We start from the raw sequence: 57671 nt of genomic DNA on the forward strand, positions 1-57671 counted from the left end.
ACAACATTCATTTCTTTTTCTCGCAAACGGTTGGCAAAGACCGCAACTGGCGCTACCCTGAGGGTTCTGTTTGCTTAACGCTAAGCCATGGAAGCCTCTGACATGTTTGAAAAAATCACTGCTGCACCTGCGGACCCAATTCTGGGCCTGACCGATATTTTCCGCGCGGATGACCGCCCTAATAAAATCAACCTGGGGATCGGTGTCTACAAAGACGAAACCGGGAAGACGCCGGTGCTGACCAGCGTAAAAAAAGCTGAGCAGTATTTGCTGGAAAATGAAGTTACTAAAAACTATCTGGGTATTGATGGCCTGCCCGTTTTCGCTAGCTGCACTCAGGAACTGTTATTCGGTGCTAATAGCGCCATCATTACTGATAAACGTGCGCGTACGGCTCAAACCCCGGGTGGGACTGGCGGATTACGTATCGCTGCTGACTTTATTGCCCACCAAACCAGCGCCAAACGTGTCTGGGTCAGCAATCCAAGCTGGCCAAACCATAAAAACATCTTCGCTGCAGCCGGATTAGAAGTGGTTGAATATGCCTATTATGACGCAGCAAACCATGCACTGGACTTCGATGGCTTATTAAATAGCCTGTCAGAAGCGCAAGCAGGCGACGTAGTGTTGTTCCATGGCTGCTGCCATAACCCAACAGGGATAGACCCGACAGAGGCCCAGTGGAGCCAATTGGCTGAACTGTCTGTGGCGAAAGGTTGGTTGCCACTGTTTGACTTTGCCTATCAAGGTTTTGCCAAAGGTTTAGAAGAAGATGCTCAGGGCCTACGTATTTTTGCCGCCAAACATCAAGAACTGATCGTGTGCAGTTCTTATTCTAAAAACTTCGGCCTGTACAATGAGCGTGTTGGGGCATGTACCGTCGTTGCCGCGAACAGCGAAGTGGCAGATATTGCTTTTAGTCAGGTTAAAGCCGTTATCCGTGCTAACTATTCCAACCCACCAGCCCATGGTGCTTCTGTGGTTGCGACTATACTCAGCACCCCTGCGCTACGCGCAATTTGGGAACAAGAACTGACTGATATGCGCCAGCGTATTCACCGCATGCGTCAGTTGTTTGTTAATACCTTGCAGGAAAAAGGCGCTCAGCAAGATTTTAGCTTTATCATTAACCAGAACGGCATGTTCTCGTTCAGCGGTCTAACCAAAGAACAAGTTCTGCGTCTGCGCAATGAGTTTGCTGTTTACGCCGTAAACTCTGGCCGTGTTAACGTTGCCGGCATGACACCAGACAATATGGCTCCACTGTGTGAAGCTATCGTTGCTGTGCTCTAATAAAACTCCGTGACTGATTGTAAAAAGGGTGCCTTAGGCACCCTTTGTTTTATATATCAGTACAAAAAATCTTAATGGAACATATATTTGGCAAATTCTGCCATTGGCATTGGTCGTCCGTACATATAACCTTGTAGATAATCCACCTTATGGGCTTGCAAGTAACGCATTTGGGTATCGTTTTCCACTCCTTCGGCAATGGTTTGCAACCCCAGCCGAGTAGCTAGATCGATAACATTTCCCACAATGTGGCTCGACAGAGCATCTGAACCAATCATCCCAACAAAACTTTGGTCAATTTTTATAAAATCGACTTTAAATTTTTGCAAATAAGTCAGACTCGAATGCCCAGTACCAAAATCATCAATGGCAATAAAAACCCCTAAAGCATGCAATTCTGCAAATAATCTGTCAGTGGTTTCATCTGCAATAATCAATTTACGCTCAGTTAATTCCAGCGTGATATTAATCTTATTGCCACCAAAAGCCTGAATAAAGTTTCGACAATCATCTACCAAACTTAAATCGCGGCAATGACTAGCACTAATATTAAAGCCAAAGTGGAAACCTTCAGGTAATTGATTCACATAAGGTGCAAATTTTGCACTCACTTGCTGCATAATTGAGCGAGTCATCGGCACAATGAGTCCATTGTCTTCAGCCATCGGAATAAACTTATTCGGCTGAATAAGCCCCTGACGTGGGTGTTGCCAACGCATTAATACTTCACAGCCCACCCAGCATTGGTCTTTGCCGGAAACAATCGGCTGCATATAGGGAATAAATTCGTTATTTTCTAATGCGTGCCTTAATACCAATGTAGGTGATGCAGCTCTACCGGATAACCAAAAAGTAAGCACCGCGGAACCAACGCTCACTAGCACAAAGAAAATTAAACTGCCTCGTGCATATTGCCAAGCATAATTTAAATATTGTTGATGTGAGAGTGTCGTACTTAATGAGTAGGCATATTTTTCTGAAGCCAGATATAGAGGCTCGCCTCCATTTGTCGGGTTACTTGAATGGACCACCCCAGCAGAATCCATCCATTTATTGCCGACTTTCAGTCGCAACTCAATATCGTTACTTAAGAGATTCAAAATACTTCGCAAGTAATAACCATCAACTGCAACCAAAATGCTGTAATCACCCCGCTCTTGTCGGTAAACCATCAAAGCGCGATCAGGGGTAACATCATTACCCGACATTAATTCTAATTGCCCATCAATAAACACATCTAAATGAAAAGATGTCGCGAGCGGGCCATATATAGATGAACAATAAATCGTAGTGCCTTTCGCTAAAGAAACAGAACGAACATCCGGAATCATTACGACTTGATCGCGTAAATTCTGCACAACTTGTAAGCAGGGTTTCCCTAATCCAGTTTCGACCTGAATAGCGGCATGCTGTAAGTTATTAAATATCTGATCAAAGCGCGCTCTACCCTGCAATAACTTAGCCTCAGCATCCTGATGCATATTGGCTTTTGTCTGCCCGTAAATCACGACAGCGCCTAACAGTAGAAATAGTAATAAAACCATGCAAGAAAAGCCGAGCCGGGACAGTAACTTATTAGGTCTGAAACGACGAAATGGCATAGTAGGTTCCATTGAAAGCACTCGTAATACGACGAACTCAAAGCGGCAACAACAAACGATGCCGAGTTAATATCAGTTATTTCTTTTATGTTGTTGTGTTACGCCTTGCTGTGGATAGGCATCATATTGACCTAATGGTAATCGCCATTATGTTCGTAGCGCCAACGAATAGCTGATCATTGGTTCACAAAATACTGTAATCGCTAACATTAAATATAACGCAAAAAAGGCACCTGACGGTGCCCTTCTACTCTTCAATAACGTTGAGTATAAAATTAACTCTGCGTATCACCAAATTGCGGGTTCTTCACGTATAAATGGATTGGTCTGCCGTTCGTGACCTAATGTAGACATCGGGCCATGCCCCGGAATAAAGGCCATGTCATCTCCCAAAGGTAACAATTTGGTCCGGATAGAGTTAATCAGTTGTTGATGATCGCCACGTGGAAAATCACTGCGCCCAACACCACCATTAAAAATAACATCTCCCACCAATGCAAGCCGGTCTTGTTGATCAACAAAAACGATATGTCCTGGCGTATGTCCAGGGCAATGCAACACTGATAATTCGATGTTACCCACCGTGATTTTATCACCCTCTTCCAGCCAGCGAGTCGGAGTGAAAGCTTCACATTCGCTTAAACCAAACATTCGGCTCTGTGCAGGTAGGCCTTCTAGCCAAAAAGTGTCTTCTTTCTCTGGACCATAAATAGGGGCTTGGAAATGTGCGGCTAATTCAGCAGCAGCGCCCACATGATCCAGATGACCGTGAGTCAGTAGAATCTGACTCACCTTAACACCCTGACGCTCAACCTCAGCAATGATTTTAGTCGCCTCACCACCAGGATCCACAAGTGCAGCCTGCCCTGTTGCTTCACACCAGATGAGAGTGCAATTTTGGCTAAAAGCCGTCACCGGAATAATTTGATATTTCATAAAGCTCCAACCCCAATGCCATAACCCATAAACTCAAAGCATTGGCAGAAAAATGCGTCTTACCAGGTTCGTGTCGGCCCAGTATCAATATGCACAAAATTACTGCGAGGGTAATATCCTACACCACCTGCGCGCATTTTTAATGCCGCTTTGCGGATATTACTCAATTGAATACCTTCAATATGAAAATCCATCGCTCGCCCTTGAGTATGGAAACTGTGTTTAGCCACTCCCCGGCTACGTTCGCGCAGTTCATTATTCGTATCAAGTGAGCGATAGCCTGAAATAAGCTGTACCGGTTTAGTTGTTCCGAGAAGACCTTGCAAACGGTAGAGTTGGTCGAACAAGCGAGGATCGATAGTTTTAACTTTATTGGCCCGATAGTCGCGGAATAGATGGTTTAAGCGGGAAAGTTCATCTTTGTTATAGCTTCGACCGTCAAAAAATTCGGCTTTTATGGACTCACCTGTATTCAGGTTATTCAGGGTCAAGATACGTGGACGAGGAGTAGAGAGGGTAGCGAATGCTTGCCCCGGAAGCAGCGATATACCCAACGCCGCCCCGCCTAACGTTAGCCATTTACGGCGATAATTATCAATTTTATCCATGATCTCTGTTAATACCCGGCAAGAATGTCAAAAGTAAGCACTATATAATGTGCCGTCCCGAACCATAACCGCCTACGGAAAACCAGTCAACCCGCATTCGGCACGCATTCACTGTGCGTTTAGTTTAGGGAAGAGGACGCTCACTGTTGAGCGCCCACAAGACAACCCGATATTGAGACCATTAGTTATTGAGTTTTACTGCATTTATTGCAGCAAAAGTTCAGCCTGTTGGGAGATTTGTGAACCTGATCTCACCGTCATATCATAATTGTAAATATCTGTTCTAAACTGCGGTTTACCATCATCAGCAACCCACGCCGTTAGGTAATACAATTGCACCGGGATACGCTGGCGAATGTTGACATAAGTGGTATCTCCCTGTTTTAAGGTCGATGAAACTCGCGCATCATTCCAGCCCGCATCTTGCAACAGCATATTGGCTAAATCAGAAGCTTTATTCACTCGCACACAACCTGAACTCAGTGCACGGATATCTTTCTGGAACAGACCATGGTTCGGTGTATCATGCAGATAGATAGCATCAGAGCTTGGCATATTGAACTTGAATCGCCCCAATGAATTGCTAGCACCTGGCGCCTGACGCAGACGATATGGGAAGTTGTTCGGTGAAATCATGCTCCAGTCAATCATTGACGGGTCAACAACTTCAGCATCATTACTCCAACCAGACAACACGGTATAGCCATGGCGCTGGAAATAACTGGAATCATAACGCGCTTTCGGCACGATATCCTGACGCACCAAAGACGTCGGCACGTTCCACGGCGGATTAACCACTACATTATTCAATGCGCTACTCATCAGCGGTGTTTTGCGGCTTGGGCGGCCAACAATCACGCGGGATGAAAGCACCTCTGTACCATTCTTATAATAATTCAGAGAATAATTTGGGATGTTAACCATAATGCCGTTATCCACTCGTCCCGGCAAAATGCGTAAGCGCTGAATATTCAGTGCCAATAACGTGGCTCGCATTTGTGGAGAAACATTCAGCCATTCGCGAGTACGGACGCCGATAACACCATCATCACTCAGCCCATGCCATCGTTGAAAACGTTTAACGGCTTCCATCAACTCTGGTGTGTAGACATTATCAGTCACTGTGGCAGTAGATGTCAGAGCTGTCGATGCAGGAGCAACCACGCCCTCAGTCACCGGAACGTCAGCGACAGGAGCTGCCGATGGGCTAACCACCAGACTATGCGCTTGGGCGCGACTTTTCTCTTCATCAACCGAGAGATCATCATTGACTGCCGCAACCGCAGGATTATCGGCCGGGATAACTTCTGGGGATTTCACTGGCGCTGATGCCACAGGATTCAGCATGCCAGTTCGGTCAAGAATTTCTCGCAAAGCAGGAATATCGTCACTGAGCTGACCTGGGCGCAAACTCGGACCATTGGTCATTTGTGGCCATGGGCGGCGGTCAGCCAGCATCTGCTTCAATGCCTGATGCATTTTTTCATATTGCGGATGTTGGGGAGCCAGTGACGCCAGATAAGGTGCAGTGGTTCCTTCGTGTACTGCTTGTTGCCAACGATTTAAAATTGTGGCCGGCGGCATCGCCATTTTGTACGGCACATTGCTATATAGCCAGACACTGCCGTTGGCCCCGACGCCTGAGATAAAGTGTAAATATCCCAACATCGCATCGGAGAGAATGACATCACGAGCCATGCCAGTAATATCAGGATCACTGAGCCATTTCACCCATTGCATAAATTGCGGTTGAATACCGGAGAGCGCCACTTCCGCCAATTGTTGCTGAAAATGCTGAACAGCCGTTCTATCTTGCCACATGGGTTGCATTTGATTAGCGGCATAAAGTACCGCTAACTCAGAAAAATAGTGCGGAGTGACGTTTTTCGGCAGCGTCGCCAAAAGCTGAGAACGGCTTTGTGCGACCGTCATACTTTGCGGCGACGTTGACAATGCTGAAGATGAATCTATAGACATGACTGGCGCAGTCGCTGATGCAGTCAATATTGGCATCACGCTACAAATTAAAGCGCAATATAACGCGAATGTACGTTGCGTATTTCTTTTCTTTAGCGACATTCTATGCCCCCGGTATGCTTGTCTAAGTACGTCATAGTCTGTCGTTACCTTTCTTCCCTGAAGTCGCAGCATGCTAGCGGCTTTCTTGCCCGAGTGGCTGACGGGTACCCACCCAGCACGATTTGTTCGTTGACGGCAATACCTCCTATTTTTGGGTATTAACCATATTATACAAACAGAAATGCCACTGAGTGACCAATATTATAAATTTAGCCATTTACGTTACGCTAACAGATTTCCTCTGGTTATAAAATATAACCCTCAAATGTGATAGCAAATAAAAAATGGCCGCTTAGCGGCCATTAAAGGGAATAAATTATTATTACGTCTTTGCTGATTAATAATTAACCAGGCTGCTGTTGCTCAACGGGCTTCGATGGCAGTGTTGGTATTTCGTTCGCAAAACCACGTAAACCGACCACATGTACATGCTCATGATTTTGGAAGACTTTTCGCACCAACTTGTAGGTTGTCCCTTTTTCCGGACTAATATTTTCCGGCGCAGCAATAATTAATTGCATTTCCAACCGCTCGCACAGCTCAAATAATGTCGCGATAGACTTCGCATCCAGACGCGCCGCTTCATCGAGGAACAGTAAGCGGCAAGGAGAAATATCTTTGCCACGTAAACGACGAGACTCTTCTTCCCAACTCTGAACAACCATCACCAGAATAGACATCCCCGTACCGATAGCTTCACCAGTTGATAATGCCCCACTCTCAGCTCGCAACCAACCATCTGCACCCCGGTAAACCTCAACCTCCAGCTCCAGATAGTTACGATAATCCAATAACTCTTCACCGATGGTTTGTGGCAAACGTTGCCCCATATCCATTTGTGGATTCAGGCGCTGATACAGTTTTGCAAGTGCTTCAGAGAAGGTCAGCCGATTACTGTTAAACAAATCCTGATGCTGTTCTTGTTGCTCAGATAACACATCAAGCAGGGTGGCGTGGGCTTCGCGCACATTCACATTCAACCGCACACTCTTCACCTGACCGAATGACACCGCTTGTAAGCCCTGATTGAGCATACGGATGCGGTTCTGTTCGCGCTGAATGGTTTTACGGATGATATTCGACACACTTTTTGAACTGATCGCCAGTTTCTGCTCACGGGCGGTCAATTCTTCCGTCAGACGACCCAGCTCAATTTCCATCTGTTCAATGGCTTCAACCGGATCATCGGTGCGGATAATATCCTGCCGAATTCGCTCACGCAGATGCTGATACACCGCGATATAGAACTGAATTTTCCGTTCAGGTCGTTTAGGGTCTTCCGACAACCGCAGCACATCACGCAGATGTTCGTTATCGGCCACAGCCAAACGCAGTGCCCCCAACGCCTTATCCGACATCGAACGTAGCTCGTCACCATCCATATAAGCCAATTCGCGGCGATGTAAACGGCGCTCAACACCATTATCTTTCACCATCCGCATCACGGCACACCAGCCTGCTTTAGCATTCACCACTTGCTCGCGAATCTGATGATAATCTCGCTCCAACTTACGCAGTTTTTTCTGCAAGCTGTCCATCTCGGCTTCACAGAACGTCAGTTGTTTTTCCAACTGATTACGACGCGAACGGTTGGTACTCAATGCGGCATGTAATTCATCACGGCGAGCACGGGCGCGGGCTTCCGCATTCGCATCAGCCTGAACACCAATATCCACCAGCTCTTGACTCAACTCTTTGAGCATGTCGCGCTTGGCGTCATAGGAACTTTTCAATGACGCTAACACTTGATTGTACTGAGTGAACTGAGCCTGATACTGACGTAACTGCTCGCGGGCGCGAGTACGCTCGGCTTCAGCCTGCTCTAAACGCTGTCGCAATTTATCGTTAAGATCAGAGTTCTCCGTCAGCATGCCCGCAGAGTCGGTATAGCTAAAGTGCGCGCGGCGCTGAACCACCTCCGTCAGGGCAAAAGCTTGCTGTTTCGCCTGACGTTGGCTGTTTTGTGCCAGCACATAGTTTTCTTGTAATTGTTCATGTTGCTGCGGATCACTTTGCAGCACCGCCAACAAGGGTTCCAGTTTGGTCAGAGAAGCGCCGTGTTTCTGAATATGCCGAGCCGCTTCTTGTGCTTCGGTTAACTCTTCCGTAATTTCTTCAACACGGTCGGCTAACGTATCATCAAGCAGCAATGAAACCAGCGGTATCAATCGGTTAAGGGCTGAAATCCCCTCTTTGGCCTGTTCGAACTGTTGACGTTGCTGCTGATTTTGGTCTTCGTGCGCACTCAGCGCTCGCTCAATTTCACCACGGCGAGTATTCAGCAAGCGAATTTCAGCTTCGGGATCTGAATCAAATGCCACCGCCAGATGGGAACCTATAAAACGGCTGAATGCTTGATGTAAACGCTGCGTTTTTTGCACATCAAATGACAACGTCGCGTAACGTTCTGCCAAGCTATCGCGCTCTTGATACAGCGACTCCAGGCGATTTTCACGGGCCGCACGGCCAAACAGGGGCACTTCCGGGTAGCGGGAATATCGCCATTGGCGATCCGCAATTTTCACCACGACCGCTTTTTCATGCTCTTCAACGGCAAAAACACTGTCATCAAATGACTGTGGATCCCCTTCGATGAGATAGAGATCTTCTGGACAATCTTCCAACCCCAGCAATTGGTCACGTACCAATGACAGGTCTGGTACTACAATACCGTGGCGTGATGGACCATATAATGCGGAGAAGTATGGCGCATCATCGATAGTCACATCGTCATAAATCTCAGAGAGCAATACCCCGCCAAAACGCTCGGCTAACGCAATCATCCGTGGATCTTCAGCACCACTTGGTTGACTCAAACGCTCGATCTGCGCATCAATGGCGCGCTTGGTTGCCGCTACTTCATCACGTTCAACCGTGGTTTCGCGTTCGCGCTCCAGCAACTGCTGCATGTATTCGGTGACCTGACGGCTGTCTTCCAGCGCTTCACCGCTTTGCTCACTCAGTTGGCTCAAGGCATCCTGCGCTGCCAGCCAAACGGGGGCTCGCGCCGTCAGTTCCTGAATTTTCAGTTTCAGCTGTTCCAGTTCCTGACGCATTTCCATGCGCCGTTCGCCGGCATCGCTGACGCTAAGAGAAAGCTCTTCAACCTGTGATTCCAGCTCACGCTGTAACTCTTCCAACTCTTCTGGTTGATAGTTCTGCCCTTGACGCTTGCAAAACTCTTGCAATAAACGCTCAGCATCCTGCTGGGCACGCAAGCGCTGTTCCAGCTCGGATAGGCGCATGCGCAATGGTTGGACACGTTCGGCCAAATGTTGCTGGGATGGCCAGTCACGTAATAATTCACGGGCGGTCTGCCAAGCTTCGCTACGACTGACCTGACCGGCAATCGCAACCACCAACTGATAAGCTTGCTCAAATTGGCTGTGTGCGGCATCGGCAACACTCAGTTTCTGTTCGAGCTGCAATAAAGACTCGGTCGCTTCCTGCTCTTTGGCCTGGAAAGTTTCCAGCCACTCTTCAGCATTATCTGCGGTTAACTCCGGCAACTGACACAACGCGCGCGCGCGATCCAAAGCCTGCAATGCTTGCTGATATTGAATAGCTCGCGTCTGTTGCACATCCAGCGCTTGCTGATAATCAGCCAACTGACTTTTCAGTTCATCCACTTCCAGCTCGGCAGCTTCGGCCCGCGCTTCATTATCAGCTTGCTGCTCACTTGACTCGGCAACGACTTCGTTTTGCTCTTCCAGTCGGTAAGTCAACTCTTCCAAATCACTTTGATAGCGTTCGATTTTTTCCTGCTGGCGCATCGCGGTTTGCACCAGACTCAAGTGATCACTGGCAGCTTGGTAGTCGGTCTCAAGATCAGATTCTGCCCCACTTTGCTCCGCCAACTCACGGGACATTTCGACATGCCGATACTGCTCGGTCACCAGTTGCTTGCGGCTCGCCAGCAAATCACGACGCAGTACTAAAGCATCATCAAGGTGAATACGCCGCTCATTAGCATGGCGCATATAGTCAGCCGCAACATAAGACGTCGCCTCTGAGATCAGGTGCTTAAACAGGTCACGGTCAGATTGGGTGACACGAATAGCCTCAAGGGTCATGCGGTTTTCACGCAGTGCCGCTTCCATGTCTTGGAAGGCTTTTCGTACTCCGCTATTTTCTGGCAATAAATAATCGCGCAATGAGCGGGTAATGGCGCTGGAGATACCGCCGTACAATGACGCTTCAATCAAACGGTAGAACTTGCTGCGATCAGCCGAAGAGCGCAAACGCTTCGGAATCACCCCTAAATCAAACATCAGCGAGTGGTAATCAGTGATGGAGTTAAACTGCTTAAACTGCACCCCTTCCATCTCTTCAACGCGCTCTTTCAGCTCTTGTAAAGACAACACGCGCGCCTGACGTTCACCCACAACTTCAGTAAGAATTTCAGTCGGCTGAATCGCGGTTGGCAATCCTTGAATGGTGAACGGCTTGATATCAACTTTTCGATCACGCCCGGCAACTTGTTGCAGGCGCACGCCAACTACCACGCGCTGATGGCGAGAATTGACCACATCGAGTGTTGAGTAGCACACCCCTGCACGCAACTTACCGTGCAAACCTTTATCGCGGGAACCACTGGTGGCTCCGGCTTCTGTGGTGTTACGAAAATGCAGCAACGTCAGGTCAGGAATTAATGCCGTGACGAAAGCGGCCATGGTGGTGGATTTACCCGCACCATTACCGCCAGATAAAGTGGTGACTAACTCATCAAGATCGAATGTCCGGGCGAAAAAGCCATTCCAGTTAACCAAGGTCAGTGAGCGAAACTTTCCGCGTTCAATCATTCCTGTTCATCCTCTGCACTGTCCGCTGCATTGCCCATGGTGATATCGTTTTCATCACTTTCATCATGGAGTGACAGACTGTTCTCTACCGCCATGGCTTCTCCATCACGGATCATACGTAACTGGGCTTCACGTGGATCATCACCGCTGCGTACATCAGCACCAAAGCGGAACACCGCCTCAGTGATGCGAAATTTGCTACTGTCATTGCCCATAAAATAGATCATCCCCAAGCGCCGTAGCCGGTTGAGTGACGTTCGTACTTTTTCCTGCAACTTCTGCTTATCCAAATCTGAACCGGTTGAGCGCTGGTTAACGAACTTCAGCAATTTGCTCTCATCGGCCAGACTCAACAGCTCTTCGTATAGCTCATGCTGCGCGAAAATCCCTTCATGGGCCAAGCGCTCTGGGCTGAGATACAGATAACAGAGAATTTTGCCAACCATCATATCCAGCTCAGATAACACCGAGCGTGGGATAAGAGTGGTAGAGCGCGGACGCAGATAGAAGAAACCCTCCGGAGCACGGATTAATTCCACGTTATAGCGGGTATAAAATTCTTCCAGTTGCTCCTGAAAATCCATCAGGAAAGCATGATTATCCAGCTCATCAATACCAATATGGCGGCCAGCACGCAATTGACTGTCGAGCGCCGGAAACAGTGAGTTGGCCAATGCCTGAGCCAGTTTAACCGGCATTACTACTTCAATATTTGTTGATGACATGTGCCTGCACCTTGGCTCCGTAATCATTGATTGCCAACCATTCGGCTGGTAACCCTGAGAAATCGGCTTCGGCCACACCAAGGCGAACTGCCTGGTCGACCAGGATACGAGCCACGTCAAAATGACGAGCACGCGGATATTGCGCGAGGTAATCGCGCATCACTTCCCCCAGATTAAGCGGCAATTTCTGCTCTTGATAAACCAGCAATGCCTGCTCAATCATGGCGGCTAACTGCTCACGGATTTCATTAAACTCTTCAAATTCCAGATCCGGTGGCAGCTCCCCTGTGACCTCTTCACTGCGCAGCGCCAGCTCTTCATCGCGCATATCTAGCAAGCGATCGGCGTTAGCGTAGGTGAGGGTCCAAGGGCTATCAAAATAGTTCTGTACTGATTGGCGCAAGCGCTGGGCAAATACCCGATTTTTATCCATATCAATTGCAGTACGGATAAACTTGTGTACGTGGCGGTCATAGCCAATCCACAGATCAATCGCCTGCTGACCCCAACTGATAATACGGTCAAGTTTGCTTTGCAGGTCAAACACCAGTTTATCAACCAGATCCAGCCCCGCATTGCCGATGGTGGCTTCCTGAATGCGCAATAAATTCGCCTGAAGTTTATCACCCGCCGCTTCTAACGTGTCTTGCAGCTCTCGCAGAGTGCCGGAGGTTTCTGATAGCAACATTTCGCAGCTGGCAATGGCAGCACGCCAGTCTTGATTAAGCAGCGCGGCAATATCTTCTTTCACGCTATGTTGCTGCTCATCCATCAAACGCTGCGTCATATCAATGCTGTCAAAAATTTCAGCAACTGAATATTTCAGTGGGGCGAAGACGTTGCGATGCCAGTGGAATTCATCGCCGCCCTCTTCTGCTGCCTCTGCTGCGCGTTGCAGCTCTTGTGCCACAATCGATAACTGCATTGATAGCCGTAGAGTCGAGAATTCACGCTGGCGGATATAATAATCTGTAATACCAATGCCCAATGGCGTCAGGCGGTAAATAGCATTACCGTCGGCCATTTCACTGGTAAAGCGGTTCAGTAAACGCTGGCGCACCATGTCATTGATGGCATTATTGGCACGCACTGCCACGGTTTCGGTCGTCTGTTCAAAACCTTTACTGACGTGACGAAATGCATCAACCAACTCCCCTTCGCTCATTTCGCCGTCCAACCGCTCACCGTTTAAGGTGGCAATCGCCATAAGAAAGGCCAGACGCTCCGTTGGCAGAGTAATCGAAAAATCATTTTTTCGCGCCCAGGCGACCAGTTCGGGTACTGTCTGGGAAAATTCACTCATAATGGGTCCTTCAGATTCGGCTTGAACGCAGAGACATGCACATAGCGCCCCAAACTGATAAAGGGCTCCTGCCGGCAATAGCGCTGTTCCAGCTCCAATAATTCAGCAAACTCATCAACTTGTTGCTGTTTATTCTTCATGTAATCGTGAAACACCCGGACTCCTGTCTTACCACTAATGGATAAACCCATTTGCTCAAGCCAGCCATATACAACCGGTGGGTCCAGAGGATATTGCGGTGACAGCGAGCGCTGTCGGCGCCTTTTGACGCCCGGTATTGCCAACTGAAAGTTACCTAATACCGCATTACGCATCACCAGCCCATTGGCATTGAAAAACATTAATGAAAGCGCGCCACCTGGATTTAATACATTACAAAGTATTTGCAGAACTTGTTGAGGCTCTGCAATCCATTCTAAAACCGCATGAAACAATATCAGATCAACTGGCTGTTCTAAATGTTGTGTGATGTCTTGTGCCGCACTTTGTACAAATTGCATGTTGTGGCTCACACCTTTTTCCTCGGCGGCCACTTTTGCTCGCTGAATCATCTCAGCGGACAAGTCACATAATAGAACCTGATGGCCCAATGCCGCTAATTGGCAAGCCATATGCCCTTCACCGCCACCCGCATCTAAAATCCGTAACGGCCGTTGCGGTAACTGCGCTAACAGCCCGGTGATATCTTGCCAAACTACCGCCTGACGAATCATTCCTTTCGTCGTGCCGTAGATATTGCGGGAGAACTTCTCGGCAATATCATCGAAATTGCGATCCTGCATGGATAACTGTTCCACCATCATCAATATAACTATTGATTTACCGGCCTTGATAGAGACGTGCAAATCAATGGCTACAGCAAAAAGAATAACTACCAACCTGCTATTTTGGCACAGCCTGACTTAGAATAAATCTTCTTGGCCCGTAATCATCACCAAATGCCGTTTTTTCAGCCAAAAGGTCTCTGTTTTTATGCTTTTTACCCTAAAAAAGTTTGTTGGCGGCTTATTAATGCCCCTACCCTTAGTGCTTATACTTATGGGGCTGGCATTAATCTTATTGTGGTTTACCCGTTGGCAGAAAAGCGGCAAAACGCTTTTTGCATTAAGTTGGCTGGTATTATTGCTTATTAGCCTGCAACCTGTCGCAGATCGCCTGCTATTGCCATTAGAAAAACACTACGCCACTTATCACGGCAACAACCCCGTAGATTACATTGTTGTCCTCGGTGGCGGCTACACGTTTAATCCGAATTGGGCACCCAGTGCCAATTTATTCTCGAATAGTTTGCCGCGGGTAACAGAAGGCATCAGGCTTTATCGCGCACACCCCAATACGAAAATGATATTTACCGGCGGTGCAGGCCCCAACAGCCAAAGTAGTGCCAAAACAGCAGCGCAGGTGGCAGAAAGTTTGGGCGTTCCGATGGAGGATATTATTGCGTTAGAGCAGCCGAAAGACACAGCGGAAGAAGCCTCCGCTGTTGCCAACGTGGTCGGTGATAAGCCATTTTTATTAGTCACTTCTGCCAGTCACCTGCCGCGAGCCATAAAATTCTTTGAAGCCAAAGGTTTACACCCAATCCCGGCGCCCGCCAATCAATTGGCCATTACTACGCCACTGCATAGTTGGGAGCGTGCCATTCCAGCCGCTATTTATTTAGGGCATTCAGAACGGGCCTGGTATGAGACATTGGGATTGATATGGCAAAAATTAACTGAAAATCATGCTCCGGAAAATTGAGCATAGAGGCAGAGCTATACCCAATAGATTTCAGATGACAAGTTCAGGGGTATTTAATCTAACCAAGGTAAAAGTTGCCGGGCCGCACTATCAAATAAAGTCCGATCCAAATTGCCCGTATGAATAAAGCGAGAAACCAATTCCCAAAGGGTATAAAGCCAACGACGGGCAACAAAGGATTCAGAAACCGGTGCTTTATTGAGATAACGGTAAAATAACTGACTCGGCATCCCTTCTTCACTGAGGCGGAAAAGATCATATTCACGCGGTGCCCAAAGAATGGGGCCAGGATTAAGCATCGCCAGTAACTGGTCGCTGCGCGCATCTTTCAGCATACTGCGTAATGTCAAATTGCCATGAACCAACACAGAGCTGTCGTCAAAACCAACAAAAAGTGAACTTAAGGACGCTCGAGCACGATAAAGCACCGCGCGGTCTTCTAGGGTCATGACTGGGGAATTCATATTAGACAGCGTGGCCCACAGCACTTCGACTCGCTGCTGATACCAACTGAACCAATCATTTTCCTGTGTGCTATCAACATTGCCAACGCAACCATGGCTGTCAATTCGGTGCCAGGCTAATACCCCTTCCACTATCTGATCCATCAGAGCATCCCAACGTTCTCCCGTCCGAGTTGGTGCTTCCACTGAAACGCCACGCAAGCGCTCCATTAGAAGAATTTCTTTATATGGGGATTGATGGGTCATGACCAAGCCGTACACGGTCGGTAAGCGGATATCGCCCTCACGCGACAGCATCGACAATTTATAAGCCTCTTGCTGTGCAATCCCCTGACAGACATAACTTTTTGCTAATAATGGGATAGCCTGCCCCTGTTGGTTATACATCGCATACAAGTGGGCATAAGGTTGTTCGCTGATGCGTTCAAGGCGAGTGATCGATTCCCCAATCACTACACTTAATTCAGCTTTCAGCTGTTCCATAAGGCTTTGTCCGATTATCTGGAAATGATTCTTTATAATGGGATGCTGGGCGGGATATTTCTAGAATGCAGATCAAATAACATCCACAATAAAAATCGAACGATCGGCGGAAAATGACAATGCCAGCCTCAATTAAGACTGGCGTGTGTCGCTCTCGCTAGGATGGCTGGTTGAGCATAATCGCCCGAACGCGGTCCAAATCTTCTTGAGTATCAACCCCCACTGCGGGTACAGCTTTTGCCACTGCAACGTGGATTTTTTCACCGTACCACAGCACACGAAGTTGCTCTAATAACTCTATTTGCTCAAGTTTACTGGGTGCCCAATTAACATAACGGCGAATAAAACCGGCGCGATAAGCATAGATGCCAATGTGGCGTAAGAAACAATCACCAATGGTTTCTTTGGATTGAGCAAAACGCTCTCTTTCCCATGGGATGGTCGCGCGCGAGAAATAGAGCGCATAACCCTGAGCATCCATTACCACTTTGACTGCATTAGGATTAAAGGCTTCTTCACTGCTTTCAATTGGCACAGCTAAAGTGGCCATACCCGCGCTAGAGGCCGCCAGATTATCAGCGACCTGACGAATAATCACTGGAGGAACCAGTGGCTCATCACCCTGCACATTGACAATAATGTCATCATCGGCAAAACCATAACGCTCAATGACTTCCGCTAAACGCTCGGTACCAGACTGATGATCAGCACGGGTCAGACAGACTTCGCCCCCGGCAGCCTCAACCGCTTTCACGACATCTGGATGGTCTGTTGCCACAATCACCCGAGTGGCACCTGACGCCAACGCTTGCTCCATCACATGAACAACCATCGGTTTGCCAGCAATATCAGCCAGTGGCTTACCGGGTAGACGGGTTGAGGCATAGCGGGCGGGAATTATAGCAATGAAACTCATGCGTGCTTCTCATCAATTGACAGTGGGCGAGCTTCGTTCTCTAGCAAGACCGGAATACCATCACGCACTGGGTAAGCCAGGTTATCTGCTTTACACACCAGTTCAAGATTTTCTTTATTGAAGTATAACTTGCCGTTGCAGACCGGGCAGGCAACGATTTCGAGTAAACGGTGATCCATACATCCTCCAAAATGGAGTTTAGCCAGCGGGAAAGTGGTCGAGGATACCATAACTGCTGTTGCAGGGTAACAACGCCGACGCCGTCATGAGCATCAGCGATTAATAACAAGCAGTTATGTTAATCAGCATTAATATAAGTAAATACTCTCTGCAATTGGAGTGATAAATGTTGGTTTTGTTATTGATATGTTGAATATCGAAGAGTATTATTTTGTGACTGACATCACACAATTATGTACATCGAGTAAGAAATGAAAGTATTCCATAAAATTATTGCGCTGTTTGCTAACTTCAGCAACTAAGCCGCAAAAATACAAATAGAAGCACCTGCAAAACAGCCCAGCGACGAAAATAAGTCGAATAGAGGCGAAACAACTCAAAATAATTGGCGCTACGACGTCAAGTAAGAAGAGTAAAAACGGCTACCCTTGGGTAGCCGTTTTCTTAGAAAGCGATCACATCAGCGGCTGACGGCCCATGAATACTACGATAAGTAGAGAATTCAACGTGCTGCCCTTCACTCAGTGATTTATTTTTGGTGTTGGCAATGGCTGTCTTGCTGACATACACATCCAAGCTACCATCATGCGGAGAAATGAAACCGTAGCCTTCGGACTGGTTGAACCATTTCACTCGACCCATTTTTAACGTCATAATAAATTTCCTTTTACTGGGCATCCTAACAACTCATTTTTATTTATTGTTTAGATGCAGTTGCCCATCCTAAAGTTTTCTGATTAAACCTCTATGAGCTTGATTTTATGAAAAAACCCGCATATATGCGGGTTTTAGAATTTTGTTATCCGGATAGATGATTAACACATCAGTATCATCATCGGTTTCCAAGATTATTCAAACATTATCGTTCTGAATTACAGAGCAACAACGTTTGCAGCAGCCGGCCCGCGCGGGCTGTCTTGGATGGTGTACTCAACACGTTGGCCTTCAGCCAAAGTTTTGAAACCATCAGTTGCGATTGCAGAGAAGTGAACAAACACATCTTTACCGCCATCATGTTGCTCAATAAAACCAAAACCTTTAGCTTCGTTGAACCACTTAACCTGACCAGTTTTCTTAGACATAACTTTTACCTTTACTATCAAATACAAATACTAATAAATCTGCCATAAGGCACTCTACGCTATCAAGATAGCGGGTCTGCATCAGAAACATTACTTATGGGAGTTACTTATCGGAGATACTAGGAGGTTCGTCTTTGAAGCGGCATCAGAAGATAACGTCTTGGGAGGAACTGCTTTGCTTTACTCTCGTACACTCTTACACATAAATAGGTCTGTATCACAGGCCGACGGCTATTTACTCATAAAACATACCATCATGCAACCATTTTATCTGGGAATATGTATCACAGGGCAGCATCAATGAGATGCTACGCATAAAAATTCAATATTCTCCGCTGCTTACCCTCCAATTTACCAATATCAACCTAAAATAAAATTTGAATATGCACGTTTAACAGACGCGATAACCAGGCTACAGGAGCAATCTGATTATGACTCACCAACCATTTGTTCATCCCGATGAAATCCGTGCCAGATTCTCTCGTGCCATGTCCGACATGTATCAGACCGAAGTCCCACTGTACGGCACCTTATTGCAATTGGTTGCTGACATTAACAATCACAACATGGAGCAACAACCCGAACTGACTCGCCATTTACGCCAAACCGGGGAAATCGAGCGGCTTGGTATGGAGCGGCATGGTGCTATCCGGGTAGGAACGGCTGCCGAACTTGCCACCTTACGTCGCTTGTTTGCTGTCATGGGTATGGTCCCCGTGGGCTATTATGATCTGGCCCCCGCAGGTGTGCCTGTTCACTCCACAGCATTTCGCGCCATACATGAGGCCTCACTGCAAGCCTGTCCATTTAGAATTTTCACCTCACTGTTGCGCCTAGAGTTAATAGAACAATCTGAACTGAGGCAGCAAGCTGCTGATATTCTTGCTAAACGAAACATTTTCACCTCGCGTGTTATCGAATTAATTGTCAAAAATGAAACAGCAGGTGGGCTAACTGATGATGACGCGACTGATTTTATCACCCAAGCGTTGGAGATATTCCGCTGGCATAATCAGGCTACAGTCAGTGTCGAGGTTTATCAGCAACTGCATGATCAACATCGCCTAATTGCTGATGTCGTCGCTTTTAAGGGGCCACATATTAATCACCTGACCCCACGGACACTGAATATAGATGCCGTGCAAACGGCGATGCCGGAACATAACATTACTCCAAAAGCCGTGATCGAAGGCCCACCGCCACGTCATTGCCCAATACTGTTGCGACAAACCAGTTTTAAGGCATTGGAAGAAAAAGTCGCCTTCGTCTCTACCGATGGGCTGTTAGTTCAAGGGCACCACACCGCCCGTTTCGGAGAGATAGAACAGCGTGGTGCCGCACTGACGGCGAAAGGACGTGCTCTATATGACTGTTTATTGCAGGCCGCACAGGATCAACTACAGGTTCCAGCGAATGAGAAAAATGCTGAGCAATATAGCGCTATTCTCAGCGAACAGTTTCGCCAGTTTCCTGATGATTATCCGACGATGCGAGCAGAAAAACTCGCCTTTTTCCGTTATTTTCCCACAGAGAAAAGTCTCAGTGTTGCTGCGGTATCCATCCAAAATTTAACCTTGGATGAATTAATCCACGCCGAGTTCATTCGATATGAGCCTTTGGTTTACGAGGATTTTTTACCAGTCAGTGCTGCGGGGATTTTCCAATCCAATTTAGGGGATAAAGGGCAAAGTCACTTTGCTGGACATTCCAACCAGCAGGATTTTCAACGTGATTTGGGCGTTGAAGTCATTGATGAACTGCAATTGTACGAACAAACTCAGCAGCGCTCGCTAGCAGCATGTGCAAAAGCGCTGAAACGTGCGTCACTGGGTTTATAAATTGAATTACGACGAATGACGGGAGAGAGCCTGAATTTTCAGTAGCAATTGTTCAGCCTGATCCAGTGGCAACTGTGCATCTACAGGTAGATACCACCAATTAGGTTGAGCAAAAGCACGGCATTTGACAGCATCTTTTTCGGTCATCAGCAAAATTTGTGGCCCTGATGTGAGTGGGCTAAGTTGAGCTAATGAATAATCTTGATGATCTGCAAAGGCATATTCATTTTTTGGCTCAATGCCCAACTGCTTCAACGTGGCAAAAAAACGCGGCGGGTGGCCAATTCCGGCCATAGCAACGACATGCCGTAACTGCTGTGCCGAAAGGCGCTCGCCTGTGACCAAATTGACAGCCTCCCGTGCGACTAACTGCATGGGTATTTCGCCGGTGGCTGCAACACCGCCATTGGTTATCACCGCATCCACGCTGTGCAATCGCCCGGCCCGTTCCCGCATTGGCCCCGCAGGAAGCCACCAGCCGTTACCAAAGCGGCGCACACCATCAATCACCACTAGCTCAAAATCACGCTGTAGCGCGTAATGTTGTAAACCATCATCGGTAATAATGAAATCCAGCTTGTGATTTTTCAGTAAGGCTTTGACCGCTTCAGAACGTGTTGGCGAGACAGCAACTGGCGCACCGGTGCGCTGAAAAATCAACACGGGTTCATCACCGGCCTGTGCAGTGGTTATTTCATTGGAGAGCAACAACGGGTACACATCTGACTTGCCACCATAACCGCGAGACACTACACCAACATGGTAGCCCCGTGATTGTAAGTGTTCCACCAACCAGATAACCACCGGAGTTTTACCATTCCCCCCAGCAGTAAGATTGCCCACAATGATAACTGGCACTGGAGCGCGCCAACTTGAGCGCAGCCCCAGTGTATAGCTGGTTCGGATTAGCCAAGTGATTGCACCATATAGCCAGGATAGCGGTAGCAGCAATAAATACAGCCACGATTTCCCAGACCAGATACGTTCAATCATTGGCCAAACTGCATACGGTTAAGTTGGGCATAAGCGCCCTTTTTCGCCAACAATTCGGCATGCACACCACGTTCAACAATACGGCCATCTTCAATAACCAGAATCTCATCGGCTTTTTCAATAGTGGATAAGCGATGGGCAATAACCAATGAAGTTCGGTTCTTTTGTAACTCATCCAATGCGGATTGAATTGCCCGCTCAGATTCAGTATCCAACGCCGAAGTGGCTTCATCCAGGATCAATATTGGGCAATCACGCAATAAAGCACGCGCAATGGCAATACGCTGGCGCTGACCACCAGAAAGCATGACACCATTCTCACCAATGACTGTGTCCAAGCCATTTTCCATTTTATTGATAAAGTCCATCGCATAAGCCATTCGGGCAGCTTCTTCGATTTCTGCACGGCTGTAATGCTCATCGCGTGCATAAGCGATGTTATTGGCAACTGTATCGTTGAATAGATGAACATTTTGCGAAACCAACGCGACCTGATTACGTAACGAACCCAACCGATACTCACGCAAGTCATGACCATCCATCAAAATACTGCCTTCACTTACATCATAAAAACGCGTCAGTAGATTGGCGATTGTCGATTTCCCAGAACCAGAACGCCCGACCAATGCTACGGTTTTACCCGCTTCGAGGTGCATATTGATATCGTTCAATGCAGGGGTATCTTTGCCAGGGTAGTAGAACGTCACGTGACGGAATTCTATATCGCCTTTAGCGCGTTCCACTTCCAATTTGCCATCATCTTTTTCCTGCTCCATATCCAGAATAGTAAATAGCGTCTGGCAAGCCGCCATACCACGCTGGAATTGCGCGTTCACGTTGGTCAATGACTTCAATGGACGCATCAGAGCAATCATGGCTGAGAACACGACAGTAATCGTCCCCGCCGTTAGCGTTTCCATTACGCTGGGGAAACTTGCCGCATAGAGCACAAATGCCAAGGCAAAAGAGGCAATCAACTGAATGATCGGGTCTGAGATGGAAGAGGCAGAAACCAGTTTCATTCCTTGCTGACGCATACGATTACTGACCGCTTCAAAGCGCTCGGTTTCAACTTTCTGCCCACCAAAGATCAAAACTTCTTTGTGCCCTTTCAGCATTTGCTCTGCACTGGTCGTCACTTCCCCCATGGTGCTTTGCATGTTTTTACTGATATTACGAAAACGCTTAGAAACCAATCGGATAGAGACCGACACAATCGGCGCGATGACAATTAAAATCAGCGACAGCTGCCAGCTGTAATAAAACATCATGATGAACAAGCCGATAATCGAGGCCCCTTCCCGCACGACGGTGACCAGTGCACCAGAAGAAGATGCTGCAACTTGCTCCGAGTCATAAGTAATACGTGATAACAGAGTACCGGTCGATTGCTGGTCAAAAAAGGACACCGGCATTCCCATCATATGGCTGAATAGGCGGCGACGAATATGCATCACGACCTTGCCAGAGACCCATGAGATGCAATAGCTTGAAATAAAGCCGGTCACACCACGAACAACCATCAGACCAATTACGGCCAGAGGCATCCATTTTAAAATTGAGCTGTTAGCTTTACCAAAACCATCGTCTAACAATGGTTTCAGTAATGACAGCATAAACGTGTCACTGGCGGCATTAAGGATTAATGCTATCGCCGCAACTACAAGACCGGTCTTAAAAGGAGAGATCATTGGCCAGAGGCGACGGAACGTCTGCCAAGTGGATAGATCTTTATCATTCATCATGCAAATACCAGCACCAGAAGAAATAGCGGCCCATTCTACTCATTATGACCTCCAACGCCAAATTGCTGGTGATACCAACGTGGCATTAATTGTTCTCGATAGCCATTAATTTGCCAACTATCGCTGTAAAAATGCACACTTAGTTGCCCTGAGACCGCAGTATCACGCCAGATAATGCTATTTTTTTGATAACGTTTCAGGACTTTTCTGGCGGGCAGGTGCCATTGGTTATAGCGTGCAACAGAAGTAAATGCCAATTCTGGTTTCACCGCCCGTAGAAAGGGCGCAGTTGAAGATGAGTTGCTGCCATGGTGGGGAACCTGTAGCACTGTGGATGCTAATTTTCCCCGAAAAAGTTTAACTAATTCATGTTCACCCTTCATTTCCAGATCCCCCGTCAGCAATAAACTGTACTGACCATCATCAATGCGAATAACACATGAATAATCATTTTGTGCATTAGCCACTTGTGTCATAGGCCATAAAACCTCGAAATTTAAGCCTTGCCACTGCCATACTTCTCCTTTCTTGCAAGGCAATGCATTGATGACATTCTTTAAAGGGAATGAAGCTCGGACTGTAGCCAGAGGAAAAGCAGACTGAAGCTCGATCAACCCGCCAGTATGATCCTGATGGTCATGGCTAAGGATAATTTGCTCGACGGTAATACCACGCCAACGTAAATAAGGTAGAACAACCATTGATGCCATGCTGCCGGTAGCCCAGCGGTTGCCTGTATCAAATATGATTGCCTTTCCTCCTCGCTCAATCACCACCGCCAGACCGTGTCCAACATCCAGCATATCAACGCGCCAGAGATATTCATCACGCCGCTGAATGAACAGTGCCACATTTACGCAAAGGACTATTATCCCAATGGGATAGCTACGCCACCATTGAAAGCGCCAAATAAACATTGCTAGCCAGCCGCCAGCCCCCAAAGCGACAAATGCGGCACCAGTATAAAACCACCCTGAACTCAAATAATTAAGAGGTAAAAATACAGCAGTTAGCGATACATTGGCCAAAGACCAAAACACAGTAGCAATAGCCGGAAATAGTGCAAAAGCCAATGCCAACAAGACACAAGGGACTGTAACCAAAGAAACCAGAGGAACTGCCCAGAGATTCGCGGGTATTGAAAATAAGCTGATGCCATGAAAAAGAACGATTTGTATCGGCATCAACAATAACATCATGCCCAATTGCAAATGTAAGCAGCGGATAACCCCTCCACGCCAGCCTCTTTTAAAACAGGGTGAAAGCGGCATCCAATAGAACCAACATATCAAGCTAAAGACCGCCAGACAGGAGAGCCAGAAACTGTCGGAAAGGACGGCAAGTGGGTCACTCAGTAAAATGAGTGCCAACGCCCACAACCACACTTGCCATGCACTACACGATATCCCCATCAATCTGAGCAACAGCCATAGTGTTAAGGCAATAGCAGCTCTAACCGCAGGTGGATTCGCGCCCGCCAGCCAGACATAGACCATTGCAATAAGCCAGCCAACCAACAGAGGGAACAATGGTCGGATCCAACTCACAGGAAGGAAAAATTGTACACAGCGCGCCACTGCCCCACCGAATAACGCAGCCATGGCAATGTGCAAACCAGAAATGGCCATGAGGTGTGCCGTACCCGTATCACGTAATAGCGCCCAGAATTGAGTCTCTGTTTGCCGCCGCTCCCCAAAAGCCAGCGCCAGCAATACTTTTCGTTGCTCATAGGGTTCAAGCTGTTGTTCAATCGTCTGAATTGCCTGTTGGCGAAGATTACAGCGTGCGTCAAGTAATTGAGCATGAATCATTCGTCCTTGTAATGGGCGACGATTAGCTACCGCCCAGCGCTGGCTATCAAAGCCACCCTCATTAAGTAAACTGTGCACGCCCCGCATCTTTAGCTGCAAGTTCCACCGCTGACCGGCACAATATGCGAGGTTCTTTTGCCACTTAATCATCACAGTCATCGGTGGAAAGACTCGCTGCCCATTAACTTGCTGAATATCTAATAGCACCTGATTGCTTTCTATTTCTGCCAAGTGCGGGCTTTTTATTATTCCAACAACGTGTAACTCCCTTTGAGTCAACTGAGCAATTTGCCTCAATACCTTGTCTCCGTGCCAACTGCCCCAAACGAAGCTAATTAAGGCCAGCGTAAGGCACTGACAATAGAGATGACTGCGGGTCCATAGCAATGCAGCCAAGAGCAGGAGTGTGCTAATGGTGATAGTCCCTGGCAGTTGAGGCAAAAACATGAGAGGGAGTAACCCGACAACTATCGCCGTAGCGGCATGATCAATTGATAAAGTGATATGAGACCGTCCATTTTATTATTACCAGATAGCATCATTGCCATCCGTTACTTCGTAAGTAAGATGCTGATTTTCTATGGAGCGAGGGAATACAGCCAGCATTAAAAACAGGCATTTAGAGTGGGTTCGCGAACCGCTTTATCTTGTTGCAAAATTAATCATGGAAATGCGGGATGCCTCTAAAACGAGCGGGCATTATTGAAAGGAAAGTACGTTCTGGAGTGGTGGATACATAAAAAATGAAGAAATGATGTGCAAAATAAAAACGGTGCCGTTAAAGGCACCGTTTCGTATCAGCGTTATACCTATTTTACTTGGAACAATCGCTCCAAGCACTTTGGGTATAAATAATAACGCGGTAAGCCGTAAACAGCTTAACCGTAGATATTAGCGCGATCGCGCAGTTCTTTACCTGGCTTAAAGTGCGGAACGTACTTACCATCCAAATCAACTTTATCGCCAGTCTTTGGATTGCGGCCAACACGCGGAGCACGGTAGTGAAGAGAAAAACTGCCAAATCCTCGGATCTCAATGCGCTCACCTTCAGCTAGTGTTCCAGCCATATGTTCAAGCATTTCTTTCACTGCATCCTCAACGACTTTCGCCGGTATGTGAGATTGCTGGCCAGCAAGTCTTTCAATAAGTTCAGACTTGGTCATATTACCTCCAAGCTTTGCAGCTAAACTACCGTATAGGGGCGGAAAGACCGCCCCCCGTTATTACTCGCCTTTTGCAGCTTTGAACGCTTCTGCCATTGCGCTAGAGAAGTTACCTTCTTCTGGCTTGTTGTTAACTGTAGCAATAGCATCTTTCTCATCAGCTTCGTCTTTAGCACGAACAGACAGGCTGATTACGCGGTTTTTACGGTCAACGCCAGTATATTTGGCTTCAACTTCATCACCGACGTTCAGAACCAACGTTGCATCTTCAACGCGATCGCGAGTTGCTTCGGAAGCACGCAGATAACCTTCTACGCCGCCTGCCAATTCAACTGTAGCACCTTTGGCGTCAACTGCAGTGACTTTACCAGTAACAATAGCACCTTTCTTGTTTACAGACAGGTAGTTATTGAATGGATCTTCTGCAAGTTGTTTCACACCCAGAGAGATACGCTCACGTTCTGCATCTACTTGCAGAACCACAGCTGCGATTTCGTCGCCTTTCTTATATTCACGAACTGCTTCTTCGCCTGCAACGTTCCAGGAGATGTCAGACAGGTGAACCAGGCCGTCGATACCGCCGTCCAGGCCGATGAAGATACCGAAGTCAGTGATAGACTTGATTTTACCTTCAACGCGGTCGTTTTTGTTGTGGGTTTCTGCAAACAGCTGCCATGGGTTAGATTTGCACTGTTTCAGGCCCAGAGAAATACGACGACGTTCTTCATCGATGTCCAGAACCATAACTTCCACTACGTCGCCAACGTTAACAACTTTAGACGGGTGAATGTTTTTGTTGGTCCAATCCATTTCTGAAACGTGTACCAGACCTTCAACGCCTTCTTCGATTTCTACGAAGCAACCGTAATCAGTCAGGTTAGTTACACGACCAGTCAGCTTAGTGCCTTCTGGGTAACGTTTAGCGATAGCAACCCATGGATCTTCGCCCAGCTGTTTCAAGCCAAGGGATACACGAGTACGTTCGCGGTCGAATTTCAGAACTTTAACAGTGATTTCGTCGCCCACATTGACGATTTCGCTTGGGTGTTTAACACGTTTCCAAGCCATGTCAGTAATGTGCAGCAAGCCATCAACGCCACCCAGATCAACGAATGCACCGTAGTCAGTCAGGTTCTTAACGATACCCTTAACTTCCATGCCTTCTTGCAGGTTTTCCAGCAATTGATCACGCTCAGCGCTGTTCTCGGATTCGATAACTGCACGACGAGAAACAACGACGTTGTTGCGTTTCTGATCCAGCTTGATGACTTTGAACTCAAGCTCTTTGCCTTCCAGATGCAGAGTATCGCGAACTGGACGCACATCAACCAGTGAACCAGGCAAGAACGCACGGATGCCGTTCAGTTCGACTGTAAAGCCGCCCTTCACTTTGCCGTTGATCACACCAGTAACGGTTTCAGCTTCTTCGTAAGCTTTTTCCAGCGTGATCCAAGCTTCGTGACGCTTAGCTTTTTCACGGGACAGCAGAGTTTCACCGAAGCCGTCTTCAACAGCGTCCAGAGCAACGTCAACTTCGTCACCAACTTGAATTTCCAGTTCACCTTGCGCGTTCTTGAACTGTTCTGCTGGAATTGCTGACTCAGATTTCAGACCGGCGTCAACCAGTACGATATCTTTATCGATAGAAACAACAACACCACGGACGATAGAGCCCGGACGTGTTTCAATTGTTTTCAGGGATTCTTCAAAGAGTTGAGCAAAAGATTCTGTCATGTTAATAATCTTCAGGATTCTTAAGTTTAACGTCCATCTAGCATCCCGCCGGATGGGGTTGTTTCACATGCCTCGCCACACATCCTTGCAGCAAGGTTAAAGTGCTCATCAAAAATAATTTTAATTAAAAAATAAATCGTTGAGAGCTCAGAACGGACGGCATTGTCGTTATTTTTTTAACGGCAACGCTAGAATTCTTTGGGCGTAAACCAGTGCTTGTTCAATCACCTGCTCGATGGACATACTGGTTGAATCCAGTACCAATGCATCTGCCGCAGGGACTAAAGGAGCAATAGCCCGATTACGATCACGGTCATCCCGCTCCTGTATCTCGGACAAAAGACGTTCAAAGTTAACACTAAACCCCTTTTCCTGCAACTGTAGCATGCGCCTGTGTGCACGTTCTTGCGAACTTGCATCAAGAAATATTTTCACTGGTGCATCAGGAAAGACCACTGTACCCATATCGCGGCCATCAGCAATCAAGCCTGGCGCCTCGCGAAATGCTCGCTGCCGGCGCAATAATGCTTCACGCACTCGCGGGAAAGCTGCAGCCTGCGACGCTGTGTTACCTACAGTTTCAGTGCGGATTTCATTACTGACATCCTCACCTTCCAAAATCACTTTTAACTGCCCATTCTGTGAGACAAAACGAACATCGAGATGTGCAGCTAGTGGAACGAGTGCCTCTTCGGTGCTGATATCAACGTGGTGATGCAGCGCTGCCAAAGCCAAAACACGGTAAATCGCACCAGAATCAAGCAAATTCCAGCCCAGCGATTCAGCCAGTGCTTTACAAAGCGTCCCTTTACCTGCACCACTTGGTCCATCAACGGTTATCACCGGGGCTGACGCCGTCATTTATCTCTCCTTTCGGTAGGCAAAACCTCTTGTCTACCCGACAGGGCAAACACAGGAGCAGTATTATACGCTGCATCGGAGTGAACTGTTACCCTACCGTGGTTTAGTTGCTGAAAATAAAACCATAGGCTGTAGCGAAAGTGTAGAGGAGATGGGGAAGATAGACAGTAAAAATATTTATCTTTTGTTAATTTGCGAGCCAACACGTCAGGGGCAAAGACCAGCGATTACTTGTTTGCAGCTGACCTTTATCACATAAAAATGGGCGCCGATTGGCACCCATTTCCACAACTAAATTATGTTAGTAGCAAATTTGCATTACTGGCTCAAACGGCCCAGTTGTTCAAAATAATCTGGGAAAGTTTTGGCGGTACATTTAGGATCCAGAATCGTGACCGGAGTATCGGACAACGCCACCAAAGAGAAACACATCGCCATACGGTGATCATTGTAAGTCCCTATTTCTGCTGCAATTAACTGCGCAGGAGGGACAACGCGAATATAATCCTGCCCCTCTTCCACTTCGGCACCGACTTTTCTTAACTCTGTCGCCATCGCGGATAAACGGTCCGTTTCTTTGACTCGCCAGTTATAAATATTGCGAATCACTGTCGGGCCGTCGGCAAATAATGCGGTGGTTGCAATGGTCATCGCTGCATCAGGGATATGGTTCATGTCCATATCAATGCCGTGTAATTCACCACGGCTACATTCGATATAGTCATCGCCCCAGCTCACTTTAGCCCCCATTTTTTCCAGCACATCGGCAAATTTGGTATCACCCTGCACACTTTTCTTACCAATACCGGTAACTCGCACAGTGCCGCCTTTAATCGCCGCCGCCGCCAAGAAGTAGGAGGCAGATGATGCGTCCCCCTCGACGAGATAAGTCCCCGGCGTACGATAAGTCTGGCCGCCTTTAATATGGAAGACTTGGTAATTTTCGTGCACGACATCAACACCAAAAGCTTTCATCAAATGCAGGGTAATGTCGATATAAGGTTTGGAAACTAACTCCCCTTGAATCTGAATATCAGTATCTTGTTCAGCAAGTGGAGCCGTCATCAATAATGCCGTCAGGAATTGGCTGGAAACACTGCCATCTACCGTCAGCTTGCCACCACGGAAACCACCGCGTAAGCGTAATGGCGGGTAGTTTTCTTGTTCAAGATAATCAATTTGTGCACCGCCCTGACGTAATGCATCGACTAAATGACCAATTGGTCGCTCTTTCATTCGCGGCTCACCGGTCAAAATAATATCGCTATGCCCCAAACACAAAGCTGCCGCCAAGGGGCGCATTGCCGTTCCAGCATTGCCCAAAAACAGCTCCAATGGCTGCTCAGCGACCAATTTGCCGCCAAGGCCATCCACTTCACAACGGGTACGGTCAGCAGAAAGGCGGAATTTTACGCCTAATGCTTCAAGGGCATTGAGCATATGGCGGATGTCATCACTGTCTAATAAGTTGCTTAGCTGGGTCGTCCCCTCAGCCAACGCTGCCAGAAGAAGTGCACGGTTAGAAACACTTTTAGAACCAGGTAAATTAACGGTGCCATTAATCAGGGCAATGGGTTGTAAAGTCAGGGATTCCAGCATGGGAAAAACACTCTCCAGTCTTTTATGAGCAACAGCCCCGCACAGGACGGGGCTGTTGTTACTGATACATTATTGTTACTGAAAAAAATAATTATTTAAATCATGGCGATGAATAAACTGGTGCAGATAAATATCCGCGTACAGAGATCAACCATGGCGGCGTTCAAAATCAGCCATAAAATCTGTTAATGCTTTAACACCTTCAATTGGCATAGCGTTATAAATAGAAGCGCGCATTCCCCCCGCTACCCGGTGGCCTTTTAATGCTTGCAGCCCTTGAGCTTCAGCTTCACTTAAGAAGAGTTTGTCTAGCGAAGCATCTTTCATTTGGAACGGCACATTCATTCGCGAGCGGTTAGCAGCAGCAATCTGATTGCGGTAGAAACCGGTGCGGTCAATAGCGCTGTACAGTAACTCTGCTTTGGCCTGATTGCGTTTTTCCATTTCAGCCAAACCACCCTGCTCTTTCAGCCATTTAAAGACCAAGCCTGAGAGATACCAAGCGAAAGTTGGTGGGGTGTTGAACATCGAATCGTTGTCTGCCAAAACCTTATAATCAAGAATTGATGGCAGTTCCTTACGGGCCTTGCCCAGCAAATCTTCACGCACGATAACCACTGTCAGCCCTGCTGGGCCGATATTTTTCTGGGCGCCGGCATAAATAACACCATAACGGCTAACATCAATCGGGCGAGAAAGGATAGATGATGAGTAGTCAGCAACCACGACTTTGTTCCCAAAGTCAGGTTCTTCATCGATAGCAAGACCATCAATGGTTTCATTTGGGCAATAATGCACAAAGGCCGCATTCTCACTCAACTTCCATTGTTTCATTGATTGAATGCCAACCACGCCATTATCATCAGTTTTCACATTAATGACATTTGGTGTGCAATATTTTTGTGCTTCGTTAATGGCACTGTGCGCCCAATAACCGCCGTCAATATAATCAGCGGTATTGTTGTCACCGAGCAAGTTCAGTGGAACCGCCGCAAACTGTGCGCGTGCACCGCCGTGGCAAAATAACACTTTATAATTAGCAGGGATCTGCATCAAATCGCGCAGATCTTTTTCTGCCTCTTCAGCCACCTGCATAAACTCTTTGCTACGATGACTAATTTCCATGACCGACGTACCCAGCCCATGCCAGTTACGTAATTCCTGTTCTGCACGACGTAAAACTTCAACCGGCAGCATTGCAGGCCCTGCACTAAAATTATAAACCTGTGTCATTTCCCCTCACCACACTTAACTAAGATTGCCATCGTCATAACCCATCCCTCGGTTTTATCATCCGAGTCAGCCTGCTGCAACGGTTATTCACTGGTGAGGGAGAAACTCTCAGCATCGGCCTCAGCATGCTGTGCGTTATCTTGTCATTAATTTGAAATTATTCACCAAAAGTAGCCCCACCATACTCTTACAGCACAATAGATAACTCATTTTGCCCGTTGATGGTGCAAAGCCTCTACCCAGTGGTGGTGACCGCACCGTTGGCAGGTGGCGTGTGAACCCGCTGATAATGTAATAATGAGGCTACATTGGCTACAGGCATATTCACCACTTTTCTTTATGGTATTAAATGACTTAACACAACATTTTGGTAGAACAGGCAACCCGGGTTTAACCTGTTCATTAGTGAAGAAAAAGACGCTAATAGCACCATTGACTTCTAGAATCGCCAACCGCACCTGACCCAAGTGTTCTACGCCTTGATGGCGCAATTCCATAAAAAACTCATCATGAGTAATATTTTCCTGCTGCATACTTTCCCAAGCAAACACACCGTCATTTACAATAATCAATGGTTTACCTTCCATCCATTGTTGTATTTTTTCGCTGCGTGACATCAAGAAAGTGGATAAGCGGTACATAATCATAATGCTGATAAAGACCATAACAACCGGCAGCATAGGGACATCTTCATAAAAGGTGACGTCACCTGCCGCGGAACCGAGTGTCAGAATAATCACGACTTCAAATAGTGACATCTGCCGCACACCCCGGCGGCCGCTCAATTTAAGAAATAAGAATACTAAGACAAAGGTAAATAAACATCGGATACCCACCTCGGCTAAAAATTCGATAGGGAATTTATCCAAAGCCATCCGGTTGAAATCGAACGTTTTCATTTATTGTTTTCCTGCTGTCTAAAAAGATCCACAAATCCTTGCCTGATATTTATTAAAGGTAGCTGGCAGAAAGTATTTGCGTTTTTAATTTCAGATTACAGGTAATAAAAAATAGACGGAGGCCGAAGCCTCCGCTAAAGATGAATTAAATCAGTATGTATGGAATAACTTTTGGATTTCTTGTGGTTTTTGCGTTTGTGTTAATGCCAGTTGTAACAATACCCGTGCTTTTTGTGGATTGAGTGAACCGGAAGCAACAAAGCCATATTTGGTATCGTCAATTTCGGCATCTTCCGTGGTAGAGCCTGTTGGTACTCGAGATGATCGCACCACGGTAACGCCGTTATGTGCCGCCGTTGCTAATGTATCAAACACAGTATGGTAAAGGTTTCCGTTGCCGACACCGGCACTGACAATTCCCTGATATCCATCGCTAATCAATGCCTTAGCAGGTAAATCAGATGCATTGGCATAGTTATAGATAATGCCGACTTTCGGTAAGGTATCCAACTTGCTGATATCAAAAGCAGGTTGTCTTGGTGTTGGCTGATACAAATAATTGACCTTGCCATCATAGATATAGCCCTGCGGGCCAGTGTTCGGGGATTGGAAGGTTTGTACCGAGGTGGTATTGGTTTTCATCACATCACGGCCAGTCAGCACTTGGTCATTCATGGCAACCAGCACACCGCGTTTAGCCGAATTGGTATCACTGGCGACAACGACAGCATTGTAGAGATTCAACGGGCCATCAGCGCCAAGAGCGGTTGCCGGGCGCATCGCCCCAACCATCACCACAGGTTTATCACAATTGACGGTTAAATCGAGAAAATACGCAGTTTCTTCAAGTGTATCAGTACCATGAGTAATTACGAATCCGTCAGTTTTGGCACAGTCTGTATTAATTTTTTTCGCCAACTTCAGCCAGACTTCATCATTCATATCTTGAGAACCGATATTCACCACTTGCTCACCTTGAATATTGGCGAGTTTTTTCATTTCTGGCACGGCATTGACCAGAGCATCAACCCCCAGTTTTCCGGCAGTATAGTTAGATTTGGTCGCTGAATCACCGCCACCGGCAATAGTTCCCCCAGTTGCCAACAAGGTTATATTAGGTAGAGCAAAGGCCGAACCGCTGATCCCTGCTAAGATTCCGGCTAAGACAGTTAGCTTTATAGATTTCATATTATGACTCCATTATTTATAAGCTAGTGAATTATCCGGAATATCCATATAAAAACTGTGACATTTACTGTGCTTTAGGAATACGTGGAGCTATTAACCAAAACCCCGTATGATTGCGCGTTTTTAGTACCGCCAAAAAGTGAAGACAATGACTCAAACCTTTATTCCCGGCAAAGACGCCGCGCTGGAAGACTCCATCTCCCGCTTTCAGCAAAAACTGAGCGACCTCGGTTTTAATATTGAAGAAGCCTCCTGGCTGAACCCGGTTCCTCACGTTTGGTCGGTACATATCCGCGATCGTGACTGCCCGCTGTGTTTTACCAATGGCAAAGGTGCCAGCAAGAAAGCGGCACTGGCTTCGGCCTTGGGGGAATATTTCGAGCGTTTATCAACAAACTATTTCTTCGCCGATTTCTATCTGGGCAAAGGCATTGCAGAGGGCGATTTCGTTCATTATCCGAACGAGAAATGGTTCCCAATCCCTGAAGATGACTTACTGCCAGAAGGTATTTTGGATGAGCGCCTGTTGGCGTTTTACGATCCAGAGCAAGAGTTGCTTGCCAGTGATCTGGTGGATTTGCAGTCGGGTAATGCCAAACGAGGAATCTGCTCACTGCCTTTCACTCGCCAGTCAGATTTAGAAACCGTCTATATTCCTATGAATATTATCGGCAATCTGTATGTATCAAACGGCATGTCTGCCGGGAATACCGCCAATGAGGCTCGCGTGCAGGCATTATCAGAAGTGTTTGAACGCTCGGTAAAAAATCGCATTATCGCGGAATCAATCAGCTTGCCAGAAATCCCAGTTGAGGTGCTCAATCGCTATCCAGACGTCGTAGAGGCCATTGCCAAACTGGAAGAAGAAGGTTTCCCAATCCTCTCTTACGATGCGTCATTAGGTGGTGCTTACCCAGTCATTTGTGTGGTGCTGTTTAACCCATCAAATGGCACCTGTTTTGCTTCATTCGGCGCACACCCTGACTTTGGTGTTGCCCTTGAACGTACCGTGACTGAGTTATTACAAGGCCGCAGCCTGAAAGATTTGGATGTCTTTACTGCACCAACCTTTGACGATGAAGAAGTCGCTGAACATACCAATCTGGAAACGCATTTTATTGATTCAAGCGGCCTGATCAGTTGGGATATGTTTAAAGAAGAGGCTGACTATCCGTTTGTTGATTGGAGCTTTAAAGGCACTACCGAAGAAGAGTTCGCAACGTTGATGGACATCTTTAAGCAAGAAGACGCTGAGGTGTATATCGCTGATTATGAACATCTTGGTGTTTATGCTTGCCGAATTCTGGTACCGGGGATGTCAGATATTTATCCTGCCGAAGACTTGTTAATGGCAAACAACACTATGGGTGTACATCTGCGCGACACAATTCTAGCGCTACCGGACAGTGACTGGCAGCCAGAGCAGTATCTGGAACTCATTCAGAAATTGGACGACGACGGTTTGGATGATTTCGCGCGGGTGCGTGAACTGCTCGGCATCGCCTCTGGCAAAGATAACGGCTGGTATACCCTGCGTGTCGGTGAACTGAAATCTATGCTGGCACTGGCGGGCGGTGATTTGGAACAAGCGCTGATTTGGGTAGAATGGACACAAGATTTCAACTCTTCGGTCTTCACTGCAAAACAGGCCAATTATTACCGTTGCCTGCAAACCTTACTGTTGCTGACCCAAGAGCCAGATCGTGATCCTGTGCAATATCACAGCGCCTTTGTGAAGATGTATGGTCAGGAAGCTGTAGAGACAGCCTCAGCAGCACTCGTCGGTGAAGTGCGCTTTAATGGTTTATTCAGTGTTGATGAAGAGCTGAAAGCCCTCCCTGCGCATCAAGCCCTGTTGGGTGCCTATGCCAAATTACAAGCTGCTAAACGCCGCTATTGGTCTAAAGGCGAATAAACACCCTTCAAGTAAAGCGGCAATTGTCGCTTTACTTTTCCCTTTCACGGCACGTTCCCCCTCTATTTAATTTTTGCAATTATTCCTGATGAAAATAAATACAAATAACCAAAAGCAATAATTGTTTTTGTCATAAAAAAACGTTATTTTCTGACGCCACGTTGAGTGGAAATAGCACCTTTAAACAAACATTATTTGTCATTCAGATAAAATAGCTGCAAAGGTGAATAAAGCGTTAATTTTTAATGATGGCGAAAAATAAAAATAGCTACAAATACTCCTTTTAATTAACGTTTCCAACGGCTTTAAAACAGAGCAATCAAAATTTTTTGTAAATCTTAAAATATTTTTTCACTTTAAAAATCAACAACTTAACTTCATTAGACACACATTTTGTAGTGTTTTATAGCGAACTAAACTCGCGCAATATGATCCATATCAATTTTCACGCTATACTGCTTTGCTAGTATCTCGTTGTGCTTTATTAACCCTTAAGAGAGAGTTAGTGTGAAAGCTGACAACCCCTTCGATGCATTATTACCTGCGGCAATGGCTAAAGTAGCCGAAGATGCCGGTGTCTATAAAGCCACCAAGCATCCGCTAAAAACCTTTTATTTAGCGATTACTGCTGGTGTGTTTATTTCAATTGCGTTTGTTTTTTATATTACTGCGACTACCGGTACTGCGGGCGTGCCTTTCGGCTTTGCCAAGTTAGTGGGTGGTATTTGTTTCTCCCTGGGGCTAATGTTAGTAGTGGTATGTGGTGGTGATCTTTTCACTTCGACTGTACTCACAACTGTCGCCAAAGCCAGTGGCCGAATTACTTGGCGCCAACTGGGATGCAACTGGGTTAATGTCTATATTGGGAACCTAGTCGGTGCACTATTCTTTGTGTGCCTTATTTGGTTTGCAGGTCAATATATGGTGGCCAATGGTCAATGGGGTTTGAATGTTTTACAAACCGCCGACCATAAATTGCACCATACTTTTATTGAAGCCATCTGCTTGGGTATTTTGGCTAATTTGATGGTCTGCCTTGCGGTGTGGATGAGTTACTCCGGCCGTACCATAATGGACAAGATGTTCGCGATGATTTTACCGGTGGGAATGTTTGTTGCCAGCGGCTTTGAGCATAGCATCGCAAATATGTTTATGATTCCTATGGGTATTGTGATTAAAAACTTCGCTTCGCCTGAATTTTGGCAATCCATAGGAGCTGCACCTGAGCAATTTGCTCACTTAACCGTAAGTAACTTTATTATTGATAACCTGATCCCCGTCACTATCGGTAACATCATTGGCGGCGGATTATTGGTAGGTTTGACTTACTGGGTAATTTATCTGCGCGGTGACCAGCAACACTGAGTGGCCGCACACGGTTTTCGAAGAAATTCACATTAAAAGGTAGATGCATTATGACCGAACTTAATGAAAAATTGGCCAAAGCATGGCAGGGTTTTACCAAAGGCGATTGGCAGAATGAAGTCAACGTTCGTGACTTCATCCAGAAAAACTACACTCCTTATGAAGGCGATGAGTCATTCCTTGCCGGCCCTACCGAAGCGACCACCAAGTTGTGGGACATGGTTATGGAAGGTATCAAACTGGAAAACCGCACCCATGCGCCAGTTGATTTTGATACCGACGTAGCTTCAACCATCATTTCCCATGATGCTGGCTACATCAACAAAGATCTGGAAACCATCGTTGGTTTGCAGACTGAAAAACCATTGAAACGTGCCCTGATTCCATTCGGCGGCATCAAAATGGTAGAAGGCTCTTGCAAAGTTTACGGCCGTGAACTTGACCCGCAACTGAAAAAAGTCTTCACCGAATACCGTAAAACGCACAACCAAGGTGTGTTCGACGTTTATACCAAAGATATCCTGAACTGCCGTAAGTCTGGTGTACTGACTGGTCTGCCAGATGCTTATGGCCGTGGCCGTATCATCGGTGACTATCGTCGCGTAGCCGTTTACGGTATCGACTTCCTGATGAAAGACAAACTGGCTCAGTTCAACTCTTTACAGGATGACCTGGAAAACGGTAAAGATCTGGAAATGACTATCCAGCTGCGCGAAGAAATTGCTGAACAGCATCGTGCTCTGGCTCAGATCAAAGAAATGGCAGCCAAATATGGTTGTGATATCTCCGGTCCTGCGACTAACGCACGTGAAGCTGTACAGTGGACTTACTTCGGCTATCTGGCTGCGGTTAAATCTCAGAACGGTGCTGCAATGTCCTTCGGTCGCGTGTCTACTTTCCTTGACGTGTACATTGAACGCGACATGAAAGAAGGCAAACTGACTGAAGAAGAAGCGCAAGAACTGATTGACCATTTGGTTATGAAACTGCGTATGGTTCGCTTCCTGCGTACGCCTGAGTATGATGAGCTGTTCTCTGGTGACCCAATCTGGGCAACTGAGTCTCTGGCAGGTATGGGCGTTGATGGCCGTACTCTGGTGACTAAAACCAGCTTCCGCTTCCTGAATACCCTGTACACCATGGGGCCTTCTCCAGAGCCGAATATGACCATCCTGTGGTCAGAAAAACTGCCACTGAATTTCAAAAAATTTGCCGCTAAAGTGTCTATCGATACTTCATCTGTACAGTATGAAAACGATGACCTGATGCGCCCTGACTTCAACAACGATGACTATGCCATCGCGTGTTGTGTTAGCCCGATGATTGTCGGTAAACAAATGCAGTTCTTCGGTGCTCGTGCAAACTTGGCGAAAACCATGTTGTACGCAATCAACGGTGGCGTTGACGAAAAACTGAAAATTCAGGTTGGTCCGAAAGAAGCGCCAATGATGGACGACGTGCTGGACTATGACAAAGTCATGGACCGCATGGACCACTTTATGGATTGGCTGGCTAAACAATACGTTACCTCGCTGAACATCATTCACTACATGCATGACAAGTACAGCTATGAAGCTGCGCTGATGGCACTGCATGACCGTGATGTTTACCGTACTATGGCGTGTGGTATTGCAGGTCTGTCTGTTGCTGCTGACTCCCTGTCTGCTATCAAATATGCCAAAGTAAGCACCATCCGTGATGCTGATGGCTTGGCTATCGACTTCAACATCGAAGGCGAGTATCCACAGTTTGGTAACAACGACTCACGCGTTGATGATATTGCTTGTGACCTGGTTGAGCGCTTCATGAAGAAAATTCAGAAGCTGCGTACTTACCGTGGTGCCGTAGCAACTCAGTCTGTGCTGACCATCACCTCTAACGTGGTTTATGGTAAGAAAACAGGTAACACCCCAGATGGTCGCCGTGCTGGTGCTCCATTCGGTCCAGGTGCTAACCCAATGCACGGCCGTGACCAGAAAGGTGCTGTTGCCTCTCTGACCTCTGTTGCTAAACTGCCGTTTGCTTATGCGAAAGATGGTATTTCTTATACCTTCTCTATCGTGCCAAACGCGCTGGGTAAAGACGATGAAGTTCGTAAAGCTAACCTGGCAGGTCTGATGGATGGTTACTTCCATCACGAGTCGTCCATTGAAGGTGGTCAACACCTGAACGTGAACGTAATGAACCGCGAAATGCTGTTAGACGCGATGGAAAACCCGGAAAAATATCCGCAGTTGACAATCCGTGTATCAGGTTACGCTGTTCGTTTTAACTCACTGACCAAAGAACAACAGCAGGATGTGATTACTCGTACCTTTACACAGTCGATATAATTCCCTGCTGCAGTAAAATGGCATAAACTTAAAGGCTCCACTTTAGTGGGGCCTTTATTCATCCAGCATTGGAGAAATCCTGCTATGTCAGTACTTGGTGACTTTTAAACAAGGTTAACAAGTTGAAATTAAAGGATTAATTTCAGGTCTCGTCCACATATTGACCATGTCGACAAAAGAAGTCCCGCTTGCGGGACTTTTTTAATTTAAGGACATTCGCTATTTTCTCGGAATGTCGTAATTTGCGGATATCGGGTATTTTCTTGGAATGTCGTAATCTGTGGATATTGGATGTTTTCTCGGAATATCATAATCCGCGGATATTGGATGCTCTCTTGGAATATCGTAATCTGTGGAAATTACTAATTTCTTACTAGAAGAGTCATCTGGCTCTTTAAATGAGACTTTTTTTTCCTGCAGACACCCCAAATTTTTCATCATTTCTTTGTACTCTAAATACTCACTCTCACTCATTCTTGTTTTGGGATGGATGCTCGAAACCAATGGCTTAATTTCTGATGCTCGAACTGTGCTACTAGTCGTAACATAACCGCCTGAGGAAATATTGTGTTCAGGTAATTTTTGCTGTTTATATGGTTTATCAACATCTGATACCAAACTTTGAGTTGAAGTACAGAGACATGAATTAACGCCAAAATGCATATAGAGTTCCTTAAATTAAAGCCCAGAATCTAACTATAGCCACAAGCTAAACTTCTCATATCAGTCTTTTACCTGATAACTTCCCTTCTCTTAACGACGTGATTCACGCCAGTGACCGTTGTAAATTTCGTACTCATTTTTACAGTATGAAAATTTCCCAGCCATTTGGCGCAAACCCTTGCGGCGTCTGGCTTTGCGCGTCGTTGCGTTTATTCTTCTAGAGAAACCCGCAGACCGTAGAAAATTAACTGAGTTACTTGATCTGTGGTGGATATATCACGGTAAGAGCCATACACGCGGGGAGGTTGAGAAAGGCCGGCTAATTGCCACGATGAAAAAATTAGCCGCAATGGGGGTTATCAGGGCCGACCAACTGACAAAAAAAAACCATCACAGACTATCGGGTTCACTTGCTAAATACAGGGCTTAAGACATCGAGCATTGACCGTGAGTGTTCTGTCTTGATGGGGCTATTCACCAAGCTAATTAACGCGGGTGAATATCACTGTCAAAACCCATTTAGCGGGATTAAGAAGCTGAAAGAACCTGAATCAGAAATGGCGTTTCTGTCATCCGATGAATTACCCAAACTGCTGGGGTTATTAGAGGATGATGATCGGAAAGTGGCTTTAGTTTGCCTGGCTACTGGTGCGCGGTAGGGTGAGGTTTCAGCTCTGAAAGGTGAACATGTATTTAATAACATGGTTACTTTTATGAAAACTAAGAACGGCAAGCGGCGATCTGTTCCTATTTCTGAGGAACTATTCAAGTCAAACTATACTAAAACCCGTAGAATACTAAGGGAAATGAAACCTGACATCCCTGACGGTCAGGCATTGCACATATTGAGGCACACTTTCGCAACGCATTTTATGATGAATGGAGGTAATATTATTACACTACAACGAATTTTAGGACACTCCACAATACAACAAACGATGACGTATGCGCACTTTGCACCTGACTTTTTGCAAGATGCGGTAGCACTGAATCCCATAAATGGAATGTCCATATAATGTCCACCATTCAGAACCAAATGGCACTAACTGGAACTTTATGAACAAGATAATAGATTGTATTACAACGGAAACCCCCGCCACAGAGGGGGCTACCAAACCAGTACTTGGTCGTATTCACTCATTCGAATCCTGTGGCACCGTTGACGGCCCTGGCATCCGATTTATCGTATTCTTCCAGGGCTGCTTGATGCGTTGCCTGTATTGCCATAACCGTGATACTTGGGACACCCACGGCGGTAAAGAAGTTACCGTTGAAGAATTAGTCAAAGAAGCCATCACCTATCGCCACTTTATGAATGCTTCCGGTGGTGGTGTAACGGCTTCTGGTGGCGAAGCTATCTTGCAGGCCGAATTTGTACGTGATTGGTTCCGCGCCTGTCATGAAGAAGGCATTCATACTTGCCTAGATACCAATGGCTTCGTGCGTCGTTATGACCCAGTTATTGATGAATTATTGGATGCCACAGATTTAGTCATGCTGGATTTAAAACAGATGGATGACAGCGTGCATCAAAATCTGGTCGGCGTCTCCAATCACCGGACACTGGAATTTGCTCGTTATTTGGCAAAGCGTAACCAGAAAACCTGGATTCGTTATGTGGTTGTACCGGGGTGGTCAGATGATGACAAATCAGCCCATATGCTGGGTGAGTTTACCCAGAACATGACCAATATTGAGAAAATCGAATTACTGCCTTACCACGAACTGGGTAAGCATAAATGGGTTGCCATGGGCGAAGAATACAAGTTGGATGGTGTTAAACCGCCTTCCAAGGAAATCATGGATAGAGTAAAAGGTATTCTGGAAAGTTATGGTCACAAAGTGATCTATTGATACTCAATTAAAGATATCATTGAAGTTATGCCGCCGCTGGATTAACCCGCAGGCGGCATTTTTTTTCCACTACACTGCCGCAAAAGGCGTGTGTTGTTGGTCAGGTTTGCGCAGTAACATCATTAAGTACACTAGCGCCACACCCGCAATCATCACAAACAATAAATTATCTGAATAGCGCTGCATCAGCAGTGAGGTCATAGTCGGCCCGGCCAAGCTGCCGATGGTATAACTCATCAGTAAAGCCTGATTCATCGCCACCAACTCATCAGCGCTGGCTTTTTCACACGCCCACGCCATTGCCACGGGATAAAGCGTAAAACCAGCGCACCCTAGAATAAACAGTGCTGGCGCCAGTGCGTAGTTACCCAAAATAGCGACACTGCCAAGAATGACGACAAACACTTGAATCCGCAGCACCAATAAACGGCCATAGCGATCCGCCATTTTGCCTATTGGCCACTGCCCGATAATGCCAGAGCTGACCAGCAGTGCCATCCACCACCCGACGCTCGCATCACTCATTCCCTGATGTGATAAATACAGCGGGAGCAGCCCATAGAGGGACCCCAACAACACACCTGAGATAATGCAGCCATTAATGCCCAGACGCGCGCTACGGCGTTTTAGCATTGGCCAAACGGCAACATGCGATGACTCACTACTACCTTGATGCGAGAAATGGGCAAATAACAGTGGCAGCATTGCCGTGATGACCAACGCACTGACCCAAGGAATAACATTCAGCAATTGTGTTGAAACCACACCCAAGAGTAGTTGCCCGGTCACAGTCCCCAAATAATAAACCATCATGTAAGCTGCTAGCAGTTGGCCACGATTGGTTAATGTACCGCTGCGCAGCAATGCACTTTCGACAATCACCCAAATCAGCGCGCAGGCAACACCAGCAAAAAAGCGCCATCCTAACCAGCTCCAAAAATCGACTGACAACATCAGCCCGCAGGTCGCGACAGCAAATAAAATGCAGGAGTAGTGATAGCTGCGATTAAATCCGAGCTGTTGAATCAACCGCCCAGCAATCAATGTCCCAACAAGATTTCCGGTAAAATATGATGAGCTAACCATCCCCACTTGCCAGGTTGGCAACTGTTGATGAGATAACCAGAGGGGAACCAATGTATTTAAAACCGCGATAGAAATCGTAAACAGCAAAAGCCCACAGAGCAAAAGCAGCACCGGGCGAGAATATGCGGACATAATAAGACAGAAACCGTCGGGATGATGGAAGTGAGCGCATCATGCCACTGGCGATAAAAAAGTCAATTACCTCTCAATAGGGGATAGCACAATATGTTGTTCCATCGATATCAATCCTCCTGAATCAGCACGCTGACAGCTATCCAAAAAGAAAAAGCGCCCGAAGGCGCTTTTAGCGTGGTAACAAAAACCGGGCAAAATACCCTCTGTTTTTATTAACCAATAAATTCTAACCCACCCATATAAGGGCGTAAAACGTCGGGAACTTGGATACGGCCATCAGCCTGCTGGTAGTTTTCCAGCACGGCAACCAACGTACGCCCTACTGCCAAGCCAGAACCATTCAGTGTATGAACCAAACGGGTTTTTCTATCCGTTTTATTACGGCAGCGAGCTTGCATACGGCGCGCTTGGAAATCCCACATGTTGGAACATGAAGAGATTTCGCGGTACGTATTTTGCGCGGGTAACCATACTTCCAAATCGTAAGTTTTGCTGGAGCCAAAGCCCATATCGCCAGTACACAGCAATACTTTACGGTAAGGTAATTCCAACAATTGCAGAACTTTCTCGGCATGACCCGTCAGTTCTTCCAGTGCCGCCATTGAATCTTCTGGGCGCGTGATTTGTACCATTTCGACTTTGTCGAACTGATGCATACGAATTAAGCCACGAGTATCACGGCCATAGGAACCGGCTTCAGAACGGAAGCACGGTGTATGAGCGGTCATTTTCAATGGCAGAGATTCCTCTTCCAGAATCTCATCACGCACCAAGTTGGTCACAGGTACTTCAGCCGTAGGAATCAATGCATAGTTGCTGCTATCTGACTCTTCTTCCAATGGTTTGGTGTGGAATAAATCACCACCAAACTTAGGCAACTGACCTGTTCCGTACAACGTCGCATGGTTAACCAAATAAGGGACATAGGTTTCGAGATAACCGTGTTTTTCAGTGTGCAGATCCAGCATGAATTGTGCTAACGCGCGGTGCATGCGAGCAATTTGCCCTTTCATCACCACAAAACGGGCACCTGTCAGCTTCACGGCAGCAGCGAAATCAAGACCACCGGCCATTTCACCCAGAGAAACATGATCTCTCACTTCAAAATCATACTTGCGTGGTTCACCCCAGCGGCTGACTTCAACGTTGTCATTTTCATCTCTGCCCATAGGAACAGAATCATCTGGCAGGTTAGGAATAGACAATGCCAAATCGCGAATTTCGTTTTGTAATTTATCTAGCTCAGCCTTAGCTGCATCGAGCTTTTCACCCAACGCATTCACTTCCAGGCGTAATGGCTCGATATCTTCGCCACGTGCTTTGGCCGCGCCAATCATTTTCGATCGGGAGTTACGTTCTGCCTGCAGACTTTCTGTTTCAACCTGTAAAACTTTGCGGCGCTCTTCTTGTTGGCGCAACATCTCAACATCAAGTTTAAAACCTCTGCGAGCCAGTTTTTCGGCAACTGCGTCTAGCTCATTGCGCAGCATATTGGGATCGAGCATGCTAGTCCTGTGCTTGTAGTTATTGATAAATAGTTATGAAAGGAGAAATTAACGACGTAAGCGGTATAAACAGTCGCTTACAAAGTACTTATAGCGCTAACCTTACCGCAACAGCAAGGCTAGCGGTAGCGTTTTATCGGGCTATTTTGATCCTGTTCAGCCAACCATGCCAGCTTTTCACCAATTTTACCTTCCAGACCTCGGGATGACGGTAAGTAGTAGCGAGTGGCAGCCATTTCTGGAGGGAAGTAGTTCTCACCCGCAGCATAAGCGTGCTGTTCATCATGGGCATAACGGTACTCGGCACCCAGACCCATTTCTTTCATTAACTTAGTTGGGGCATTGCGCAGATGTTCTGGCACATCGAAGTCAGGTTTATCACGCGCATCCTGCATGGCTGCTTTAAATGCGGTATAAACAGCGTTACTTTTCGGCGCACACGCCAGATAAACAATCGCTTGAGCAATTGCTCGTTCACCTTCTGCCGGACCGACACGAGTAAAACAATCCCAAGCAGAGATAGCCACTTGCATAGCACGAGGGTCTGCATTGCCAATATCTTCCGAAGCAATCGCCAACAAACGTCGCGCAACATAGAGTGGGTCACCACCGGCTGTGATAATGCGCGCATACCAATATAGGGCCGCGTCCGGGGCTGAACCACGAATAGATTTGTGCACTGCCGAGATAAGATCGTAATACCGATCACCTTTATTATCAAAGCGGGCACTACGCTCACCAGAAACCTCTTTTAGCAAATCAGGGGTTAACACTCGCACCCCATTGGCATCTATTTCTGCCATATCTGCCATCATCTCAAGGCTGTTTAATGCTCGGCGAGCATCCCCTCCCACCAGTTCAGACATCATACGGCGAGTTTCAGCGGGTAACTTTATATTTTGTCCGCCATAACCACGGCTGCTATCGGACATTGCCTGATCGATAACCTTTTCGATATCGGCGGCAGTTAATGCTTTGAGTAAATAGACTCGCGCTCTGGAGAGTAAAGCCGAGTTCAGTTCAAACGAAGGGTTTTCCGTGGTGGCACCAATAAAGGTGATAGTGCCGTCTTCAATGTGGGGTAAAAAGGCATCTTGCTGGCTTTTATTGAAGCGATGGACTTCATCGACAAACAAAATAGTTCGCCGACCCGCATCCCGATTTTGCCGTGCACGTTCAATCGCTTCACGAATTTCTTTAATACCGGAGGTCACCGCAGAAATACGCTCAACATCTGCCTGACCGTAACGACCAATAATTTCGGCCAATGTCGTTTTGCCGGTTCCTGGCGGCCCCCAGAGGATCATCGAGTGTAATTGCCCGGCAACGATTGCCCGCGGTAACGGTTTACCCGGGGCCAGCAAATGTTGCTGACCAATATATTGTTCTAGCGTCAAAGGCCGCATACGCGCGGCCAGTGGCTGAAACTCATTCTGGGAAAAGTCGAGGGACATATTACTCACGCAAACCTCACTGCCGCTGGTCGTCCAGCGTCACGCCTTTTGGTAGGGTAAATTTAAATTTGCTGGCATCCGCTGAACTGTTTTGCTGACCTTTTAGTGTATACGCACTGCGTTGCCCGTCTTGTTCAACCGCCGTAAAACTTTTGATGGTGCCTGTTGGTGTCACCGTGATAGCAAATTGCTTGAGATTGCCGCTAGCACTCTTTGGCGTCAGTTCGAAATCATCACCTTTCTGTTTCACATTGTATTGCTTCCAATCATCCGGGTTATTGCGGGTGATCAGCATGAAAGGTGTATTTCCTGTCGCATTTTTCAGCCAAGTCGCCGTCGCCTGCTCAACAAACGGGTTGTAGAACCACAGTGTTTCACCATCAGAAATCAGGACGCTCTCGTCTGGAGACGTCATGTGCCAGTTAAACAGATTTGGTCGTTTTACCCACAACTCTCCCTCACCTTCTTGTACCGCAGTACCATCTGCGCTGGTGACATTCTGTGAGAAATTAGCATGGAAACTGTTCACTTTGCTCAAGCGACTTTGCAAATCGGTACTGGCATCGGCCAGAACCGAACCCGAAATTAAACCCGACAACAGACAGCAAGCAACAAGCAGTTTTTTCATTATTCTACATACCTTATAAGATTCATTGCCCCCTTACAGGGCTGCCACAAAGGCGAATTCAGTAAGCAAGTATATTCTCACGCTATGCGCCATTTAAGTCTATGGCGAGCAAACTGAATACATACTACAAACCTATTTCGACAGACCTATGCACTTTAGCTGAAGCATTGCTTTCGCGTTAGCATATTAATCTGATAAATACGGGGTTTACGCTTCTTTGCACAAGGGCCGCAAAGCGGCCCTGTTTATGTTCACTGCTTCAAAACCAGATATTACTCATGTGGCGGTGGCGCCAGAACCTCACGATTACCATTATGACCCGGCGTACTCACAATCTGTTGAGCCTCCATCTGCTCAATGATACGTGCAGCACGGTTGTAACCGATACGGAATTGGCGCTGAACACCAGAGATTGACGCACGGCGTTTCTCCAGTACAAAACTGACGGCTTGGTCAAATAGCGGATCCAACTCTTCATCGCTATCCAGCCCAAGGCTACCGCCTTCGCCCTCATCCCCCCCACTGAGAATACTTTCGATATATTGAGGACGACCGCGCGCTTTCCAATCATTAACTACGGCATGAACTTCCTGATCCCGGACAAAGGCACCATGGACACGCACTGGAATCGACGAGTTAGGTGCCATATAGAGCATATCCCCCATTCCCAGTAGTGACTCGGCGCCGCCTTGATCGAGGATAGTCCGTGAGTCAATTTTACTGGACACGGTGAAGGCAATACGGGTCGGAATATTAGCTTTAATCAATCCCGTAATGACGTCTACTGATGGACGCTGAGTTGCCAATACCAGATGAATACCAGCAGCACGAGCTTTCTGCGCCAAACGCGCAATAAGCTCTTCAACTTTTTTGCCCACTGTCATCATCAAGTCAGCAAACTCATCCACCATCACCACGATGTAAGGCAGTTTTACCAACATTGGCGGAGAGATATCCATACTATCGGATGGCTTCCAGAATGGGTCTGGAATTGGCCGCCCCATCGCTTCAGCTTGAGCAACTCGTTCGTTATATCCCGCAAGATTACGTACGCCCAATGCAGACATCAGTTTATAGCGCCGTTCCATTTCACCGACACACCAGCGCAATGCATTCGCCGCATCCTTCATATCTGTTACAACTTCGGTTAACAGATGAGGAATACCCTCATACACAGACAGTTCCAGCATTTTCGGGTCAATCATGATAAAGCGCACATCGTCTGGGGTGGCTTTATACAAGATGCTGAGGATCATGGCGTTCACCCCAACCGATTTCCCAGAGCCAGTCGTACCCGCCACTAGCAAATGAGGCATTTTAGCCAGATCGGCTACCACAGGTTGCCCGGCAATATCTTTGCCTAACACGATAGCTAAAGGTGAAGGGTTATCGCGGAATTTGGCGCAATCCAGCACTTCGCGTAGGTACACGGTCTGACGGTGTTTGTTTGGCAGTTCAAGGCCAACATAAGGTTTACCCGGAATAACTTCGACTACTCGTACGGCAATAGCAGATAGAGAACGTGCTAAATCGCGGGACAGGTTAGAAATGCGCGAAGCTTTAACACCTGGTGCCAAATCCAGCTCAAAACGGGTAATAACTGGCCCCGGAGAAATGCCAACGACTTCGGCTTTTACCCGATAATCTCCTAACCGCGCCTCAACCAAACGAGCAGTTTGCTCCAATGCGAACATATCGACTGGCTCTTCCTCCGCTGGAGGAGAAGAAAGAAGATCAAGAGTAGGCAATGGCGTCGTAGGTTTAATCAACGGTTGGTCATTACGCATCAGGAATGGATGAATCAAACTATCCATCGCTGGTGCGGGTTGTACTGGTGAAACCGGCTGTACTGGTGCAGTCGACTGAGCCGGTATTGATTGTCCTGAATGAGATTGATGCCCTGCTGACGACTGGTAGGCGGGCGCCTGCTTAACATCATGAGGTGCAAAAGCGCCTTGAGTTGCTGCTGGCGACGTGGCTTCCTCAACATAAGGCGAAAGCGTAAACAGTGGCTCACGCGGGCTATCATTCACAAGATCAGCCACTGGTGAAAAAGTGAAAGCACTATTCGTATCAACCAACTGCATCTCTTCAGCTTGCGTATTTTCAATTACCGTACTTTGAGCGCTGTTATTTCCGCTATGAATAGCGTCATAACGATGTTGCTGTTGTGCAGCAAAAGCCTCACGCAATGCTGCTTCTTGCAACGCTTGTTCATCTTCAGGTTCAGGTGCTGAGACCGTGTTAACGCCCGAGTCTGAAACTTGCCCATAGCGCTCAGATTGTTGTTCTGCAAAGGCTTTGCGTAAGATTGCCTGCTGCAATGCATCATCATCTTCAGATACAACACCTGCATCAAATTGAGAACCAGTAACTGAAGACGGATTTTGAGTACCCTCTTCGCGCTGTTCACGCTGTTCCTGCTCGGCCATCCGTTGAGATGGCAATTTTATACCGTAGGATGCCAGTTCACGTCGCGTTGGAATACGAACAGGATTAGGCCGAGGCAACTCAGGTCCTATGCCTTGTTTAATCTGAGAACTGCTATCACTGGTTGCCGTAAATGCGGGCATAAATGTCGCGGCAGCAGCACTTGCCGCCACGATTTCAGAGGTAGACACAGGACGATTTATTGATCCTAAGGAGGTTAGCTCATCATCAGTAGCCAGCCCTGGATTAATATGAGGTGTACTTTCTACCTGATCGCTATGCCGTTGTGCCGCTGAAAAATCAAATGGTGAATGGCTGGTAGAACTTGCAGGCTTATCCCATTCCCCCAATTGTGGCTCCAGACGCTCTGCTGGTGCAACATGGGTGGGTACTGGAGATATCGCTTCTGCTGGAATTTCAAAAGAATAGAGTGGTGGTGTCGGTATCTCATTATCAGTCGCTGGCACTGTATTATGACTATGCCCCACGCTAGTGCTGATAACTGGCTCAACTGGCCCCTCTGTAGATGCCGCAGACAGAGGAGGTAGGTCACCATGATCTGTCGCACGTAATGAACTCAATAAAGGATCATAATTATCTTCAATTTTGGCCGGCGCGCCACCATCAATCGGCTGTGTATCAGCCAATTTGTCTGTAACCGACGGAGCTGAGAATAAAACGTCATCATCATCTGCCAGAGCAGGATTTGCAGCCAGTACTGTTGACGCCACACCTGCCGCCACGGTTTTATTCGATACTGCATCCGTATTTTGTTCTGCAGTATTGGCTTCATCAGCTGGATAATCATCCTCATCGTCGTAGCGTTCTTCACGACGTGAGCGATTTGTCATAAAGGTCAATGACCCTAAAACTACCCCGCCAATTTTTTCAGCAATAACCAACCATGACCAACCAGTGAAGAGTGTCAAACCAACAGCCCAAATACAGAGCAACGTCAGCGTCGCACCAACACCGTTGAACCAAGGCAGCATCGCATTACTGAATAAACTGCCGATGACTCCACCTGAGGCAAAGTAATAAAGATCATCAATATTTAATGCCGCCAATCCGCATGACGTTAAGATCAACGCCAATGTACCGATTAGACGTAATGAAAGCGCAAAGTAATCGACATGTTCACTGGTATCACGCTGGCGGAATGCCGCCCAACACAACATCACCATAATGGCAGGAATGGCGTAAGCCAGAACGCCAAAAGTGAAGAATAGCGTATCAGCCATCCAGGCACCCACACTCCCGCCAAGGTTATGGATTGGTTCGTGCCATGAGGTTTGGGACCAACTCGGGTCCGAAGGATTAAAACTGAGCAGCGCGGCCATCAGGTAGGCTGCCAATAGCGTTACTACAATCAAAACAGCTTCAAGCAAGCGGCGCCCGCTGCTGAGTTTTTTCAGAGTAACTTCTTTATCTTCTGTATATTCCTGGCTCAAGAAAGGCTCTCCAGGTTCCTGTTGATTAGTATGAGTGACAACGCCGAGAACCCTCCCGGCGTTGAAACTGTATGAATAAACAGGAGTGTAACCAAATTACTCAGGTTTTGCACCTGCCTGTTTACCGCGTTTGAATAACTAAACGGTTACTCTGCTTCACTTCTTCCATGACCACGTAGGTACGGGTGTCGTTAACGCCCGGTAGGCGAAGCAAGGTCTCACCGAGTAATTTACGGTAAGCAGACATATCAGGTACTCGGGTTTTCAACAAATAGTCGAAATCACCGGAAACCAGGTGACACTCTTGAATTTCCTCAAGATTTTTTACAGCGACGTTAAATTGCTCAAACACATCCGGAGCGCCACGATTCAGAGTAATCTCAACGATAACCAGCAATGATGCATCCAAATACTGTGGATTAAGCAGTGCGGTGTAGCCATGAATGAAGCCCTGACGCTCTAAGCGGCGAACCCGTTCCAAACATGGTGTTGGTGACAACCCTACTCGTTTTGAAAGCTCGACGTTAGAAATGCGCCCATCCTTTTGTAATTCATTCAGGATGTTACGATCTATACGATCAAGCTCTTTCCCCGGGCGTTTTTTATTATCTATCATCTTATAGTCTCTCTTAATTTCCTTGAGTCTGCGACATACTCTAACGTCAATAAATTCAGAGCATGCTGCAAACAACGACCCGCAGCCTGTTTTATGCAAATATATCAATACGTTGTTATCTCACACCCTGTCTGTCCAACTGTATGCGAGGTACTCGATGATTATTAGCGTTGAGGAAGAGATAGCGCATCACAACCAACTGCAAAAAATCCCCCTGCAGTTATTCGTGAATATACTCCACATGCCATCCAGTATTAATCGAAAACATTCCAGGGTTTTCGCTTGGCATCACTGACACCAAATCTGAAACTATGGCGCGCAGATAATTTCTTCTTCCTATGATGTTTTCGCAAATGCACAGCCGATTGTCAAAGTAAAAGAAGTTAAATCAGTGGAACGTGCCAGAATTAAAATCGCAGTCCCCTCCCCCAACCTATTTTTTCACCGTTTATTTGCTATAAAATGGTGCAATTAGACAGATCGTAATTCCGAGTGTTTTAAGGTTCTATTGGCTTGCAAGCCACATCTTTTATGGGGTTAAGGGCTTTTAGTCCTTTTTTACCCATAACGTAAAAATCAATTTTGGTCGAATTTGGGACCCACTCTAATTCTTTTACTGGCTAACTGCCGATTCTTAATACATTTAGTTTATTAAATAGGCATTACCTATTAAACAAATCGCTAACAACATTTTTGTCTGCTTTTTTTAATGATCAATTTTCCCTACAATCGCTAACATTGTCCGCCATTGTGGGAAAGAGGTATTCATGAGCACGGCTAAACATAGCAAATTGATTATTTTAGGTTCTGGCCCTGCGGGTTATACCGCAGCTGTTTATGCAGCACGCGCCAATCTGAAACCTGTATTGATTACCGGAATGGAGAAAGGCGGTCAATTGACCACCACCACCGACGTAGAAAACTGGCCGGGTGATCCTGAAGGTCTTACTGGTCCAGCACTGATGGAACGGATGCATGCGCATGCAGAAAAATTCGATACAGAAATCGTATTCGACCATATCAACAAAGTTGACTTGCAAAATCGCCCATTCCGCCTGTTTGGTGATGGCGCGGAATACACCTGTGATGCACTGATTATTGCAACAGGTGCATCTGCACGCTATTTGGGCATGGAATCAGAGGAAGCGTTCAAAGGGAAAGGGGTTTCCGCCTGCGCAACTTGTGATGGTTTCTTCTACCGTAACCAGAAAGTAGCCGTTGTTGGTGGGGGTAATACCGCCGTTGAAGAAGCTCTGTATTTGGCAAATATCGCTGCTGAAGTTCATCTAATTCACCGTCGTGATAGCTTCCGTTCAGAAAAAATTCTGATTGACCGTCTAATGGAAAAAGTAAAAAACGGTAACATCGTACTGCACACTGACCGTACGTTAGATGAAGTGCTGGGTGATGAAATGGGTGTAACCGGTGTGCGTTTGAAATCAACCAAAGGTAACGAGACCGAAGAGTTGGCGGTTGCCGGTGTGTTCATTGCGATTGGCCATAGCCCTAATACTGCTATTTTTGGCGATCAATTAGCACTGGAAAATGGCTACATCAAAGTGCAGTCCGGCATTCAAGGTAATGCTACACAGACCTCTATTCCAGGGGTCTTCGCTGCTGGCGATGTCATGGACCATATTTACCGTCAGGCCATCACCTCTGCTGGGACAGGCTGTATGGCCGCACTAGATGCCGAGCGCTATCTGGATGGGTTAGTCAACGATAAATAACACTATTGGCATCACTGTTTAGCCAAATACAAGCGGGCAGCTGACAGATATGTGAGCTGCCCGTTTTACTTTCTGTTTTTACCCTTTATTTTTGTACGTGCTCATGTCAATGAAAAACAGCAAATTATTGTTATTCGCTAATGCGGCAACTATCACGACCATTATGGTTTCACCTCATGACATGACGAGGTAATATTGCCCCTCGCTGGTGTACCACCTTCAATGGTGACAAACACTTTTTGATATTTTCCAGTACTCTGTGCAGAAAAAATTGCCCGATGAATAAAACACGACAGTATGAGTTGATTCGTTGGCTGAAAAGACAAAGCGCCCCCGCGCAACGTTGGCTCCGCCTGTCCATGTTACTTGGCCTCTTCAGCGGGTTATTGATCATCGCCCAAGCATGGTTACTCGCCACCTTGCTACAATCTTTGATTATTGACAAAGTACCCCGTGCAGCTTTAACTGCCGATTTTGGGATGCTGGCAGGAACTTTTGCCGTACGTGCCGTGATCAGTTGGTTACGCGAACGAGTAGGGTTTATTTGTGGCATGAAAGTGCGGCAACAAATCCGCAAAATAGTACTAGACCGCTTAGAACAACTCGGCCCTGCTTGGGTTAAAGGCAAACCCGCTGGCAGCTGGGCGACAATTATTTTGGAACAAATTGAAGATATGCAAGATTACTATTCTCGCTATCTGCCGCAGATGTATTTAGCTGTTTTTATTCCAGTGCTCATTCTGATCGCTGTCTTCCCAATTAACTGGGCAGCAGGTTTAATCTTATTTGTCACCGCCCCCCTGATCCCACTATTTATGGCGCTGGTCGGTATGGGCGCGGCAGATGCCAACCGACGTAACTTTGTCGCACTGGCTCGCCTAAGTGGCAACTTCCTTGACCGCTTACGTGGCTTAGACACTCTGCGACTATTTAACCGCGCTAAAGCAGAAACCGATCAAATCCGTGACTCTTCAGAAGATTTCCGTCGTCGTACGATGGAAGTGTTGCGGATGGCATTCCTCTCCTCCGCCGTCTTGGAGTTTTTCGCCGCCATATCCATTGCTGTCGTCGCCGTTTATTTTGGTTTTTCTTATTTGGGGGAATTGAATTTCGGTAGTTATGGTCTTGGCGTGACTCTGTTTGCCGGTTTTCTGGTACTGATATTAGCGCCTGAATTCTTCCAGCCTTTGCGAGATTTAGGCACGTTTTATCATGCTAAAGCACAAGCCGTTGGGGCTGCTGAATCCCTAGTGACGTTTTTGAGCAGTGAGAGCGAAGCTATCGGCCAAGGTGACAAAGTGCTAAATGGCACCGATGCCATCGCTCTTGAAGCTGATGAATTAGAGATATTGGCACCAACAGGTGCTCATTTGGCCGGGCCACTCACCTTCTCTCTACCTGCGGGCAAGCGCGTTGCTATTGTTGGCCTAAGTGGCGCCGGCAAAAGCTCATTACTAAATCTGCTTCTGGGTTTTTTACCCTACCGTGGCTCGCTAAAAGTCAACGGAGTAGAACTACGCGAACTGAATCCACAAGCTTGGCGAAACCAATTGAGTTGGGTCGGCCAAAACCCGCACTTACCTGAACAAACGCTAATGACCAATATTTTGCTGGGCCAGCCTGATGCTGATAGCCGTCAATTACAGTCAGCGGTTGAACGTGCGTACATCAATGAGTTTCTCAATGAATTGCCGCAAGGATTGGATACGGAAGTAGGCGACCACTCTGCTCGACTTTCTGTTGGGCAAGCCCAACGGGTTGCCGTTGCCAGAGCACTGCTCAATCCATGCCGTTTATTGTTACTGGACGAACCTACTGCCAGTCTGGATGCCCACAGTGAACAATTGGTCATGAAAGCATTAGAGGAAGCTTCACGCCAGCAAACCACGCTGTTGGTCACCCATCAGTTGGAAGATACAGTGGGATATGATCAAATCTGGGTCATGGATAGTGGCCTTTTGGTTCAACAAGGTGATTACTCCAGTTTAAGTCAATCTGCCGGTTCGTTTGCCAATCTGTTGTCCCATCGCAGTGAGGAGCTTTAATTATGCGCGTACTTCTTCCTTTTTTGGCGCTGTATCGTCGTCATTGGTTCCTGATTTGTCTGGGTATAGTGCTGGCTATTATTACCCTGCTCGCCAGTATAGGTTTACTCACGCTATCGGGTTGGTTTCTAGCGGGAACAGCCATTGCAGGTCCCGCAGGGTTATATACGTTTAACTATCTACTACCAGCAGCTGGCGTGCGTGGGGCGGCAATAACTCGCACTGCGGGCCGTTATGCCGAGCGAGTTGTCAGCCATGACGCCACATTCCGTGTATTGGCGCATCTACGGGTATTTGCATTCCAGAAGATCCTACCGCTATCCCCTGCCGGTATTGCTCGTTTTCGCCAAAGTGAGCTACTGAATCGCTTAGTCGCCGATGTTGATACACTCGATCATCTCTATCTGCGGGTGATATCACCGCTGGTTGCCGCCATTGTCATCATCGCTGCTGTGACTTTTGGTCTGAGTTATCTGGATGTCAATCTGGCCCTGACTCTGGGTACCATTCTTCTTGGGTTATTATTGTTAGTTCCGCTGGTTTTCTATCGTGCAGGTCGGCCTATTGGCCACGATTTGACTGATTTACGCGGGCTTTATCGTTCACAACTGACCTCGTGGCTACAGGGTCAGGCTGAGTTGTTAGTTTTTGGTGCATTACATCGCTTTCGTGTTTCATTAGAAGATATTGAACAACGTTGGATGGGCCGCCAAAAGCAGCAGGCTTCTCTGGCAGGTTTAGCACAAGCATTAATGATTCTGGCCTCAGGTCTGACAGTAACACTGATGTTATGGTTGGCTGCGGCAGGGATCGGTGGAAATAGCCAACCAGATGCATTGCTGGCCTTATTTGTCTTTACTTCTTTAGCGGCATTTGAAGCTCTACTACCCGTAGCGGGTGCGTTCCAACACTTGGGGCAAGTCATTGCCTCCGCAACTCGTGTTGGTCAATTAATGGAACAAAAACCAGAAGTGACATTCCCTACTCGTGGTCCTGAGCCAGGCTCACAGGTGGCGCTAGAAGTGACAGGGTTGAGTTTTACCTATCCACAGCAACCCTTAGCTGTTTTACAGAACATATCGCTGTCAGTGACCGCAGGAGAGCATATTGCACTATTAGGCCGTACGGGTTGCGGTAAGTCCACATTATTACAGCTATTAACACGGGCTTGGGATGCCAATGAGGGCAAAATTACACTGAATGGGAAACCTTTAGCCAGCTATGATGAAGCTACACTGCGTCGGATGATGACGGTCGTCAGTCAACGGGTGCATATATTCAGCAGCACCTTGCGCGAAAACCTACTACTGGCCTGCCCAGATGCGTCTGATGCGCAACTAAAGGTGGTATTGCAGCAAGTTGGTTTAGCGAACTTGCTGGATAACAGCGAGGGGCTAAATGCCTGGATGGGTGATGGCGGACGTCCATTGTCTGGTGGTGAACAGCGGAGGCTAGGTATTGCCCGTGCACTGCTCCATCCAGCGCCACTTTTACTACTTGACGAGCCAACTGAAGGTTTGGATGCGGAAACCGAGCAACAGATTTTGTCGCTATTGCGTCAGCATTGTCAGGAAAAAAGCCTAATCATTGTAACTCATCGCTTACACGGTCTGGAGTATATGGATCGAATCTGCGTGATGGATGGTGGAAAAATCGTTGAGCAAGGTGATCATCAAAGCTTGTTGCAGAACAAAGGGCGCTATTACCAATTCCATCAACGGCACTGAGACAAAGGTGATGTGTGATCACCAATGGAACACAGGCAGATAATCAACAAATTTGTAGCTAATATTAAGTAAAGCTGCTGAAACCAAAGCAGTATTGTCTGTCATTGATGATTAAATCCAACCTTATGACGTGGCAGATAGCAAGCTAATATCTGCCACGCCAAACGCGAAGGATATGGGCCTGTAAACGTCACCAAGGGGATTTATGCGCATCACACAGCTTTCATCTCAATCATTCGTGTTCCCCTCCCCTGAGCTGGCTCTGCGCGAACCCAACGGGCTATTAGCTCTTGGCGGGGATTTATCTGCACCTCGCTTACTGGCAGCGTACCAACGAGGGATTTTCCCTTGGTTCAGTCCAGGTGAGATGATTTTATGGTGGTCGCCTGACCCTCGGGCGGTGTTGTTTCCTGAAGATTTACATATTAGTCGAAGCATGAGGCGCTTTCTGCGCCGTTGTCCTTATCGTTTTACACTCAATCATGCTTTTGAAGATGTCATCCGCGCCTGTGCTTCTCAACGCGATGAGGGAACTTGGATTGGTGAGGATGTACAGCGAGCTTATAGTCAACTGCATGCTTTGGGTCATGCCCATTCAGTTGAGGTTTGGTTGGAAAATGAACTGGTTGGCGGTTTGTATGGGATTGCTGTCGGTTCTCTGTTTTGCGGTGAATCCATGTTTAGCCGGGCTGACAATGCGTCAAAAAGCGCATTAATGGTTTTTTGTCATCATTTTACCCATCATGGTGGAGAACTGATTGACTGTCAGGTCCTCAACGCTCACACTGCGTCGCTGGGTGCGATTGAGATCCCACGCAACTTTTTTTTGCAGCAGTTGAGTCAACTCCAGTTTAGTCCACTACCGGCTGAATGCTGGTTACCGCAATCGTTGAATGTTTCATCCGCGATGCAGTAAAGCTCAACCACTGATAAAGAACCCCACATTAGGCTTTATCCCCCTCTTACCGGCAGACTAATTTTGCGGAAATGGTGCGATGACCGCCAACACTTCTTTACATAATGTGGGTTTTTCGGCATTATCTTGCCGGTTAAAAACTAAGGTAGTTACACCTAGAGGATTCGATGGCCAAAGAAGACAATATTGAAATGCAGGGCACCGTTCTTGATACGCTGCCGAACACCATGTTCCGTGTTGAATTGGAAAACGGGCACGTGGTAACCGCTCATATCTCCGGTAAAATGCGTAAAAACTATATCCGCATCCTGACGGGTGACAAAGTCACTGTAGAGCTGACCCCGTACGACCTGAGCAAAGGCCGCATTGTCTTCCGTAGCCGTTAATCGGCTAATCTGTCGCAAGTCGCCGACTCGCGAGCTCTGAGGATGTAGTCCCCCTCCGGCGCCCTTCCTATCATGGCAAGGGCGTTTTGCGTTTTCTTTTATTTGTCGGTTTGATGCGATCCATTCATCGCAAAACTTATTTATCGAACAAAC

Annotated in this window: 44 protein-coding genes and 2 pseudogenes; 15 read left to right on the forward strand and 31 right to left on the reverse strand. The window is 47.0% G+C overall.

The features are described from left to right. Positions 1-102: 102 nt before the first annotated feature. Positions 103-1293, forward strand: coding sequence for an amino acid aminotransferase (locus HUZ92_RS03520; RefSeq protein WP_050097140.1), 1191 nt, complete (start codon positions 103-105; stop codon positions 1291-1293). Between the two features lie 71 nt (positions 1294-1364). On the opposite strand, the gene HUZ92_RS03525 is transcribed toward HUZ92_RS03520, so the two are convergent. The 8 genes from HUZ92_RS03525 to cmoM form a co-directional block, all read right to left on the reverse strand. Continuing rightward, complete coding sequence (locus HUZ92_RS03525; RefSeq protein WP_050097139.1) at positions 1365-2894, reverse strand: EAL domain-containing protein; 1530 nt, start codon at positions 2892-2894, stop codon at positions 1365-1367. 288 nt (positions 2895-3182) lie between these two features. Continuing rightward, positions 3183-3830: an MBL fold metallo-hydrolase gene (locus tag HUZ92_RS03530; protein WP_050097138.1), complete on the reverse strand. Its 648-nt coding sequence runs from the start codon at positions 3828-3830 to the stop codon at positions 3183-3185. Between the two features lie 59 nt (positions 3831-3889). After that, positions 3890-4438, reverse strand: coding sequence for a YcbK family protein (locus HUZ92_RS03535; RefSeq protein ID WP_050097137.1), 549 nt, complete (start codon positions 4436-4438; stop codon positions 3890-3892). Between the two features lie 204 nt (positions 4439-4642). Beyond that, positions 4643-6517, reverse strand: coding sequence for a L,D-transpeptidase (gene ldtD, locus HUZ92_RS03540; RefSeq protein WP_050139695.1), 1875 nt, complete (start codon positions 6515-6517; stop codon positions 4643-4645). A gap of 344 nt (positions 6518-6861) precedes the next feature. After that, positions 6862-11319 (reverse strand): chromosome partition protein MukB, encoded by a 4458-nt coding sequence (gene mukB / locus HUZ92_RS03545; protein WP_050139696.1) that lies wholly within the window; start codon positions 11317-11319, stop codon positions 6862-6864. Beyond that, entirely contained in the window at positions 11316-12044 is a 729-nt protein-coding gene (gene mukE / locus HUZ92_RS03550; RefSeq protein WP_050097134.1) for a chromosome partition protein MukE, read from the reverse strand. The genes mukB and mukE overlap by 4 nt, the downstream gene beginning before the upstream one ends. Beyond that, positions 12025-13347 carry a chromosome partition protein MukF gene (gene mukF / locus HUZ92_RS03555; RefSeq protein WP_050097133.1) on the reverse strand — a complete coding sequence of 441 codons (1323 nt, stop codon included), beginning with the start codon at positions 13345-13347 and terminating at the stop codon, positions 12025-12027. Before mukF ends, mukE begins: the two co-directional genes overlap by 20 nt. Beyond that, positions 13344-14129 carry a tRNA uridine 5-oxyacetic acid(34) methyltransferase CmoM gene (gene cmoM / locus HUZ92_RS03560; RefSeq protein WP_050097132.1) on the reverse strand — a complete coding sequence of 262 codons (786 nt, stop codon included), beginning with the start codon at positions 14127-14129 and terminating at the stop codon, positions 13344-13346. The genes mukF and cmoM overlap by 4 nt, the downstream gene beginning before the upstream one ends. 190 nt (positions 14130-14319) lie before the next feature. Between cmoM and elyC the strand changes: the two genes are divergently transcribed. Next, the gene (gene elyC / locus HUZ92_RS03565) at positions 14320-15090 is read left to right on the forward strand and encodes an envelope biogenesis factor ElyC (protein ID WP_145579982.1); all 771 of its coding nucleotides are present in this window, start codon (positions 14320-14322) and stop codon (positions 15088-15090) included. A gap of 53 nt (positions 15091-15143) precedes the next feature. Here the strand turns inward: elyC and HUZ92_RS03570 are convergent, their stop codons facing one another. The 5 genes from HUZ92_RS03570 to cspE form a co-directional block, all read right to left on the reverse strand. Continuing rightward, on the reverse strand, positions 15144-16037 hold the full coding sequence (locus tag HUZ92_RS03570) for a YcbJ family phosphotransferase (protein ID WP_050097130.1): 894 nt from the start codon (positions 16035-16037) through the stop codon (positions 15144-15146). A gap of 157 nt (positions 16038-16194) precedes the next feature. Continuing rightward, complete coding sequence (kdsB, locus tag HUZ92_RS03575; protein WP_050139699.1) at positions 16195-16953, reverse strand: 3-deoxy-manno-octulosonate cytidylyltransferase; 759 nt, start codon at positions 16951-16953, stop codon at positions 16195-16197. After that, positions 16950-17132, reverse strand: coding sequence for a Trm112 family protein (locus HUZ92_RS03580; RefSeq protein WP_004700032.1), 183 nt, complete (start codon positions 17130-17132; stop codon positions 16950-16952). The genes kdsB and HUZ92_RS03580 overlap by 4 nt, the downstream gene beginning before the upstream one ends. A 445-nt stretch (positions 17133-17577) precedes the next feature. Next, entirely contained in the window at positions 17578-17787 is a 210-nt protein-coding gene (locus tag HUZ92_RS03585; RefSeq protein WP_025378781.1) for a cold-shock protein, read from the reverse strand. A 218-nt stretch (positions 17788-18005) separates the two neighbouring features. Further along, positions 18006-18215 (reverse strand): transcription antiterminator/RNA stability regulator CspE, encoded by a 210-nt coding sequence (gene cspE, locus HUZ92_RS03590; RefSeq protein ID WP_005159934.1) that lies wholly within the window; start codon positions 18213-18215, stop codon positions 18006-18008. A gap of 431 nt (positions 18216-18646) precedes the next feature. On the opposite strand from cspE, the gene hglS reads away from it, so the two are divergent. Beyond that, entirely contained in the window at positions 18647-20053 is a 1407-nt protein-coding gene (hglS, locus tag HUZ92_RS03595; protein ID WP_128450870.1) for a 2-oxoadipate dioxygenase/decarboxylase HglS, read from the forward strand. Between the two features lie 6 nt (positions 20054-20059). On the opposite strand, the gene lpxK is transcribed toward hglS, so the two are convergent. The 10 genes from lpxK to ansB all read right to left on the reverse strand — a co-directional run bounded on the left by lpxK (position 20060) and on the right by ansB (position 33279). Beyond that, on the reverse strand, positions 20060-21046 hold the full coding sequence (gene lpxK, locus HUZ92_RS03600) for a tetraacyldisaccharide 4'-kinase (protein ID WP_050097127.1): 987 nt from the start codon (positions 21044-21046) through the stop codon (positions 20060-20062). Then, a complete protein-coding gene (msbA, locus tag HUZ92_RS03605) occupies positions 21043-22791 on the reverse strand; it encodes a lipid A ABC transporter ATP-binding protein/permease MsbA (protein WP_050097126.1) in 1749 nt (582 codons plus the stop codon). Before msbA ends, lpxK begins: the two co-directional genes overlap by 4 nt. Before the next feature lie 35 nt (positions 22792-22826). After that, positions 22827-25049 carry a ComEC family protein gene (locus HUZ92_RS03610; RefSeq protein ID WP_230678308.1) on the reverse strand — a complete coding sequence of 741 codons (2223 nt, stop codon included), beginning with the start codon at positions 25047-25049 and terminating at the stop codon, positions 22827-22829. Between the two features lie 431 nt (positions 25050-25480). Then, positions 25481-25765 carry an integration host factor subunit beta gene (ihfB, locus tag HUZ92_RS03615; protein WP_050097124.1) on the reverse strand — a complete coding sequence of 95 codons (285 nt, stop codon included), beginning with the start codon at positions 25763-25765 and terminating at the stop codon, positions 25481-25483. A 60-nt stretch (positions 25766-25825) separates the two neighbouring features. Beyond that, complete coding sequence (gene rpsA, locus HUZ92_RS03620; RefSeq protein ID WP_050097123.1) at positions 25826-27499, reverse strand: 30S ribosomal protein S1; 1674 nt, start codon at positions 27497-27499, stop codon at positions 25826-25828. Positions 27500-27667: 168 nt separating this feature from the next. After that, positions 27668-28360: a (d)CMP kinase gene (gene cmk / locus HUZ92_RS03625; protein WP_050139702.1), complete on the reverse strand. Its 693-nt coding sequence runs from the start codon at positions 28358-28360 to the stop codon at positions 27668-27670. Between the two features lie 318 nt (positions 28361-28678). After that, positions 28679-29959 (reverse strand): 3-phosphoshikimate 1-carboxyvinyltransferase, encoded by a 1281-nt coding sequence (gene aroA, locus HUZ92_RS03630; protein WP_050097121.1) that lies wholly within the window; start codon positions 29957-29959, stop codon positions 28679-28681. Between the two features lie 147 nt (positions 29960-30106). Then, complete coding sequence (gene serC, locus HUZ92_RS03635) at positions 30107-31192, reverse strand: 3-phosphoserine/phosphohydroxythreonine transaminase (protein WP_050097120.1); 1086 nt, start codon at positions 31190-31192, stop codon at positions 30107-30109. Positions 31193-31398: 206 nt separating this feature from the next. Next, positions 31399-32091 (reverse strand): DUF421 domain-containing protein, encoded by a 693-nt coding sequence (locus tag HUZ92_RS03640; protein WP_145579983.1) that lies wholly within the window; start codon positions 32089-32091, stop codon positions 31399-31401. Between the two features lie 150 nt (positions 32092-32241). Continuing rightward, positions 32242-33279 (reverse strand): L-asparaginase 2, encoded by a 1038-nt coding sequence (gene ansB / locus HUZ92_RS03645; RefSeq protein WP_050097118.1) that lies wholly within the window; start codon positions 33277-33279, stop codon positions 32242-32244. Between the two features lie 148 nt (positions 33280-33427). On the opposite strand from ansB, the gene ycaO reads away from it, so the two are divergent. From ycaO to pflB, 3 genes are all read left to right on the forward strand, one after another. Further along, positions 33428-35194 carry a 30S ribosomal protein S12 methylthiotransferase accessory factor YcaO gene (gene ycaO / locus HUZ92_RS03650; RefSeq protein WP_050139704.1) on the forward strand — a complete coding sequence of 589 codons (1767 nt, stop codon included), beginning with the start codon at positions 33428-33430 and terminating at the stop codon, positions 35192-35194. 507 nt (positions 35195-35701) lie between these two features. After that, on the forward strand, positions 35702-36559 hold the full coding sequence (gene focA, locus HUZ92_RS03655; RefSeq protein WP_050097116.1) for a formate transporter FocA: 858 nt from the start codon (positions 35702-35704) through the stop codon (positions 36557-36559). A 50-nt stretch (positions 36560-36609) separates the two neighbouring features. After that, the gene (gene pflB, locus HUZ92_RS03660; protein WP_050097115.1) at positions 36610-38892 is read left to right on the forward strand and encodes a formate C-acetyltransferase; all 2283 of its coding nucleotides are present in this window, start codon (positions 36610-36612) and stop codon (positions 38890-38892) included. Between the two features lie 219 nt (positions 38893-39111). On the opposite strand, the gene HUZ92_RS03665 is transcribed toward pflB, so the two are convergent. Beyond that, entirely contained in the window at positions 39112-39555 is a 444-nt protein-coding gene (locus HUZ92_RS03665; protein WP_128450873.1) for an EF-hand domain-containing protein, read from the reverse strand. Between the two features lie 193 nt (positions 39556-39748). On the opposite strand from HUZ92_RS03665, the gene HUZ92_RS21075 reads away from it, so the two are divergent. From HUZ92_RS21075 to pflA, 4 genes are all read left to right on the forward strand, one after another. Further along, positions 39749-39985: a phage integrase gene (locus HUZ92_RS21075; protein ID WP_422645905.1), complete on the forward strand. Its 237-nt coding sequence runs from the start codon at positions 39749-39751 to the stop codon at positions 39983-39985. Continuing rightward, positions 39966-40214: a phage integrase gene (locus HUZ92_RS21080; RefSeq protein ID WP_422645901.1), complete on the forward strand. Its 249-nt coding sequence runs from the start codon at positions 39966-39968 to the stop codon at positions 40212-40214. The genes HUZ92_RS21075 and HUZ92_RS21080 overlap by 20 nt, the downstream gene beginning before the upstream one ends. 216 nt (positions 40215-40430) lie before the next feature. Beyond that, positions 40431-40571 (forward strand): hypothetical protein, encoded by a 141-nt coding sequence (locus HUZ92_RS20840; protein ID WP_230678320.1) that lies wholly within the window; start codon positions 40431-40433, stop codon positions 40569-40571. Positions 40572-40611: 40 nt separating this feature from the next. Continuing rightward, positions 40612-41409 carry a pyruvate formate lyase 1-activating protein gene (gene pflA / locus HUZ92_RS03675; RefSeq protein ID WP_072087663.1) on the forward strand — a complete coding sequence of 266 codons (798 nt, stop codon included), beginning with the start codon at positions 40612-40614 and terminating at the stop codon, positions 41407-41409. Between the two features lie 69 nt (positions 41410-41478). Here the strand turns inward: pflA and HUZ92_RS03680 are convergent, their stop codons facing one another. The 7 genes and pseudogenes from HUZ92_RS03680 to lrp form a co-directional block, all read right to left on the reverse strand. Beyond that, positions 41479-42627: an MFS transporter gene (locus tag HUZ92_RS03680; protein WP_050097111.1), complete on the reverse strand. Its 1149-nt coding sequence runs from the start codon at positions 42625-42627 to the stop codon at positions 41479-41481. 215 nt (positions 42628-42842) lie between these two features. Then, on the reverse strand, positions 42843-44135 hold the full coding sequence (serS, locus tag HUZ92_RS03685) for a serine--tRNA ligase (protein ID WP_050097110.1): 1293 nt from the start codon (positions 44133-44135) through the stop codon (positions 42843-42845). A 119-nt stretch (positions 44136-44254) separates the two neighbouring features. After that, the gene (locus HUZ92_RS03690) at positions 44255-45598 is read right to left on the reverse strand and encodes a replication-associated recombination protein A (protein ID WP_050097109.1); all 1344 of its coding nucleotides are present in this window, start codon (positions 45596-45598) and stop codon (positions 44255-44257) included. Between the two features lie 7 nt (positions 45599-45605). Then, positions 45606-46217 (reverse strand): outer membrane lipoprotein chaperone LolA, encoded by a 612-nt coding sequence (gene lolA, locus HUZ92_RS03695; RefSeq protein ID WP_050097108.1) that lies wholly within the window; start codon positions 46215-46217, stop codon positions 45606-45608. 272 nt (positions 46218-46489) lie between these two features. After that, a pseudogene (locus HUZ92_RS03700) lies at positions 46490-49090 on the reverse strand (DNA translocase FtsK); the annotation flags it as partial. A gap of 495 nt (positions 49091-49585) precedes the next feature. Next, positions 49586-49987: pseudogene (locus tag HUZ92_RS21000) on the reverse strand (DNA translocase FtsK 4TM domain-containing protein); the annotation flags it as partial. Positions 49988-50219: 232 nt separating this feature from the next. Continuing rightward, positions 50220-50714, reverse strand: a complete 495-nt coding sequence (gene lrp / locus HUZ92_RS03705; protein WP_050097106.1) for a leucine-responsive transcriptional regulator Lrp — start codon at positions 50712-50714, stop codon at positions 50220-50222. A gap of 767 nt (positions 50715-51481) precedes the next feature. Here lrp and trxB point away from each other — a divergent pair. The 5 genes from trxB to infA all read left to right on the forward strand — a co-directional run bounded on the left by trxB (position 51482) and on the right by infA (position 57518). Further along, positions 51482-52444 (forward strand): thioredoxin-disulfide reductase, encoded by a 963-nt coding sequence (gene trxB / locus HUZ92_RS03710; protein ID WP_050139709.1) that lies wholly within the window; start codon positions 51482-51484, stop codon positions 52442-52444. Positions 52445-52722: 278 nt separating this feature from the next. Next, positions 52723-54489, forward strand: a complete 1767-nt coding sequence (gene cydD, locus HUZ92_RS03715; RefSeq protein ID WP_050097104.1) for a heme ABC transporter permease/ATP-binding protein CydD — start codon at positions 52723-52725, stop codon at positions 54487-54489. 2 nt (positions 54490-54491) lie between these two features. Next, the gene (gene cydC / locus HUZ92_RS03720) at positions 54492-56216 is read left to right on the forward strand and encodes a heme ABC transporter ATP-binding protein/permease CydC (protein ID WP_050295318.1); all 1725 of its coding nucleotides are present in this window, start codon (positions 54492-54494) and stop codon (positions 56214-56216) included. A gap of 205 nt (positions 56217-56421) precedes the next feature. Then, on the forward strand, positions 56422-57132 hold the full coding sequence (gene aat, locus HUZ92_RS03725; protein WP_050097102.1) for a leucyl/phenylalanyl-tRNA--protein transferase: 711 nt from the start codon (positions 56422-56424) through the stop codon (positions 57130-57132). Between the two features lie 167 nt (positions 57133-57299). Next, positions 57300-57518: a translation initiation factor IF-1 gene (gene infA / locus HUZ92_RS03730; RefSeq protein ID WP_002211347.1), complete on the forward strand. Its 219-nt coding sequence runs from the start codon at positions 57300-57302 to the stop codon at positions 57516-57518. Positions 57519-57671 lie beyond the last annotated feature (153 nt).

The organism is Yersinia vastinensis, assembly GCF_902726565.1.
GTDB classification, from domain to species: domain Bacteria; phylum Pseudomonadota; class Gammaproteobacteria; order Enterobacterales; family Enterobacteriaceae; genus Yersinia; species Yersinia vastinensis.

Bases quoted from the DNA above. Each gene is read 5' to 3' on its own strand.
- HUZ92_RS03520 (WP_050097140.1), top strand. From the start codon at position 103: ATGTTTGAAAAAATCACTGCTGCACCTGCGGACCCAATTCTGGGCCTG.
- HUZ92_RS03525 (WP_050097139.1), bottom strand. From the start codon at position 2,894: ATGCCATTTCGTCGTTTCAGACCTAATAAGTTACTGTCCCGGCTCGGC.
- HUZ92_RS03530 (WP_050097138.1), bottom strand. From the start codon at position 3,830: ATGAAATATCAAATTATTCCGGTGACGGCTTTTAGCCAAAATTGCACT.
- HUZ92_RS03535 (WP_050097137.1), bottom strand. From the start codon at position 4,438: ATGGATAAAATTGATAATTATCGCCGTAAATGGCTAACGTTAGGCGGG.
- ldtD (WP_050139695.1), bottom strand. From the start codon at position 6,517: ATGTCGCTAAAGAAAAGAAATACGCAACGTACATTCGCGTTATATTGC.
- mukB (WP_050139696.1), bottom strand. From the start codon at position 11,319: ATGATTGAACGCGGAAAGTTTCGCTCACTGACCTTGGTTAACTGGAAT.
- mukE (WP_050097134.1), bottom strand. From the start codon at position 12,044: ATGTCATCAACAAATATTGAAGTAGTAATGCCGGTTAAACTGGCTCAG.
- mukF (WP_050097133.1), bottom strand. From the start codon at position 13,347: ATGAGTGAATTTTCCCAGACAGTACCCGAACTGGTCGCCTGGGCGCGA.
- cmoM (WP_050097132.1), bottom strand. From the start codon at position 14,129: ATGCAGGATCGCAATTTCGATGATATTGCCGAGAAGTTCTCCCGCAAT.
- elyC (WP_145579982.1), top strand. From the start codon at position 14,320: ATGCTTTTTACCCTAAAAAAGTTTGTTGGCGGCTTATTAATGCCCCTA.
- HUZ92_RS03570 (WP_050097130.1), bottom strand. From the start codon at position 16,037: ATGGAACAGCTGAAAGCTGAATTAAGTGTAGTGATTGGGGAATCGATC.
- kdsB (WP_050139699.1), bottom strand. From the start codon at position 16,953: ATGAGTTTCATTGCTATAATTCCCGCCCGCTATGCCTCAACCCGTCTA.
- HUZ92_RS03580 (WP_004700032.1), bottom strand. From the start codon at position 17,132: ATGGATCACCGTTTACTCGAAATCGTTGCCTGCCCGGTCTGCAACGGC.
- HUZ92_RS03585 (WP_025378781.1), bottom strand. From the start codon at position 17,787: ATGACGTTAAAAATGGGTCGAGTGAAATGGTTCAACCAGTCCGAAGGC.
- cspE (WP_005159934.1), bottom strand. From the start codon at position 18,215: ATGTCTAAGAAAACTGGTCAGGTTAAGTGGTTCAACGAAGCTAAAGGT.
- hglS (WP_128450870.1), top strand. From the start codon at position 18,647: ATGACTCACCAACCATTTGTTCATCCCGATGAAATCCGTGCCAGATTC.
- lpxK (WP_050097127.1), bottom strand. From the start codon at position 21,046: ATGATTGAACGTATCTGGTCTGGGAAATCGTGGCTGTATTTATTGCTG.
- msbA (WP_050097126.1), bottom strand. From the start codon at position 22,791: ATGATGAATGATAAAGATCTATCCACTTGGCAGACGTTCCGTCGCCTC.
- HUZ92_RS03610 (WP_230678308.1), bottom strand. From the start codon at position 25,049: ATGTTTTTGCCTCAACTGCCAGGGACTATCACCATTAGCACACTCCTG.
- ihfB (WP_050097124.1), bottom strand. From the start codon at position 25,765: ATGACCAAGTCTGAACTTATTGAAAGACTTGCTGGCCAGCAATCTCAC.
- rpsA (WP_050097123.1), bottom strand. From the start codon at position 27,499: ATGACAGAATCTTTTGCTCAACTCTTTGAAGAATCCCTGAAAACAATT.
- cmk (WP_050139702.1), bottom strand. From the start codon at position 28,360: ATGACGGCGTCAGCCCCGGTGATAACCGTTGATGGACCAAGTGGTGCA.
- aroA (WP_050097121.1), bottom strand. From the start codon at position 29,959: ATGCTGGAATCCCTGACTTTACAACCCATTGCCCTGATTAATGGCACC.
- serC (WP_050097120.1), bottom strand. From the start codon at position 31,192: ATGACACAGGTTTATAATTTTAGTGCAGGGCCTGCAATGCTGCCGGTT.
- HUZ92_RS03640 (WP_145579983.1), bottom strand. From the start codon at position 32,091: ATGAAAACGTTCGATTTCAACCGGATGGCTTTGGATAAATTCCCTATC.
- ansB (WP_050097118.1), bottom strand. From the start codon at position 33,279: ATGAAATCTATAAAGCTAACTGTCTTAGCCGGAATCTTAGCAGGGATC.
- ycaO (WP_050139704.1), top strand. From the start codon at position 33,428: ATGACTCAAACCTTTATTCCCGGCAAAGACGCCGCGCTGGAAGACTCC.
- pflB (WP_050097115.1), top strand. From the start codon at position 36,610: ATGACCGAACTTAATGAAAAATTGGCCAAAGCATGGCAGGGTTTTACC.
- HUZ92_RS03665 (WP_128450873.1), bottom strand. From the start codon at position 39,555: ATGCATTTTGGCGTTAATTCATGTCTCTGTACTTCAACTCAAAGTTTG.
- HUZ92_RS20840 (WP_230678320.1), top strand. From the start codon at position 40,431: ATGAATGGAGGTAATATTATTACACTACAACGAATTTTAGGACACTCC.
- pflA (WP_072087663.1), top strand. From the start codon at position 40,612: ATGAACAAGATAATAGATTGTATTACAACGGAAACCCCCGCCACAGAG.
- HUZ92_RS03680 (WP_050097111.1), bottom strand. From the start codon at position 42,627: ATGTCCGCATATTCTCGCCCGGTGCTGCTTTTGCTCTGTGGGCTTTTG.
- serS (WP_050097110.1), bottom strand. From the start codon at position 44,135: ATGCTCGATCCCAATATGCTGCGCAATGAGCTAGACGCAGTTGCCGAA.
- lolA (WP_050097108.1), bottom strand. From the start codon at position 46,217: ATGAAAAAACTGCTTGTTGCTTGCTGTCTGTTGTCGGGTTTAATTTCG.
- lrp (WP_050097106.1), bottom strand. From the start codon at position 50,714: ATGATAGATAATAAAAAACGCCCGGGGAAAGAGCTTGATCGTATAGAT.
- trxB (WP_050139709.1), top strand. From the start codon at position 51,482: ATGAGCACGGCTAAACATAGCAAATTGATTATTTTAGGTTCTGGCCCT.
- cydD (WP_050097104.1), top strand. From the start codon at position 52,723: ATGAATAAAACACGACAGTATGAGTTGATTCGTTGGCTGAAAAGACAA.
- cydC (WP_050295318.1), top strand. From the start codon at position 54,492: ATGCGCGTACTTCTTCCTTTTTTGGCGCTGTATCGTCGTCATTGGTTC.
- aat (WP_050097102.1), top strand. From the start codon at position 56,422: ATGCGCATCACACAGCTTTCATCTCAATCATTCGTGTTCCCCTCCCCT.
- infA (WP_002211347.1), top strand. From the start codon at position 57,300: ATGGCCAAAGAAGACAATATTGAAATGCAGGGCACCGTTCTTGATACG.